The 54,370-nt window shown below is 67.2% G+C and carries 53 protein-coding genes, 1 tRNA gene and 1 other RNA gene (1 of these 55 running past the window's edge); 28 read left to right on the forward strand and 27 right to left on the reverse strand.

The genetic code is table 11. From position 1 onward, the window contains the following. The 4 genes from ACTTAG_RS16005 to ACTTAG_RS16020 form a co-directional block, all read left to right on the forward strand. Positions 1 to 501, forward strand: the final stretch of a protein-coding gene (locus ACTTAG_RS16005) for a cupredoxin domain-containing protein (protein WP_444463201.1). 627 nt of this gene lie to the left of the window's left edge; the window shows 501 of its 1,128 coding nt (coding positions 628–1,128); the start codon falls outside the window, past its left edge; its stop codon occupies positions 499 to 501. Between the two features lies 1 nt (position 502). Continuing rightward, positions 503 to 1,804, forward strand: a complete 1,302-nt coding sequence (gene efeB / locus ACTTAG_RS16010; protein WP_444463202.1) for an iron uptake transporter deferrochelatase/peroxidase subunit — start codon at positions 503 to 505, stop codon at positions 1,802 to 1,804. 15 nt (positions 1,805 to 1,819) lie between these two features. Then, positions 1,820 to 2,623, forward strand: a complete 804-nt coding sequence (gene efeO, locus ACTTAG_RS16015) for an iron uptake system protein EfeO (protein ID WP_444463203.1) — start codon at positions 1,820 to 1,822, stop codon at positions 2,621 to 2,623. Between the two features lie 144 nt (positions 2,624 to 2,767). Next, a complete protein-coding gene (locus ACTTAG_RS16020; RefSeq protein WP_444463204.1) occupies positions 2,768 to 4,867 on the forward strand; it encodes a sensor histidine kinase in 2,100 nt (699 codons plus the stop codon). Positions 4,868 to 4,926: 59 nt separating this feature from the next. On the opposite strand, the gene ACTTAG_RS16025 is transcribed toward ACTTAG_RS16020, so the two are convergent. After that, positions 4,927 to 5,003 (reverse strand) — tRNA-His (locus ACTTAG_RS16025). 120 nt (positions 5,004 to 5,123) lie between these two features. Between ACTTAG_RS16025 and ACTTAG_RS16030 the strand changes: the two genes are divergently transcribed. Next, positions 5,124 to 5,348: a DUF6324 family protein gene (locus tag ACTTAG_RS16030; RefSeq protein WP_444463205.1), complete on the forward strand. Its 225-nt coding sequence runs from the start codon at positions 5,124 to 5,126 to the stop codon at positions 5,346 to 5,348. Here ACTTAG_RS16030 and ACTTAG_RS16035 read toward each other — a convergent pair. After that, positions 5,345 to 5,782, reverse strand: a complete 438-nt coding sequence (locus tag ACTTAG_RS16035) for an MmcB family DNA repair protein (RefSeq protein WP_444463206.1) — start codon at positions 5,780 to 5,782, stop codon at positions 5,345 to 5,347. The genes ACTTAG_RS16030 and ACTTAG_RS16035 overlap by 4 nt on opposite strands. A 97-nt stretch (positions 5,783 to 5,879) precedes the next feature. On the opposite strand from ACTTAG_RS16035, the gene ACTTAG_RS16040 reads away from it, so the two are divergent. Both ACTTAG_RS16040 and ssrS read left to right on the forward strand, forming a co-directional pair. Beyond that, entirely contained in the window at positions 5,880 to 6,227 is a 348-nt protein-coding gene (locus ACTTAG_RS16040) for a DUF6404 family protein (RefSeq protein ID WP_444463207.1), read from the forward strand. Between the two features lie 43 nt (positions 6,228 to 6,270). Beyond that, positions 6,271 to 6,428: non-coding RNA, 6S RNA (gene ssrS, locus ACTTAG_RS16045), on the forward strand. 84 nt (positions 6,429 to 6,512) lie between these two features. On the opposite strand, the gene ACTTAG_RS16050 is transcribed toward ssrS, so the two are convergent. From ACTTAG_RS16050 to ACTTAG_RS16070, 5 genes are all read right to left on the reverse strand, one after another. Further along, positions 6,513 to 6,866, reverse strand: a complete 354-nt coding sequence (locus ACTTAG_RS16050) for a hypothetical protein (RefSeq protein ID WP_444463208.1) — start codon at positions 6,864 to 6,866, stop codon at positions 6,513 to 6,515. A gap of 128 nt (positions 6,867 to 6,994) precedes the next feature. After that, positions 6,995 to 7,492: a transcription antitermination factor NusB gene (gene nusB, locus ACTTAG_RS16055; RefSeq protein WP_444463209.1), complete on the reverse strand. Its 498-nt coding sequence runs from the start codon at positions 7,490 to 7,492 to the stop codon at positions 6,995 to 6,997. Between the two features lie 26 nt (positions 7,493 to 7,518). Beyond that, the gene (locus tag ACTTAG_RS16060) at positions 7,519 to 8,034 is read right to left on the reverse strand and encodes a 6,7-dimethyl-8-ribityllumazine synthase (protein ID WP_444463210.1); all 516 of its coding nucleotides are present in this window, start codon (positions 8,032 to 8,034) and stop codon (positions 7,519 to 7,521) included. Between the two features lies 1 nt (position 8,035). After that, positions 8,036 to 9,169: a 3,4-dihydroxy-2-butanone-4-phosphate synthase gene (gene ribB, locus ACTTAG_RS16065; RefSeq protein ID WP_444463211.1), complete on the reverse strand. Its 1,134-nt coding sequence runs from the start codon at positions 9,167 to 9,169 to the stop codon at positions 8,036 to 8,038. Then, positions 9,166 to 9,756, reverse strand: coding sequence for a riboflavin synthase (locus ACTTAG_RS16070; protein ID WP_444463212.1), 591 nt, complete (start codon positions 9,754 to 9,756; stop codon positions 9,166 to 9,168). Before ACTTAG_RS16070 ends, ribB begins: the two co-directional genes overlap by 4 nt. Before the next feature lie 212 nt (positions 9,757 to 9,968). Here ACTTAG_RS16070 and ACTTAG_RS16075 point away from each other — a divergent pair, with 212 nt between their 5' ends. The 3 genes from ACTTAG_RS16075 to ACTTAG_RS16085 all read left to right on the forward strand — a co-directional run bounded on the left by ACTTAG_RS16075 (position 9,969) and on the right by ACTTAG_RS16085 (position 14,483). Beyond that, complete coding sequence (locus ACTTAG_RS16075) at positions 9,969 to 11,255, forward strand: capsule biosynthesis protein (protein ID WP_444463213.1); 1,287 nt, start codon at positions 9,969 to 9,971, stop codon at positions 11,253 to 11,255. Positions 11,256 to 11,337: 82 nt separating this feature from the next. After that, positions 11,338 to 12,468, forward strand: coding sequence for a polysaccharide biosynthesis/export family protein (locus ACTTAG_RS16080; protein ID WP_444465263.1), 1,131 nt, complete (start codon positions 11,338 to 11,340; stop codon positions 12,466 to 12,468). Beyond that, positions 12,468 to 14,483 (forward strand): capsular polysaccharide biosynthesis protein, encoded by a 2,016-nt coding sequence (locus ACTTAG_RS16085; protein ID WP_444463214.1) that lies wholly within the window; start codon positions 12,468 to 12,470, stop codon positions 14,481 to 14,483. The genes ACTTAG_RS16080 and ACTTAG_RS16085 overlap by 1 nt, the downstream gene beginning before the upstream one ends. Here the strand turns inward: ACTTAG_RS16085 and ribD are convergent. From ribD to ACTTAG_RS16100, 3 genes are all read right to left on the reverse strand, one after another. Beyond that, positions 14,480 to 15,571 (reverse strand): bifunctional diaminohydroxyphosphoribosylaminopyrimidine deaminase/5-amino-6-(5-phosphoribosylamino)uracil reductase RibD, encoded by a 1,092-nt coding sequence (gene ribD / locus ACTTAG_RS16090; protein ID WP_444463215.1) that lies wholly within the window; start codon positions 15,569 to 15,571, stop codon positions 14,480 to 14,482. The two genes, ACTTAG_RS16085 and ribD, sit on opposite strands and share 4 nt — an antisense overlap. Continuing rightward, on the reverse strand, positions 15,568 to 16,035 hold the full coding sequence (gene nrdR / locus ACTTAG_RS16095; RefSeq protein ID WP_444463216.1) for a transcriptional regulator NrdR: 468 nt from the start codon (positions 16,033 to 16,035) through the stop codon (positions 15,568 to 15,570). The genes ribD and nrdR overlap by 4 nt, the downstream gene beginning before the upstream one ends. 172 nt (positions 16,036 to 16,207) lie before the next feature. Next, complete coding sequence (locus ACTTAG_RS16100) at positions 16,208 to 16,576, reverse strand: hypothetical protein (RefSeq protein WP_444463217.1); 369 nt, start codon at positions 16,574 to 16,576, stop codon at positions 16,208 to 16,210. 127 nt (positions 16,577 to 16,703) lie between these two features. Here ACTTAG_RS16100 and ACTTAG_RS16105 point away from each other — a divergent pair, with 127 nt between their 5' ends. Both ACTTAG_RS16105 and ACTTAG_RS16110 read left to right on the forward strand, forming a co-directional pair. Further along, a complete protein-coding gene (locus tag ACTTAG_RS16105) occupies positions 16,704 to 17,966 on the forward strand; it encodes an ATP-binding protein (protein ID WP_444463218.1) in 1,263 nt (420 codons plus the stop codon). Then, positions 17,953 to 18,525 (forward strand): response regulator transcription factor, encoded by a 573-nt coding sequence (locus ACTTAG_RS16110; protein ID WP_444463219.1) that lies wholly within the window; start codon positions 17,953 to 17,955, stop codon positions 18,523 to 18,525. Before ACTTAG_RS16105 ends, ACTTAG_RS16110 begins: the two co-directional genes overlap by 14 nt. Before the next feature lie 150 nt (positions 18,526 to 18,675). Here the strand turns inward: ACTTAG_RS16110 and cydX are convergent, their stop codons facing one another. From cydX to ACTTAG_RS16135, 5 genes are all read right to left on the reverse strand, one after another. After that, positions 18,676 to 18,786 (reverse strand): cytochrome bd-I oxidase subunit CydX, encoded by a 111-nt coding sequence (cydX, locus tag ACTTAG_RS16115; protein ID WP_065118417.1) that lies wholly within the window; start codon positions 18,784 to 18,786, stop codon positions 18,676 to 18,678. 12 nt (positions 18,787 to 18,798) lie between these two features. Continuing rightward, the gene (gene cydB, locus ACTTAG_RS16120) at positions 18,799 to 19,956 is read right to left on the reverse strand and encodes a cytochrome d ubiquinol oxidase subunit II (RefSeq protein ID WP_444463220.1); all 1,158 of its coding nucleotides are present in this window, start codon (positions 19,954 to 19,956) and stop codon (positions 18,799 to 18,801) included. Positions 19,957 to 19,960: 4 nt separating this feature from the next. Further along, a complete protein-coding gene (locus ACTTAG_RS16125) occupies positions 19,961 to 21,541 on the reverse strand; it encodes a cytochrome ubiquinol oxidase subunit I (protein ID WP_444463221.1) in 1,581 nt (526 codons plus the stop codon). A 223-nt stretch (positions 21,542 to 21,764) separates the two neighbouring features. After that, complete coding sequence (locus ACTTAG_RS16130; RefSeq protein WP_444463222.1) at positions 21,765 to 22,523, reverse strand: EcsC family protein; 759 nt, start codon at positions 22,521 to 22,523, stop codon at positions 21,765 to 21,767. Positions 22,524 to 22,575: 52 nt separating this feature from the next. After that, on the reverse strand, positions 22,576 to 23,061 hold the full coding sequence (locus tag ACTTAG_RS16135) for a GNAT family N-acetyltransferase (RefSeq protein WP_444463223.1): 486 nt from the start codon (positions 23,059 to 23,061) through the stop codon (positions 22,576 to 22,578). Between the two features lie 77 nt (positions 23,062 to 23,138). Here ACTTAG_RS16135 and ACTTAG_RS16140 point away from each other — a divergent pair, with 77 nt between their 5' ends. Beyond that, positions 23,139 to 23,729: a flavin reductase family protein gene (locus ACTTAG_RS16140; protein ID WP_444463224.1), complete on the forward strand. Its 591-nt coding sequence runs from the start codon at positions 23,139 to 23,141 to the stop codon at positions 23,727 to 23,729. 237 nt (positions 23,730 to 23,966) lie between these two features. Here ACTTAG_RS16140 and ACTTAG_RS16145 read toward each other — a convergent pair whose 3' ends face one another. Next, positions 23,967 to 25,208, reverse strand: coding sequence for a glycosyltransferase (locus ACTTAG_RS16145; RefSeq protein ID WP_444463225.1), 1,242 nt, complete (start codon positions 25,206 to 25,208; stop codon positions 23,967 to 23,969). 82 nt (positions 25,209 to 25,290) lie between these two features. Beyond that, on the reverse strand, positions 25,291 to 26,178 hold the full coding sequence (locus ACTTAG_RS16150; RefSeq protein ID WP_444463226.1) for a DMT family transporter: 888 nt from the start codon (positions 26,176 to 26,178) through the stop codon (positions 25,291 to 25,293). A 122-nt stretch (positions 26,179 to 26,300) separates the two neighbouring features. On the opposite strand from ACTTAG_RS16150, the gene ACTTAG_RS16155 reads away from it, so the two are divergent. Both ACTTAG_RS16155 and ACTTAG_RS16160 read left to right on the forward strand, forming a co-directional pair. Next, positions 26,301 to 27,179 (forward strand): S-methyl-5'-thioadenosine phosphorylase, encoded by an 879-nt coding sequence (locus ACTTAG_RS16155; protein ID WP_444463227.1) that lies wholly within the window; start codon positions 26,301 to 26,303, stop codon positions 27,177 to 27,179. A 3-nt stretch (positions 27,180 to 27,182) separates the two neighbouring features. Further along, entirely contained in the window at positions 27,183 to 27,713 is a 531-nt protein-coding gene (locus ACTTAG_RS16160) for an adenine phosphoribosyltransferase (RefSeq protein WP_013068789.1), read from the forward strand. A gap of 217 nt (positions 27,714 to 27,930) precedes the next feature. On the opposite strand, the gene ACTTAG_RS16165 is transcribed toward ACTTAG_RS16160, so the two are convergent. The 4 genes from ACTTAG_RS16165 to thrC form a co-directional block, all read right to left on the reverse strand. Further along, the gene (locus tag ACTTAG_RS16165; protein WP_444463228.1) at positions 27,931 to 29,355 is read right to left on the reverse strand and encodes an FAD-binding oxidoreductase; all 1,425 of its coding nucleotides are present in this window, start codon (positions 29,353 to 29,355) and stop codon (positions 27,931 to 27,933) included. A gap of 73 nt (positions 29,356 to 29,428) precedes the next feature. Next, on the reverse strand, positions 29,429 to 30,013 hold the full coding sequence (locus ACTTAG_RS16170; RefSeq protein WP_444463229.1) for a GNAT family N-acetyltransferase: 585 nt from the start codon (positions 30,011 to 30,013) through the stop codon (positions 29,429 to 29,431). Continuing rightward, the gene (locus tag ACTTAG_RS16175) at positions 30,013 to 31,272 is read right to left on the reverse strand and encodes a M16 family metallopeptidase (protein ID WP_444463230.1); all 1,260 of its coding nucleotides are present in this window, start codon (positions 31,270 to 31,272) and stop codon (positions 30,013 to 30,015) included. The genes ACTTAG_RS16170 and ACTTAG_RS16175 overlap by 1 nt, the downstream gene beginning before the upstream one ends. Then, a complete protein-coding gene (gene thrC, locus ACTTAG_RS16180; protein WP_444463231.1) occupies positions 31,269 to 32,675 on the reverse strand; it encodes a threonine synthase in 1,407 nt (468 codons plus the stop codon). The genes ACTTAG_RS16175 and thrC overlap by 4 nt, the downstream gene beginning before the upstream one ends. A gap of 160 nt (positions 32,676 to 32,835) precedes the next feature. On the opposite strand from thrC, the gene tldD reads away from it, so the two are divergent. Both tldD and dprA read left to right on the forward strand, forming a co-directional pair. Beyond that, positions 32,836 to 34,257, forward strand: a complete 1,422-nt coding sequence (tldD, locus tag ACTTAG_RS16185) for a metalloprotease TldD (RefSeq protein WP_444463232.1) — start codon at positions 32,836 to 32,838, stop codon at positions 34,255 to 34,257. A 183-nt stretch (positions 34,258 to 34,440) separates the two neighbouring features. Beyond that, the gene (gene dprA, locus ACTTAG_RS16190) at positions 34,441 to 35,562 is read left to right on the forward strand and encodes a DNA-processing protein DprA (RefSeq protein WP_444463233.1); all 1,122 of its coding nucleotides are present in this window, start codon (positions 34,441 to 34,443) and stop codon (positions 35,560 to 35,562) included. A gap of 2 nt (positions 35,563 to 35,564) precedes the next feature. On the opposite strand, the gene ACTTAG_RS16195 is transcribed toward dprA, so the two are convergent. Beyond that, positions 35,565 to 36,020 (reverse strand): hypothetical protein, encoded by a 456-nt coding sequence (locus ACTTAG_RS16195; RefSeq protein ID WP_444463234.1) that lies wholly within the window; start codon positions 36,018 to 36,020, stop codon positions 35,565 to 35,567. A gap of 112 nt (positions 36,021 to 36,132) precedes the next feature. Between ACTTAG_RS16195 and topA the strand changes: the two genes are divergently transcribed. The 6 genes from topA (at position 36,133) to ACTTAG_RS16225 (ending at position 43,413) form a co-directional block, all read left to right on the forward strand. Next, entirely contained in the window at positions 36,133 to 38,760 is a 2,628-nt protein-coding gene (gene topA, locus ACTTAG_RS16200) for a type I DNA topoisomerase (RefSeq protein ID WP_444463235.1), read from the forward strand. A 75-nt stretch (positions 38,761 to 38,835) separates the two neighbouring features. Beyond that, positions 38,836 to 39,537: a CoA transferase subunit A gene (locus ACTTAG_RS16205; RefSeq protein ID WP_444463236.1), complete on the forward strand. Its 702-nt coding sequence runs from the start codon at positions 38,836 to 38,838 to the stop codon at positions 39,535 to 39,537. Then, the gene (locus ACTTAG_RS16210; protein WP_444465264.1) at positions 39,537 to 40,166 is read left to right on the forward strand and encodes a 3-oxoacid CoA-transferase subunit B; all 630 of its coding nucleotides are present in this window, start codon (positions 39,537 to 39,539) and stop codon (positions 40,164 to 40,166) included. Before ACTTAG_RS16205 ends, ACTTAG_RS16210 begins: the two co-directional genes overlap by 1 nt. Positions 40,167 to 40,448: 282 nt before the next feature. Further along, positions 40,449 to 41,375 (forward strand): lysylphosphatidylglycerol synthase transmembrane domain-containing protein, encoded by a 927-nt coding sequence (locus ACTTAG_RS16215; protein WP_444463237.1) that lies wholly within the window; start codon positions 40,449 to 40,451, stop codon positions 41,373 to 41,375. Positions 41,376 to 41,384: 9 nt separating this feature from the next. Beyond that, positions 41,385 to 42,680 (forward strand): FAD-binding protein, encoded by a 1,296-nt coding sequence (locus tag ACTTAG_RS16220; RefSeq protein WP_444463238.1) that lies wholly within the window; start codon positions 41,385 to 41,387, stop codon positions 42,678 to 42,680. A 1-nt stretch (position 42,681) separates the two neighbouring features. Continuing rightward, the gene (locus ACTTAG_RS16225) at positions 42,682 to 43,413 is read left to right on the forward strand and encodes an SDR family oxidoreductase (RefSeq protein WP_444463239.1); all 732 of its coding nucleotides are present in this window, start codon (positions 42,682 to 42,684) and stop codon (positions 43,411 to 43,413) included. Here ACTTAG_RS16225 and ACTTAG_RS16230 read toward each other — a convergent pair whose 3' ends face one another. After that, complete coding sequence (locus ACTTAG_RS16230; protein WP_444463240.1) at positions 43,414 to 44,199, reverse strand: crotonase/enoyl-CoA hydratase family protein; 786 nt, start codon at positions 44,197 to 44,199, stop codon at positions 43,414 to 43,416. It lies immediately after the preceding gene. A 106-nt stretch (positions 44,200 to 44,305) separates the two neighbouring features. Here ACTTAG_RS16230 and ACTTAG_RS16235 point away from each other — a divergent pair, with 106 nt between their 5' ends. Next, positions 44,306 to 45,415, forward strand: coding sequence for a pyridoxal phosphate-dependent aminotransferase (locus ACTTAG_RS16235; protein ID WP_444463241.1), 1,110 nt, complete (start codon positions 44,306 to 44,308; stop codon positions 45,413 to 45,415). 105 nt (positions 45,416 to 45,520) lie between these two features. Continuing rightward, complete coding sequence (gene copM, locus ACTTAG_RS16240; protein ID WP_444463242.1) at positions 45,521 to 45,913, forward strand: CopM family metallochaperone; 393 nt, start codon at positions 45,521 to 45,523, stop codon at positions 45,911 to 45,913. Between the two features lie 3 nt (positions 45,914 to 45,916). Here copM and ACTTAG_RS16245 read toward each other — a convergent pair whose 3' ends face one another. Beyond that, complete coding sequence (locus ACTTAG_RS16245; RefSeq protein WP_444463243.1) at positions 45,917 to 47,116, reverse strand: pyridoxal-phosphate-dependent aminotransferase family protein; 1,200 nt, start codon at positions 47,114 to 47,116, stop codon at positions 45,917 to 45,919. A 217-nt stretch (positions 47,117 to 47,333) separates the two neighbouring features. Between ACTTAG_RS16245 and ACTTAG_RS16250 the strand changes: the two genes are divergently transcribed. From ACTTAG_RS16250 to ACTTAG_RS16260, 3 genes are all read left to right on the forward strand, one after another. Continuing rightward, a complete protein-coding gene (locus ACTTAG_RS16250; RefSeq protein ID WP_444465265.1) occupies positions 47,334 to 49,034 on the forward strand; it encodes an ABC transporter ATP-binding protein in 1,701 nt (566 codons plus the stop codon). 35 nt (positions 49,035 to 49,069) lie between these two features. Beyond that, a complete protein-coding gene (ygfZ, locus tag ACTTAG_RS16255) occupies positions 49,070 to 49,813 on the forward strand; it encodes a CAF17-like 4Fe-4S cluster assembly/insertion protein YgfZ (RefSeq protein WP_444463244.1) in 744 nt (247 codons plus the stop codon). A 289-nt stretch (positions 49,814 to 50,102) separates the two neighbouring features. Beyond that, entirely contained in the window at positions 50,103 to 50,423 is a 321-nt protein-coding gene (locus ACTTAG_RS16260; protein WP_013068809.1) for a DUF6280 family protein, read from the forward strand. A 99-nt stretch (positions 50,424 to 50,522) separates the two neighbouring features. Here the strand turns inward: ACTTAG_RS16260 and ACTTAG_RS16265 are convergent, their stop codons facing one another. From ACTTAG_RS16265 to ACTTAG_RS16275, 3 genes are all read right to left on the reverse strand, one after another. After that, positions 50,523 to 52,013 carry a hypothetical protein gene (locus ACTTAG_RS16265; RefSeq protein ID WP_444463245.1) on the reverse strand — a complete coding sequence of 497 codons (1,491 nt, stop codon included), beginning with the start codon at positions 52,011 to 52,013 and terminating at the stop codon, positions 50,523 to 50,525. Between the two features lie 128 nt (positions 52,014 to 52,141). Further along, a complete protein-coding gene (locus tag ACTTAG_RS16270; RefSeq protein WP_444463246.1) occupies positions 52,142 to 53,542 on the reverse strand; it encodes a TolC family outer membrane protein in 1,401 nt (466 codons plus the stop codon). Positions 53,543 to 53,645: 103 nt separating this feature from the next. Beyond that, entirely contained in the window at positions 53,646 to 54,296 is a 651-nt protein-coding gene (locus ACTTAG_RS16275; RefSeq protein WP_444463247.1) for a protein-L-isoaspartate O-methyltransferase family protein, read from the reverse strand. Positions 54,297 to 54,370: the final 74 nt, after the last annotated feature.

Here is a 54,370-nt window from a genome sequence, read left to right on the forward strand (position 1 = left end):
AATCGCATCGCCCCGCAGGCAGCCTGGCTGGCCGGGCGCGAGGCCGACCCGGCCTTCAGCGGCCTTTCCCGGATCGAATACGGGCTCTTCGCGCAGGCCTCTCTGGACGGTCTGGCCCCGGTGGCGGCGGCGCTGGCCACGGATGCGACGGAGTTCCAGAGCCGGGTCAAGGCCCTTGACGGCACGCCCGAGGCCCTTGCCGCCGATGCTGCCCGCTATGCCCGCAGCCTGTCAGAGACCGGATCTCTTGCGGTTTATGCGGGCGAAGACCGGGGGCAACTGAGTGCGGCGCTGGACAGCCTTGACCGCGCCCGGGCGGTTCTGGACCCGCTTCTGAGCGCGGCCGACCCGGCCCAGGCCCAGACGGTGGGCGCCGCGCTGACCACTGCCCGGGAAGCCATTGCCTCCACGCCCGCCGACCCAAAGGCCGCAACCGAGGCCTTTGCCGCCCTTGCCACCGCCTTCGACGGCATCAATGCCAAGCTTGGACTGGAGCCCTGAGATGACCTCTTCCCCCTCGCGCCGCAGTGTTCTGGCCGGGCTTGGCCTCGGCCTTGCCGCCTGTCCCTTCAGCCTGGGTCCGGCCCGGGCCGAGACCGCGCCGCAGGCCTCGGCCCTGACCGCCGCCCCGCAGGCGGGCGCGACCTCGGCCGCGGACCGCATCGCCCCCCATGGCCGGTTTCAGGCCGGCATCGTCACGCCCCGCCCGGCCTGGGGACTTGTGGCCGCCTTCGACGTCATCGTGGACACCCCCGCCGATCTGGAGCGGCTCTTTCGCCGCCTGACCGCGCGGATCGCCTTTTTGACCAGCGGCGGCAAGGTGCCCGAACTCGATCCCGCCCTGCCGCCCGCCGACAGCGGCATTCTTGGGCCGGAACTGCGCCCCGATGCGCTGACGGTGACCCTGGCGCTGGGTGCCTCGCTTTTTGACGCGCATCCCTGGCTTGGCCCGCAGCGCCCGGCGCAGCTGACCCGGATGACCGGCTTTCCGAATGACGCGCTGAACCCCGATCTGTGCCATGGCGACATCGCGATCCAGATCTGCGCCAACACGCAGGAAACGATCATCCATGCGCTGCGCGATCTGATCAAGACCCTGCCCGACCAGCTGGTGCTGCGCTGGAAGCAGGAGGGCAACGTGCCCGTGATTCCGCCGCAACCTGCGGGCGTGGTGGAAAGTGCGCGCAATTTCCTCGGCTTCCGCGACGGCTCGGCCAATCCCGACAGCGCCGATGCGGCGCTGATGGAGCGCGTGCTTTGGGTGCATGACGCCGCCGAGCCAACCTGGGCGAAAGACGGCAGCTACATGGCGGTGCGGCTCATCCGCAATTTCGTCGAACGCTGGGACCGCACCCCGCTGATCGAACAGGAGCGCATCTTCGGCCGCACCCGGATCACTGGCGCGCCGCTCGACAAGCGCGACGGCACCGAGGCTGACGTGCCCGATTTCACCGCCGATCCCGAGGGCGAAGCCACGCCGCTGGACAGCCATATCCGCCTTGCCAACCCGCGCGATGCGGGCGGCGAGCGGCATCTGATGCTGCGCCGTCCCTTCAACTATTCGAACGGGGTGACGAAATCGGGCCAGCTCGATCAGGGGCTTCTGTTCATCGCCTGGCAGGCCAGCCTGAATGACGGTTTCATCGCCGCACAGACCCGGCTGAATGGCGAACCCCTTGAAGAATATATCAAACCCGTGGGCGGAGGCTATTTCTTCGCCCTGCCGGGCTTTGGCCCCTCCCCCGATGATTACCTCGGCCGTCAGCTGATCGACGCCATCGGCCCCGCCCCGCAGAAGACGTAAGAAAGGACGAAACCGATGAAACTTCTGTCTCTGGCCGCCACGCTGGCGGTGCTTGCCACGCCGCTGGCCGCGCAGGAAGCGACGCTGGATCTTGTGGCGCCGATTGCGGACTACAAGCTCTATGTGTCTGAAAACACTGAACAGCTGGTGGCCGACACCACCGCCTTTGTCGCCGCGGTGAAAGCGGGCGAGATCGACAAGGCCAAGGCGATGTTCGCGCCGACGCGGCTGTCTTACGAAAAGATCGAACCGGTGGCCGAGCTCTTCGCCGATCTGGATGCGCCGATCGACGCCCGCGCCGATGATTACGAAAAAGCCGAGGCCGATCCGGCCTTTACCGGCTTTCACCGGCTGGAATATGCGCTTTGGGTCGAGGGCAAGACCGATCACGTCACCGCCATTGCCGACAAGCTCGAGGCCGATGTGATCGAACTGGCCAAGCGCATCGACGGGCTGACCTTCCCGCCCGCGGTGGTGGTCGGCGGCGCCTCGGTGCTGATGGACGAGGTCGCGGCCACCAAGATCTCGGGCGAGGAAGACCGCTATTCCCGCACCGATTTGTGGGATTTCCAGGGCAATTTCGACGGCGCGAAGAAGATCGTCGATCTCTTCGGCCCGATGGTCGAGGATCGCGACTTCATCGCCTCGGTCGAGGGGAATTTCGCCAAGGTCTATGAAACGCTTGGCAAATACCGCGAGGGCGAGGGCTTCGTGAGCTACGAGAAGCTGACCGACGAGGACCGCAAGCGGCTTTCCGCGCTGGTCAACACGCTGGCCGAAGATCTCTCCACCCTGCGCGCCCGGCTTGGCCTGAGCTGACCCCCGCTTTCGAACGCCCTCCGGCCGGTTCGGGGGGCGTTTGCCTTTCGGGCAGCTTCATTGCGCCGCAGCGGGCGGCTGTTCAGGGAATCGGAAACAGATCGGACTATAACGGGGCGAATCGATTGCACCGGGACGCCCGTGATGGCCAGGACGACAGCGGAACAGACCGACGGAAAACGCCCCGGCTTCACCCCCGTGCCGCTCAAGGCATGGCTGTGGCGCTCTTATGTCAAGGCGGCGCTGATCCCGCTTCTGCTGATCGAATTCGGCTTCATCGCGATCTACTGGGGCACCAGCCAGGTGGTCTATGACCGCTCCGCCGCCGCGATCACCCGGATTTCCACCGACACCGTCCGCGACGCCGCCACGCGCGAGGCCAATATCATCGCGCATCGGCTGGCCACCATCGCCGCCGTGACCCGCATCTATGCCGAGGAAACCGGCCGCGCGTTGCAGACCCCGGCCAGCGTCTCGCAGGCGGAAAAGGACAATCACGCCCTTGGCCCCGACGGCGCCTTCCACACCTTGCGCGATACCGGCGGCTCGGCCGTGTTCTATTCCGGCATCGTCCCGGTGGGCGCGGCGGAAAAGGACAAGGTCTGGCGCACGGTGCGGCTTGATCCGCTGATGCGCGCGATGAAGGACAGCGATCCGTTGATCGCACAGCTTTATCTGAACACCTGGGACAGCCTAAACCGCATCTATCCCTGGTTCGACGTGCTGAAGATCTATCCGCCGAAGATGGATATCCCGAGCTACAATTTCTACTACGAGGCCGATGCCGCCCATAATCCCGAACGCAAGCCGGTCTGGACCGATGCCTATGTCGATCCGGCGGGCAGCGGCTGGATGGTGTCCTCGATCGCGCCCGTCTACGGCCCCGAACGGCTGGAAGGCGTGGTCGGCATCGACGTCACCATCGGCACCATCGTGCAACGCGTCCTCGACATCCGGATTCCCGGCGACGGCTATGCCGTGCTCGTGGGCCGCGACGGCACGATCCTGGCCCTGCCCCCCAAGGGCGAGGGCGATCTGGGGCTGAGCGAACTGGTCGGCCACAGCTACGAGGAGGCGATCCTCAAGGACACGTTCAAGCCCGCGGAATTCAACATCTTTCAAAAGCCGATGCTGACCGAACTGGCCGGGGCGATGCGCACCGCGCCCGAGGGGGTGCGGCGCATCGACCTTGGACGGCCGATGATCGCCTCCTGGGCGAAGGTGGCGGGGCCGAACTGGTCGCTGCTGGTTCTGGCCAGCGAAGACAGCGTGCTGGCCGCCTCCAGCGATCTGCGCAGTCAGCTGGCCTTCGTCTCGAAGGTGATGGTGGGCATCCTGCTGGTCTTCTACGCCGGGTTCTTCGCCTTCCTGTGGCGGCGCTCGGCGACGATGAGCGACCGGGTGGCGCGGCCGCTTGGCGATCTCGAACGGCGGATGGCGGTGATTTCGGACGGTGGCACCCTGCCCCCGGCGCCGCCCTATGCCATCGAGGAATTGCAGAAGGTGGGCGAGCATCTGGTGACGATGGGCGACAAGCTGGAAGCCGCGAACCGGACCAAGGCGAATTTCCTCTCGGCGATGAGCCATGAACTGCGCACGCCGCTCAATGCGATCATCGGTTACGCCGATCTGCTGGAAGGTTCGGAGGGAGAGCGGCTTGATGGCGCGCGGCTGGCGCAGGTGCGGGCGATCGCGGCGGCCGGATGGGATTTGGTGCGGCTCGTCGATGTGGTGCTGGATCTGAGCCGGATCGAGCGGCAGGATCTGCGCCAGACGGCCGAGCCGCTGGCCCTTGTGCCACTGCTGGAGGCCGCGCTGGAGAGCCAGCGGGCCGAGGCGGCGAAACGCGCGATCAGCCTTGATCTGGCCTTGCCGCAGGGGCGGCTGCCGCAGGGGCTGGGCGATGCCAAGACCCTGCGCCGGATCCTTGATGAACTGCTGTCGAATGCGGTGAAATACAATGTCGCCGGGGGAAGCGTGACGGTGCGGATCGACCCGGAAGAGGCGGGTTTCCTGCCGGTGCGGATCATCGACACCGGCGTCGGCATCGGCGCCGAGCATCGCGACGGCGTGTTCAAGGCCTTTCACCGTCTGGGGCACGAGAACAGCACGATCAGCGGCGCGGGAATCGGCCTTGCCATCGCCAAGCGCTTCGCCGAGGCCTCGGGCTGCGGGCTTGATTTCGACAGCGCCGAGGGCCTGGGCAGCACCTTCACCCTGCGCATCCCCTGCCGCCCGCAGTGACGGCGGCAAACGCCAGACTACGGCTCTGCCAGACGGTTCATTTTCGAATGTGGGAGGAGTGGTACCGCCTCCCCGGCTCGAACGGGGGACCTCTGGATCCACAATCCAGCGCTCTAACCAACTGAGCTAAGGCGGCACTGAGGGGGCATTTAACGGGCGATGCGGGGGATTGCAAGGGGGGAAAACGCCCTCTGGCCGTGCCAGCGCTTGCCCCCTTGCCGCAGTTTGGCTAGGCACGGGCAAAATGGAGGCTGCGATGGGCATCAACGACGAAAACGACATGGCCGGCGACCTGCAGATCGGCCCGACCGATCAGGGCATGGTGCGAATCTTCGTCAGTGGCGAAGGCTTCGAGCTGCCCTTCGACTTCGACCCCGAAGAGGCCGAGGAAATCGCCCGCGAATTGATGGATGCGGCCGAAATCGCCCGCGGCATCCTCGAGGGCGGCCAAAAGGGCGGCAAGCCCAAGGGCAAGCGCTAGAACGTCCCCCCGGGGTCGGACCGGCCCGCCAGCCGCAGGGCCGCGGTGCGGGCAAAGCCCTGCGTCACCGCCTTGCGCCGGGGCGCGGCCAGCCTTGCCTCGGGGGCCATGCGCAGGATCTCGGCGCCGAACCGGTCGGCCAGAATCAGCCCGGTGTCCTCGGGCAGGATCTCGGTCGGAAAATCCGGGGCCACCGCCCAGAAGAAGCGGTCGGCATAGTCCAGATAACCCTGCCATTTCCGGTCCGCGGTGAAATCCGCGCGCGAGGACTTGCACTCGACCACCCAGATTTCCCCCTTGCGGCCCAGCGCCATCACGTCTACCCGCAAGCCGGGACGGGGCACGACCTCTGCCAGACAGGCAAAGCCGTGATCCATCAGACAGCGGCTGACGCCACGCGCAAGAAGATGTCCCAAAGAAAGATCGTTCGCCATCCGGAAAGCATGAACGAATAGAGAACGACTGTCGAGGGGGTTGACGCATATTGCCGCAGTTGCAAACATGCGGGCCAGAGCCATCAAAGGGAAGACCATGGACGACTACCAACGCCGATTGGCGGCCGCGCGGGCCGAGCTGGAGGCCGCTGGCCTGCGTGGTCTGCCGCATCCGCTGCAGAATCGGTTGATGCGGCTGCTGGGCGGCGAGGCGCGGCCCTGGCCCTATCTGCCGCTCGGTGTGCGGATGATGGCCTATGCGATTCCCTATGCGCTGATCTGGACCACGGCGAATTTCTTCCTGCGCTGGAAGGATCATCCGATCGAACCCGGCGAGGCGGTGGTTTCCACCGTGATGACGGTGGCGCTGTTTTCGATGCTGATGCTGGGCTACGAATTGCGGCGCTGGCAATCGGTGAAGCTGAGCCGCTGGGAAGACCTGTAACGCCCTTGCCGCGGCGGGTCGCTGCCCCTATCTTGCGGCTTGGCGGTTACTGCTCTTCGCGTGAACGGGGCCTTTTTCCAGTGGCCGATAACCATTCCTGAGGGAGCTGGCTCTGCCTTGGCCCTGGCCTTGGTATCTGGCACCCACCTGACTTGTCAGGCTCTCGGGAAATTTCGCCCCCACGGTCGCTGCGGTTTCCGCCACCCTCCTCCGAGCACCCACAAATCAAAAACCCCCCGCCTTGCGGCGAGGGGGCTTTCGTCTTCCGGAGGCCTTCGAGAAATCTTACCGCGGGCGGCGCGGATACCTGCCCCGCGCGCGCGGATCATCCCGCACCGGGACGGGAATCGCGATCAGCTCTGCCGCCGCATCGAAACGGGGGATCGCGTCACGCTTGCCGCCCCCGGGGGGCGTTTCGGATTCGGCCATGTTCATCACCGCAATGCCGAACTGCACCGCCGAGAACACCACCGTGTTGAAGGTGAACAACAGCGCCACCGCGATATAACCGATATCGGAGCCAAAGATCAGATGGCGCAGATGCGCGACGTCAAAGCCCAGAAGCAGGGCAACGAACAGGGCCGAGAGCCCCGCCCCGAAGATCACGTTGCGAATGTAAAGACGCACGAGTTCCGGCATGACGATTCCTCCGTCGTTGGAATCATTCTAGCGCAGTCTGGCGGAATTCAAACCGCAAATTTGCCGTTTTGCCGCAGATCCGTCACAAAATATTGGTGAAGACGCCCCTTGTCGTCACGACGAATCGCTCAGAACGCCTCGGGGCGGATCTCGCGGGCCATGTGATCGAGCACGGCATTGACGAATTTCGTCTCTTTGCCCTCGGGGAAGAAGGCGCGGGCGACCTCGACGAATTCGTTGATGACGACCTTGATCGGCGTCGCCGGATTGACCATTTCCGCCCCGGCGGCGCGGAAAAGCGCGCGCAAGACCGGGTCGATACGCTCGATCGGCCAGGCGGCGACCAGCGCGCGGTCCGTGGTCTGGTCGATCTTCGCCTGCCACATCACCGCATCATCCAGCAGGCGGCGGAACAGATCGTAATCGCCCTCGGCCAGTTCCTCGCCCTCGTCGGTGGTCATGCCGAAGCGGAAGCTTTCGAATTCGCGGGCGACGCGATCCACCCCCTGCCCCGCCGCTTCCATCTGGAAAAGCGCCTGCACGGCATAAAGCCGGGCGGCCGAGCGCATCCGGCGTTTTTCTTCCGGGCTCGGCTTGCGGGGCTTTTCGGAGGTGGTCTCGGTCATGATATGCGATCCTTGGGGCTGCCCGGTCAGTTGCTGTCGCCCTTGGGGCGGAAGCCGATTCCCTGCGTGCGGGTGGCCCATTTGCGCGAGAGCGCGATCAGATGCAAGGCCGCAGCCGCAGCCCCGCCGCCCTTGTCCTGATCGTCAGGCTTCGCCCGGGCCTCGGCCTGCGCCCGGTTTTCCACCGTCAGAATGCCGTTGCCGATGCACAGCCCCTGCAGGCCCAGCATCATCAACCCGCGCGAGCTGTCATTGCAGACCGTGTCGTAATGCGTGGTTTCGCCGCGGATCACGCAGCCCAGCGCGACATAGCCGTCGTAGTCGCCCAACCGCTCGGCCATGCCGATGGCGGTGGGCACTTCAAGCGCGCCGGGCACTTCGGCGATCTCGACCTCGGCGCCCGCCTTGGCCGCCACAGCCTTCGCCCCCGCGATCATCCAATCGGCGATGTCGCGATAATAGGGCGCGACGACGATCAGAAGCTTCACCGGCTTGTCGAAGACGGGCAGCGGCAGGGTATAATGGTTTTCGTTCGCCGCCATCTCAATACCCCCGGGTTTCGTCGATCGAAAGCCCGTAGCCCTCGATGCCGATCACCTTGGGCTTCGGCGAATTCGTCAGCAGTTTCAGATGGCTGATGCCCAGCGCCAGCAAGATCTGCGCGCCCAGACCATATTGACGCAAAGTCTGCGGCGAGGCCTCGCCCGGCATCGGCATCTTGGCCGAAGTTTCGCGCAACAGCACGACAACGCCGCGGCCCTCGGCGGCAATCGCCTGCATCGCGCGGCCCAGATCGTTCATCTTGCCCGGACGCAGCCCCAGCACATCGGCCAGCGGGTCCAGCGCATGCATCCGCACCAGCACCGGCTCGGGGCCGGAAATATCGCCCTTGGTCAGCACGATATGCTCGGCGCCCTCGGTCTGGTCGGCAAAGATCCGCATCGACCAGTCGCCGCCGAATTCCGACTGCACGGCGCGTTGCGCGGTTTCCCGCACCAGATGGTCATAGCGGCGGCGATAGGCGATCAGGTCGGAAATCGTGCCGATCTTCAGCCCGTGTTTCTGCGCAAAGGCGATGAGGTCAGGCAGACGCGCCATCGTGCCGTCTTCGTTCATAACCTCGCAGATCACGCCCGAAGGGTTCAGCCCCGCCAGACGCGAAATATCGACCGCGGCTTCGGTATGCCCGGCGCGGACCAGCACGCCGCCATCGCGGGCGCGCAGCGGGAACAGGTGGCCCGGGGTCGCGATGTCGGCGCGGCCCTTGGTCGGGTCGATCGCCACGGCGACGGTGCGGGCACGATCATGCGCCGAAATCCCGGTCGAAATCCCCTCGCGCGCTTCAATGGACACGGTGAAGGCGGTCTCATGACGGCTCGAGTTCGAGGACGCCATCAGCGGCAGCCCCAGCGCCTCGATCCGGTCGGCGGTCAGCGCCAGACAGACCAAGCCCCGGCCATGCATCGCCATGAAGTTGATCGCATTCGGCGTCGCCATCTGCGCCGGAATGATCAGATCGCCCTCATTCTCGCGGTCCTCGTGATCGACCAGAATGAACATCTTGCCATTGCGGGCATCTTCGATGATCTCCTCGATCGAGGACATCGCATCGCGGTAGCTTTGCTCCACCGGGCCCGGGGTTTCGTGATTGCCAGCTTTGTCCACCGGGTTCGTCATGCCTTCCACTCCGTCAGCCGCGCCACATACCGGGCCAGCGTGTCTATTTCCAGATTGACCTTGTCGCCCACCTTGGCCGCGCCAAAGGTGGTCACCGCCTTGGTGTGCGGGATGATGTTGATGCCGAAGCTGCAGCCATCGACCTCGTTCACCGTCAGCGAGGCCCCATCGAGCGCGACCGAGCCCTTCGGCGCGATGTATTTCGCCAGCGCCCCGGGGGCGCGGAAGCTGAAGCGGGTGCTCTCGCCCTCGTCGCGCAGCGCGGTGATTTCCGCCACGCCATCGACATGGCCCGAAACGATATGGCCGCCCAGCTCGTCGCCCACCTTCAGCGCGCGTTCCAGGTTGATCCGCTTGCCGACCGTCCAGCTGCCAAGGTTGGTTTTCGAAACCGTCTCGGCCGAGATCTGCACCTCATACCAGTCGGCCCCGGTCGCGATGACGGTCAGGCAGACCCCCGCATGGGCGATCGAGGCGCCGATCTCGACCGTGCCCATGTCATAGCCGCAACGGATCCGCGCGCGCAGATCGCCGGTGTTTTCAAGGGCGACGATCTCGCCCAGATCGGTGACGATTCCGGTGAACATGGCTTTCCCTACCGTGATTTCTTCCTGCCTAGCTTGCACGGGCCCGGCACGCAAGGCTTGCTCCCGACGCTTGGGTGCACAGCCGCGGCGCGAAAATGCGGCCCGCCGTCGCGGTGCCGCGGTTTTGCCGCCAAAACGCCGGGGCGGCACGTAATTTGTCGTGACACCCCGCAAGCGAAGGGCCAAAAGGAAGCGTTTTCACCGAGAGTCCCATGCCCAAAGCCTGCCCACGCACCTTTCTGCTGCTGCAAGGTCCGCATGGGCCGTTCTTTCGCCAGCTCGGCGCGATGCTGCGCGCCGCCGGGGCCTCGGTCTGGCGGGTGGGCTTCAACCGCGGCGACGAGGTGTTCTGGGCCGATCCGGCCAGCTACATCCGCTTTGGCGGCCGCCCCGAGGAGTGGCCCGCCCGGGTCGAACGGCTGATCGGGGAAAAATCCGTCACCGATCTGGTGCTTTACGGCGACACGCGACCGGTGCATGCCCAGGCGATCGCCGCCGCCCGGGCCGCGGGCGTCACCGTCCATGTCTTCGAGGAAGGCTACCTGCGCCCCTATTGGGTCACCTATGAACGCGGCGGCGCCAATGGCCATTCGCGGCTGATGGGGCTCTCGGTCGCGCAGATGCGCGCCGCGCTTGCGCAAAGCGAGATCGACTTCCCCGAGGCCCCGCCCCGCTGGGGCGACATGCGCCAGCATGTGTTCTATGGCGCGCTCTATCATTTCCTCGTCATGGTGCAGAACGGGCGGTATCGCAATTTCACCCCGCATCGGGGCCTGCCGGTCTTTGACGAATTCCGCCTTTACCTGCGCCGGTTGCTGCTGATGCCCTGGCAGGCGCTGGAACGGATGCTGGCCACGCGGCGGGTGCGCCTTTCTGGCCATCCGGTGCATCTGGTGCTGTTGCAGCTGGAACATGATGCCTCGTTCCGGATGCACTCGCCCTTCGCCAGCCAGACCGAGTTCATCGACCTTGTGATGGCCGGTTTCGCCACCGGCGCCCCCCGCCATCATCACCTTGTCTTCAAGGCGCATCCGCTGGAAGACGGCCGCGCCCCGATCCCGCAGACGATCACCGCCGCCACGGCCCGGCACGGGCTGGCGGGCCGGGTGCATTTCATCCGCGGCGGCAAGCTGGCCGAGCTGCTGGCCCAGGCGCGCTCGGCCGTGACGGTGAATTCGACCGCGGCGCAGCAGGTGCTCTGGCGCGGGCTGCCGCTCAAGGTCTTTGGCCGCGCCGTCTTCGACAAGCCGGAATTCGTCTCGACCCAGCCGCTGGCCGAGTTCTTCGCCAGCCCGCAGCGCCCCGACACCCGCGCCTATCGCGACTATCGCCATTATCTTTTGGAGACGTCGCAGATTCCGGGCGGCTTCTATTCGGCGCGCGGGCGGCGCATCCTGCTTCGGCAGGTGGTCGACATGATGCTCTCGCCCGAGGACCCCTATGACACGCTCAGCGCGGGCAAAGCGGCGCCGCGGCAACAGTTGCGCGTGGTGACGTGATCGCGCTGGAAATTTTGTCGCCGCGCCGCTAGGATAGCCGGAAAAGAAAAGGCAATCCCCAAGAGGAGCCCGAGCAGTGAGCGTGACTTCCAACCGCAGGACCCTGTTGCTGGGTCTTTCGGCAGTGCTTCTTGGCACTGCCTCCTGTGGCCTGCCCCGGCCCGGCCCGAACAAGCGCGAGATCTTCGCCGGATCGGTGATGCGCAGGGGCGATGCCTTCATCGTCTCGGTCGATGACCATGTGGCGCGGGCGACCGCGGTGCAACCGGCGCTTGGCTTTTCATCGAGCTTCCAGAACGCGGGCGTCGTCGGCTCGGACACGATCAACCCCGGGGACACGCTGCAGCTGACGATCTGGGAAAACGTCGACGACGGGCTTTTGGCGCAGCAGGGCACGACCGCGACGCAGCTGACCGAAGTGCAGGTCGATGGCGCGGGCTATATTTTCGTGCCCTATGCGGGCAAGATCAAGGCGGCGGGCAATTCCCCCGATGCTTTGCGCAAGATCATCACCGAGAAACTGGACGCCCAGACCCCGGACCCGCAGGTGCTGATTGCCCGCGCCGCGGGCGATGGCGCCACCGTTTCCGTGATGGGGTCTGTCGGCGGTCAGGGCGTCTATGCGATCGAACGGCCGACCCGCACGCTGTCCTCGATGATCGCCCGCGCGGGCGGCGTGACGATCAAGCCCGAAATCACCAAGATCACCGTCAAACGCGGCGGCAAGCAGGGCACGGCCTGGCTGACCGATCTTTACAAGAACCCGAAGATGGATATCGCGCTGCGTCCGGGCGATGTGATCCTGGTCGAGGAAGACACCCGCGCCTTCACCTCGCTCGGTGCCACCGGGGCGCAGGCCCGGGTGCCGTTTGAAACCCAGACCCTTTCGGCGCTGGAGGCGATCGCCACCGTGGGCGGCCTGTCCTCGAACCTTGCCGATCCGAAGGGCGTCTTCGTTTTCCGGAATGAGCCGGCGGAAATCGCCCGGGTGGTGCTGGGCCGCACCGATCTCGTCGGCGATCAGCGCATGGTCTATGTGCTGAACCTGACCGAGCCGAACGGCATGTTCCTGGCCCGCGATTTCGTCATCCGCGACGGCGACACCGTCTATGTGACCGAAGCGCCCTATGTGCAGTGGCAAAAATCGCTTTCGGCGCTCACCGGGTCGGTTTCGACGGCGAATTCGCTCGACAGCCTCGCCTCCGGCAGCTGATGCCCGAGGAGGCCCCCTCCCGGCGGCTTTTTCCTTATACGGCCGGGTTTCTGGGCCAGCCGCGGCTGCGGGCGATCCTGCGGGCGGCGGGCTACAGCCTGCATCTTGGCCTGCCCGGGCCGGAAGATCGCGTCGTGGTCTGGGGCCGGTCGCCCTATTCCACCCGCGGCGAGGCGGTGGCGGCGCGGCGGAACGTCGGGCTGGTGCGGCTTGAAGATGCCTTCCTGCGCTCGGTCCATCCGGGGCGGGCGCTGGGCGCGGGCGGGCCGCTTGGCCTTTTCATCGACCCGTTCGGCGTGCATTTCGACGCCGCAACCCCCTCGTTGCTGGAGCGGATGCTGGCAAAGGAACCGCTTGACGACACCGCGCTTCTGGATCGCGCCCGCGATGGCATCGCCCGGCTGAAGGCGCTGAACCTGTCGAAATACAATGACTTCGACGAAACCCTGCCGCCGCCCACCCCGGGCTATGTGCTGGTGATCGACCAGACCCGGGGGGATGCTTCGATCTCGCATGGGGGCGCAACCGCGGCGACCTTCCGCGAGATGCTCGCCGTGGCGCAGATCGAAAACCCCGGCGCGCGGATCGTGATCAAGACCCACCCCGAGACCCGCGCGGGCCTGCGCCCGGGCCATTACGGGGCGGCGAATGAGGACGCCCGGACCGTGCTTTTGACCGATCCGGTCTCGCCTTGGGCGCTGCTTGAAGGCGCCATCGCCGTTTATACGGTGTCGTCGCTTCTGGGCTACGAGGCGATCCTGGCCGGTCACAAGCCGCGCGTGTTCGGCCAGCCCTTCTATGCGGGCTGGGGGCTGAGCGTCGATGAAAATCCGGTCGCGCGGCGGCAAAGGCGGCTCACCCGCGCGCAGATCTTTGCCGTCAGCCATATTCTGGCGCCGACCTGGGTCGACCCCTGCCGCGACCGGATCTGCCGCTTCGAGGAGGCGGTCGATCAGCTGGAAGCCGAGGTCCGCGCCTTTCGCGCCGACCGGGCGGGCCATGTCGCCACCGGCATGCGGCTGTGGAAACGCCGCCCGCTGCAACAATTCTTCGGCCGCGAAAGACCCCTGCGCTTCGTCGATCCGCCCGCGCGCGCCGCGGCGCTGGCACAGGAAACCGGCCGCAGCCTGCTGATCTGGGCGGGCAAGGAACCCCCGGGCTTCACCGCCCCCGCGCTGCGGGTCGAGGATGGGTTTTTGCGCTCCAAGGGCCTTGGCGCCGATCTGGTGCCACCCTTGTCGCTGGTCACCGATGCGCAGGGGATCTATTTCGATCCGAACCGGCCCTCGGATCTGGAAGATCTGATTTCCCGCCCCCGGCCCCCCGGCGGCCTCGCCCGGGCCGAGCGGCTGATGGCAGCCCTGCGCAAGGGCAAACTGTCAAAATACAACCTTGACGGGCATTTTCCCGATTTGCCCGCAGGCTATCGCATCCTCGTTCCCGGACAGGTCGAGGATGACGCCTCGATCCGCCTTGGCGCAGGCAAGACTTGCACAAATCTGGCCTTGCTGGCCCTTGCACGCACCCACAACCCAGGCGCGATTGTCCTTTTCAAACCTCACCCGGATGTCGAGGCCGGGCTGCGGCCGGGCGCCCTGCCCGAGGCCGAGGCCCTGCGCTTTGCCGACAAGGTCTTGCACAAATCGAACCCCATGGCGCTGATCGAAGCGGTGGACGAGGTCTGGACGATGACCTCGCTTCTGGGGTTCGAGGCGCTTTTGCGCGGCAAGAGGGTCACCGTGACCGGGGCGCCCTTTTATGCGGGCTGGGGGCTGACCCGCGACCTTGGCCCGGTGCCCGACCGCCGCAAAGCCCGGCCAAGCCTTGCGCAGCTGGTGCACGCCGCACTGATCGCCTATCCGCGCTATCTTGACCCCGTGACCCGCCGCCCCTGCCCGCCCGAGGTGGTGCTGGAGCGTCTCGCCCATGGGCCCATGCCCCGCCCCGGCCCGCTGAACCGGAGCCTTGCAAAACTGCAGGGGCTGTTCGCGGGCGTTGCTTTCCTGTGGCGTTAGGCGCGCAGCCAGCGCGCCAGAACATCGCCGCCGATCGGCTGCAGGCTGTCCAGCCGATAGCGCGGCGCCTCCGCCAGCCGCGTCAGGCCCAGATCCCCGATCCCGGGCCGCGCATCGCCGCCCAGCACCACGCCCGCGGTGAAACCGATCAGCTCATCGACCAGACCCGCCGCCATCAGACTGGCCGCAAACTGCCCGCCACCCTCGCAAAAGACCCGGGTCAGACCGCGCGCGCCAAGCGCCGCCATCAGCGCCACCGGGTCAAGGCCCGCCGTGCCCAAGGGCAGTTCGATCAGCTCCGCGCCGGTCCCGGCCCAGAAGGCCCGGGCTTCCTCGGGCGCCTCGGCCCCGTGCAAAAGCCACAAGGGCGCCTGCCCGAGCGATCCCGCAAGACGCCCCCGCGGCAGATCCAGCCGCCGCGACGCCACCACCCGCACCGGCGCCCGCAAGGGCTTGAAATGGCGCACCGTCAGCAGCGGATCATCCGCCCGCGCCGTGCCGCCGCCGACCAGAACCGCATCGAATCGCGCCCGCAGCGCCTGCACCTGCGCCCGCGCCTGCGGCCCGGTGATCCACTGGCTTTCGCCATTCGAAAGCGCGATCCTTCCGTCGAAACTCGCGCCCAGTTTCAGCGCCAGCAACGGACGACCCCTTTCGATCCGGCTCAGAAATCCCGCCTGAACCGCCCGCGCCTCGGCCGCCAGCACCCCGGTTTCCACCGCAATCCCCGCCGCGCGCAGCATCGCATGCCCCCGCCCCGAAACCCGCGGATCGGGGTCCTCCAACGCCGAGACCACCCGCGCCACCCCGGCCGCGATCAACGCCTCGGCACAGGGCGGGGTCTTGCCATGATGGGCGCAGGGCTCCAGCGTCACATAGGCCGTCGCCCCCCGCGCCGCCGCCCCGGCCTGATCCAGCGCCCGGCGCTCGGCATGCGGCCGCCCGCCCGGCTGGGTCCAGCCCCGCCCGACGATGCGCCCGCCCTGAACGATCACGCAGCCCACCGCGGGATTGGGCCAGACATTGCCCAAGCCCCGCCCGGCCAGCCCCAGCGCCAGCCGCATGAAGCGGCTGTCGGCCTCGCTCACTCGGCATCTCCGGCATGCGGGCGCAGCTCCGACACGAATTTGTCGAAATCGTCCGCCGCCTGGAAGTTCTTGTAAACGCTGGCAAAACGCACATAGGCCACGGTGTCGATCCGCGCCAGCGTCTCCATCACGATCTCGCCGATCGCGCGCGAGGGAATGTCGGTCTCGCCCAGACTTTCCAGCCGCCGCACGATCCCCGAGATCATCTGATCAATCCGCTCCGGCTCGATCGGGCGTTTCTGCATCGCGATCCGGATCGAGCGTTCCAGCTTGTCACGGTCGAAATCCTCGCGCCGCCCAGAGGTCTTGATCACCACCAGATCGCGCAGCTGCACGCGCTCATAGGTGGTGAAGCGACCGCCACAGGCCGGGCAAAACCGCCGCCGCCGGATCGCCACATGATCCTCGGCCGGACGGCTGTCCTTCACTTGCGTATCGACATTGCCGCAAAACGGGCAGCGCATGGCGTCCCCCCTCTATGTGTTCCTGCCTCATTTGGGGTCTGTCGCCCCGGTTATCCACAGGACTATAGGGGCGCTGCGAGGGATCGGGTAGCGCAAATGTGACGCCACCAGATACGGGGGCCCGAAACTGTTGCGGCGCGGACTCAGGGCCGCGCGCCGCGCCGGTCGCGTCTCAGGCCTTGGGCGCAGCCGGGGCCGGGGCCGTCGTCAGCGCCGCCGGTTGCGCCGCGGCGCGATCGCGGGCGTAAACGGCAAGGCATTCGGGCATGATGGCCATCACCTTGAGCTCCTTGGCAAAAGCGGTATCGACAGCCGCGGCCGACATCGGCTTCGACTTCTGCCCCGCCGGCGCCAGCGTGCCATCGCCCTTGCCGGTCACCAGCGCGAAAAGCCCCCCGGGCTCGGCGGTGACATAGGCAAAACAGGTGCCCTTTTGCGACATCCGCGGCGCCTTCGGATCGGCGGGCAGGCCTTCGACACAGGCACTCAGAACAAAGGGCAGCAACAGCAGACAGGCAGGGCGGCGGGAAGCAAAGGGCATGGCGACCTCGTGAAAATCCTTACGCACGGTAGCAGCCTGCACGACGGGGGCAAGGGGCAATGCGCTGCGGTTGCCCCGGCCCGCGCGATGCGGCATCCTGCGCCGAAGTCCTTGTTGCGCAGGCCCCATGTTCCGCCCCGCCCCCCTTGACAGCGAAACCCGCGCCCTGCGCGAGACCGGTCGGCTGCTGGTTCAGATCCGCTGGCTGGCGATTGCCGGACAGATCGCCGCCACGGTCTTTGCGGCGCGGGTGCTGGGCCTTGATCTGCCGCTGGACCGGATGGCGCTGGTGATCGCGGGGCTGGTCGGCTTCAACCTGATCGTCGCGCTGGCGCTGCGCCGCGACGCCCGGCTGCCCGATGCGGTGCTGGCGCTGCAGCTGGGCATCGACACGCTGACGCTGGCGGCGCTGATCGCGCTGGCGGGGGCGGCGGCCAGCCCCTTCGCGATGCTGCTGCTGGTGCCGCTCTTGCTGGCGCTGTCGCTGTGCTCGGCCCGTGCGGCGCTGCCGATCCATCTGCTGGCCAATCTCTGCGTGGCGGCTCTGGTGGGCTTCGGTCCGGTTCCGGGCACCGCGCTGGTGCCGGCCTTCGGGCTCAGCTCGACGCTGATGGCCTGGTTCGTGCTGCGGCTGCGGCTGACCGTGGCCGCGCGCGACCGCGCCATCGAAGACCTTCGCCGCGCCAAGGCCGAGGCCGATCAGCTGGCGGGGCTTGGCCTGCTGGCGTCCGGAATGGCGCACGAACTCGGCACGCCGCTGACCACCCTTGCGGTGACGCTGGACGACTGGGCCGAGGTCGGCCTGCCCGAAGGCGCGGCGCGGCAGAAGGATCTGGAAACCATGGTGGCGCAGACGCGCCGCTGCCGCGCCATCGTCACCCGCACCCTGCAGGCGGCCGGGCGCGAGCGGCTGGAAACCGCCGCCGCCGTCCCCGCCGAAGCCGAGATCCGCCGCATCCTGGCACTCTGGTCCGGCGCGCGCGGCCGCGCCCGGGTGCCGGTGCGGGCCGATCCGGGGCTGCGCGGGGCGCAGATGCTCTCGGCCTCGATCCTTGAAGCGGCGCTGATCAACCTGCTCGACAATGCCGAAAGCGCCGCCCCCGGCACCGTCACCGCCACGCTCTCCCGCCAGGGCAACCGGCTGATCCTGCGCCTTTCCGACCGCGGCCCGGGCTTTCCGGACCGCGTTCTGGCGCAGCCCGGCACGCCTTTCGCCTCGGGCACGGGGGCGCCGGGCCGCGGCCTAGGCCTGTTTCTCGCCCGCAATGCCATCGACCGTCTGGGCGGCCGGATGGCGCTGCGCAACACCGCCACCGGCGCCGAGGTGGAGATCGCCTTTCCCCTGCTCGACCGCCCCCAGACCGAGGAACCCGCCGATGCCCGCCCCTGACCGCTGCCTGCTGATCGTCGAGGACGACCCGCATCTGGCCGAAACCCTGGCTGGCGCCTTCACCCGGCGCGGCTACACCGTCCACACCGCCTTGCGCGAAGACAGCGCCATCGCGCTGGCGGCGCGGCTCAAGCCGACCCATGCGCTGGTCGATCTGAAACTGGCCGAGGGCTCGGGGCTGGGGGTGGTGAAGGCGCTGGCGGTCCTAGATCCGCCGCCCGCCATCGTCGTGCTGACCGGCTTTGCCGCGGTGGCGACGGCAGTCGAGGCGATCAAGCTTGGGGCCACGCAATATCTGGCGAAACCCGCCACCGCCCGCGAGATCGAGGCCGCCTTCGCGCACAAGGCCGGTATGGCGATGCCGGAAATCGAAACGCCGCAGGTCGGCGTGAAGGCGCAGGAATGGGAGCTGATCCAGCGCACCCTGGCCGAGACCGGCTTCAACGTCTCGGAAACTGCGCGACGGCTTGGCATGCACCGCCGCACCCTGGCCCGCAAGCTTGCCGCCCGCAAGGCCGCGGGCGAAGACCTTGGCGACATGGTCGATTTCGAGGACTGATCCCCCGGCCCCTGCTTTTGCTTGGTTCAAATACGCTGGGGGTCCGGGGGCGAAGCCCCCGGCGGGTCGCCGCGCGGCAGCGCGGCGAAATCTCTGCCCGTCAAGCGAAAGGGGCGGCGGTTTCCCCCGCCGCCCCTTCGGATCAAGGCCTCACAGCTCGCCGTCGCGGCGGCGGTCCTCCTGCATCTCAAACCACATCGCGTTCAGCACGCCGAACATCACCGCCACCGGCAGACCCAGAAGCCAGGCAAAATACCACATGTTGCGTCTCCCTCAGTAGGCGTTCGGATTGCGGGCGATGTCGTCGGGCCGCACCTTGCCCCAGAGCACCTTGTAGACCCAGGACGTGTAAGCCAGGATGATCGGCAGAAAGATCACCGTGCAGACCAGCATGATGAACAGCGTCATCTGCGACGACGAGCTGTCCCAGACCGTCAGCGAGGCCGAGGGGTTCAACGACGAGGGCAGGATGAAGGGGAACATCGTCAGCCCCACCGTCGAGACCACGCCGAAGATGCCGACCATCGAGGCCGTCACCGCCCAGCCGCTCCAGAGCCGCATCAGCACGACCGCACTGCCCAAACCCAGCACCGCCAAAGCCGGGGCAATCGCGATCCAGGGCCGGGTCTGATAGGCATCCAGCCACGAGCCGCCGCGCACCACCTCGGACAGCAGCGGGTTCGACGGGCCGAAGTGATCGGGCTCGGTCACGAAGTAATAGGCCGGGATGCCGAAAGCAAGCCACAGCCCCGCCAGCCCGAAGGTGACGATGGTCAAGACCCCCGCCCAGCTGCCGATCCGCCGCGCCCGCGCCTGCACCGCGCCCTCGGTCTTCAGAACCAGCCAGGTCGCGCCATGGGCGATGTGCATCGACAGCGACACGACCCCCACGAACAGCGCGAACGGGTTCAGCAAGCCCAGAAGCTTCGTCAGCGGATTGCCCGGATAGATCGGCAAGAGCGTGTCATCCAGCGTGAAGGGCACGCCCTGCAGCACGTTTCCGACCGCCACGCCAAAGATCAGCGCGGGCACCGCACCGCCCACCACCAGCGCCCAATCCCAGCGCGTGCGCCAGACATGGCTTTCGCGCTTGTTGCGATACTTGAACCCCACCGGCCGCAGGATCAGCGCCGCCAGCACCAGGAACATCGCCAGATAGAAGCCCGAGAAGCTGACCGCATAAAGCGGCGGCCAGGCGGCAAAGATCGCCCCGCCGCCCAGGATCAGCCAGACCTGGTTGCCCTCCCAGACCGGGCCGATGGTGTTGATGACGACGCGCCGCTCGGCGTCGGATTTCGCGACAAAGGGGTTCAGCGCCGCCACCCCCATGTCGAACCCGTCCGTCGCCGCAAGCCCGATCAAAAGGACGCCCAGCAGCACCCACCAGATCACGCGCAGGATTTCATAGCTCAGAAGTTCATGCAGGATCATGGTCTTACTCCGCAGGATGGGCAACGGGACGATGCTTGGCAGCCCAGGCATCGACGACTTCGATGTCATGCGTCGGCCCCTTGCGGATCGCCGCCAGCATCAGCCGGATCTCGATGACCAGAAGCACGGTGTAAAGCGTCACGAAGCCCGCAAGCGTCAGCACCACATCCCAGATCGACAGGTTCGAGACCGAGAGCGCGGTGGGCAAAAGCCCGTCCACCGTCCAGGGCTGACGGCCGAATTCGGCGACGAACCAACCGGTTTCGGCGGCAATCCACGGCACCGGGATCGCAAAGACCGCGACCCGCAGGGCCCAGGTCGGGAACCGCCCGCCGCGGAAGTTCGAGGTGAAGAACATGTAGCCGATCAAGGCCAGCATGAAGAACCCGGCGCCCACCATGATGCGGAAGCTCCAGAACAGCGGCGCCACCTGCGGCACCGTCTTCCAGGCCGCTTCGGTGATCTGCGCGTCGGTCGCCAGTTTCGGATCTTCAACCACCGTCGTGAGCAGCATCGCATAGCCCAGATCGGCCGAATGCGCCTCGAAGCTTTGCTTCACCTCGGGGGCGACATCGCCTTTCGCAGCGCGGATCTGCATCAGCGCGTCATAGGCGATCACGCCCGAGCGGATCCGCCCCTCGGCCTGGGCCACCAGATCCTTGATCCCGGGCATTTCGGTGGTCAGCGACCGCGTGCCGATCAGCCCCATCACATAGGGGATCTTGATGGCATATTTCGTCTCGCGTGCCTCCTGATCGGGGATGCCGAACAGGTTGAACGAGGCGGGCGCCTCTTCCGTCTCCCACATCCCCTCGATCGCGGCCAGCTTCATGCGCTGGTTATGCGTGGCCTCATAGCCCGACTCGTCGCCCAGCACGATCACCGACAGGCTCGCCGCCAGACCGAAGGCCGAGGCGACCGCGATCGAGCGCCGGGCGAGGTCAATGTGACGGCCGCGCAGCAGATACCAGGACGAGACGCCGATCACGAAGATCGAAGCGGTCACATAGCCCGCCGAAACGGTATGGACGAATTTCGCCTGCGCCACCGGGTTGAACAGAACGGCGAAGAAATCGACCAGCTCCATCCGCATCGTCATCGGGTTGAAAACTGCCCCCACCGGGTTCTGCATCCAGCCGTTGGCAATCAGGATCCACAGCGCCGAGAAGTTCGAGCCGATGGCAACGCCCCAGGCCACCAGCATATGCGCCCGCGCCGTCAGCTTTTCCCAGCCGAAGAACCAGATCCCGACCAGTGTCGCCTCAAGGAAGAAGGCCATCAGCCCCTCGATCGCAAGGGGGGCGCCAAAGATGTCACCGACATAATGGCTGTAATAGGCCCAGTTCATGCCGAACTGGAATTCCATGGTGATCCCGGTCGAGACGCCCAGAACGAAGTTGATCCCGAAGAGCGTGCCCCAGAATTTCGTCATCTGCCGCCAGATCGGGCGGCCGGTCATCACATAGACCGTTTCCATCGTGGCGACGAGGATCGACAGACCCAATGTCAGCGGCACGAACAGGAAGTGATACATCGCTGTCGAGGCAAATTGCAGCCGTGACAGCTCGACTAATCCGAACTCCATCTTATTCTCCAAGGTGGTTCGCCCGCAGCGTCCCTTGCGGGTATGTGGCTCAGCTATGGCCAAACCCGGTGCGGACCACCCCTGCGCGGCCTGTCGCAGAGGGACAAATTGTCACAGCGGCATTCCGGCAAGACGGCTGACCGGGATATCGGTCGGCGCCACCTTGGCACCTCCACACTTTCAATTCAATGAATATGTTTACCGAAAATGCAGGAATTGCGCCTCAGCGGCGGGTGATCCGCATCACCAGTTCCTCGCGCAAAAGGCCCTCGTCCTCGCCGCTGTCGCGGGCGAGACGCTTGAGGCCGAAATGCACCCGGGCAATGTCCTGATAATAGCTGGTGAAGGCGTAATTCACCGCCGCCCCCGCCACCGCGCCCAAGATCGGCACCGCCTGGGTGGCGAGCTTCTGGCCCAGCACAGCGGCCAGCCGCGGCGCCACCTTGGCGATCAGGCTGTTCAGCCCCGGCCCGGTGATCGTCAGCCGCGCCGCCAGAAAGCCCATGTCGGCGCCGTCATCGCGCGCCAAGGGCCCCGCGGCGGCGAAGACGCGCAGACATTCCAGCCGCACCTCCTCGCTGTCGGGGTCAAAACCATGTTCGGCGGCGATGCCCTGAATCGCGCGCAACAGCATCGTCACGGTGAACGGCAGTTCCGCCAGCGCCCCGGGCAGACCGCCAACGCCGCCCGCCGCCCCCATCGCGGTGGCCAGCGCGGTGTTGATCCAGTCCGGCCGGTCCGCCACCACCTCGCGCGAGCGGGTGGCGACGGTGAAGGCGGTTTCCAGCGCCCGTTCGGTGGCGCCCTCCAGCCGGTCGCGGACCGGGCTGGCAAGCTTGCCCAGAACCGTCTCGGCGCCGGTGCCGACCAGCGTGATCACCTGCATCATCGGCCCCGAGGCGGCACGGTGCCGACGCGCCAGCAGGTCCAGTTCCGCCGTCAGGCGCTTGTCGGTGACCGGATACAGGATTTCAGGTTGCATGGCTCCCCCTTGGCTTTCCCGGATATGGGATGGCCGGGCGGGGGGCGAAAGATCAGGGCAGGAACTTTTCCACCGGGCCGCGCACGCCTTCCCAGGCGCCGGGGATCAGCTCCAGCGCCAGAACCCGGTCGGGGTTGGTGGGGGGCGGCATCTCCACCCCCTCGATCTTCTCGAAGCCGAAACGGTTGTAATAGGGCGCGTCGCCCACAAGCAGCACCCGTTCCCAGCCCAGACGCCGCGCCTCGGCCAGGCTTTCGTGCATCAAAAGACCGCCCAGCCCCTCGCCCTGCCGGGTCGGGTGCACGGCGACCGGACCCAGCAACAGCACGCGCTGCCCGCCCACCTTGACCGGCCAATAGCGGATCACCGCCGCCAGAACGCCATCTTCGCGCAGCACAAGACACAGAGGGGCGACCTTTTCGACACCGTCGCGCAGCCGGTAGGACGAGAGCGCCGTGCGGCCCGGGGCAAAACACAGGTCATACAGCGCCTCGACCTCCCACCAGTCGGCTTCGGTCTCTTCTTCGAGCTGATACATGCCCCGACCCTTTGCGATTCGCCCTCGAAACGCGCCTAACACGCGGTTATGTCAGGTTCAAATCAAAGGAGCCGCGCATGTTCTACCGCCCCGACAAGGGTCACGACCTGCCCCATGATCCGTTCCACGCCATCGTCGCGCCGCGCCCCATCGGCTGGATCTCGACGCGCGGGCAGATGGGCGACAATCTGGCGCCCTATTCGTTTTTCACCGCCGTTTCGGCGAGCCCGGCGCAGGTGGTCTTTGCCTCGACGGCGACGAAGCCCGACCGCGGCGACACCAAGGATACGGTGACGCAGATCCGCGAAAGCGGGGTGTTTTGCGTCAATCTGGTCAGCTCGGATCTGGGGGCGCAGATGAACGCGACCTCGGCAATGCTGCCCGCGGGCGCGGACGAGTTTCTGGCGGCCGGGCTGGAAAAGGCCGGATGCGAGGTGATTGATTGCGCGCGCGTGGCGGCGGCGCCTGCGGCGCTGGAATGCCGTCTGGTGCAGATCGTGCCGCTTCTGGGGCAGAGCAACTTTCTGGTGCATGGCGCGGTGGTCGGCGTGCATATCCGCCCCGATTGTCTGCAAGACGGCCGTTACCTGCCGCCCGACCGGCTGAGCCGTCTGGGCTATCTGGATTACGCGACGGTGACCGAGACCTTCGAGATGGCGCGACCGTAAGGCGGTCTGGCCGAGGCCATTGCCGAGGCCACGCGAAACAGCGGTCCCGTGACCGCCGGGGGCCCAAAGGCCCTCGGCCAGCGCCCGCCCCGCGCCACTGGCGGGCGCTTCTCGCCCGCCGGGGCTTGGCGCTGACCTCTGTTCCGCTGGGGGCAGACGGTCTTGGGGCGACCCGGGCGCAGCGGGCGGGGAAAGGCGGTGCCTTTCCTGATCCGCCCGAACCGGCCGTCGGCCGGATCAGCCCCCGGTCCTCCGCCGCCTGCCCGTCTCGATCACCTGTTCGAACAGCGCCATGTAGCGCGGAGCGACCTGATCCAGATGATAGGCCCGGCCGCGTTCCGCCGCCGCCGCGCCCAGCCGTGCGCGGAGCGCCGGGTCGGTCGCCAGCCGCTCGATCGCGGCGATCCACTGATCATCCTCGCCGTTTTCGCCCACCGGCAACAGCACGCCGTTCACCCCGTCTTCGATCATCTCCGGGGCAAAGGTCGCGTTCGAGGCAATGACCGGCTTGCCACGGGCCAGGATCTCCATCAGCCCCCAGTTCCCCACCCCGAAGCGCAGCGGATACAGGAAGAGATCGACCTGCGCCAAAGCCTCGACGAAAGTGTCATAGGGCAGCTTGCCCGGAAACAGGATGCGCTCGCCGCCCGCCGGATAGGTCCGCACCAGATATTCGGCGAAACTCGCCCCCTTGCGGAAGTTGCGCTCGACCCATTGCTGTTCATAGCCATAGGTCGTGGCCTTCGGATCGCCGATCGCGGCAAAGCGCAGGCCCAGCCGATCCGCCGTGCCCTCGCGCACCAGCCGGTCGACCAGCCGCACGAAGATGTCGAAGCCCTTGCAATTCGACAGATCGCGGGCGGAAAACCCGATGGTGAAGGGGCCGGGCGGGGCGGGCGGCAGCGGCTTGATCTCGAAGCCCTCGAACTGCACCGCCACCCGCGGCTGCAATTCCGCGGGCAGCAGACTGCGCGCATAGGCCGAGGGCACGATGGTCAGATCCGATTTCAGGATCTGGTGAAAGCTCAGCATCTCCATGTTGCGGTCGGCCAGCCGCTGGCTTTGATCGGGCGGATAGCGCCTGTCCCAGCCATGCGCGGCATAGCTGGGAAACTCGATATAGGAGGCGATGGCGGCGTCGATCTCGTCATACAGAAACATCGGCGCCCCCCAAAGACCATGGGCGAAGACAAGGTCGATCCGGGTCGTCTTGCGCAGCTCGGTCAAAGCGCTCAGCACGCCCCGCGAAATCCGCGCCGAGCGTTCGGTCTTGTCGGAATAGTAATAGCTTTGCGCCCCGGTGATCTGCCCGTCGGGGGTGAAGGGCAGAAGGCGTTTGTATTTGTCGCCATGGGTCTGCACATGGCCTTTGGACGTCAGATACCAGGTTTCGGCCAGCCCGGCGGCATGCAGATATTCGGCCAGACCGTTGAACTGGCCGGGGGTGACGGCGGAAACGAAGACGATCACGGGTTTCATGGGCGCAGGTTAGGCGCGGGCAAATGGCCGTGCAAGCGGGGCTCTGCCCCGCACCCCGGGATATTTCGGCCAAGGTGAAAGATCAGCGTTTCAGCCGCCTTGCCCCCGCCAGAAGCGTGTAGACGCCCGAGGCGACGACCAGCGCCGCGCCCGCAAGCGTCGCGGCATCCAGGCTTTCGTGGAAGACGAGGATGCCAAGGATCAGCGCGAACAGCAGGCGGGTGTAGCGGAAGGGGGTGACGACGGCGACCTCGCCCAGGCGCATCGCCTTGGTCAGCGCCCAATAGGCGGTGACGCCAAAGAGGATCGCGCCAAGGACCGGCAGCAGGCTGACGGGCGTGGGCATCACCGCCCCGCCGGTGACCGCAAGGATGATGCCGCCCGCCGGGATCAGCGCGGCAAAGCCGTAAAGCCCAAGCTGGAAATTCGTCAGCACCTTGGGCGCGGCGCGGGTGGCCAGATCGCGCCCGGCAAAACCGAGAAGCCCGAGCACCGTCCAGAGCGCCGCGGGCACGAAGCCCTCGAGCCCGGGGCGCAAGATCACCAGCACGCCCAGAAAGCCGATGCCGACCGCCGCCCAGCGCGCCGCCCCCACCCGTTCGCGAAAAAACAGCGCCGCCCCCGCCACGACGACAAGCGGCGTCGCCTGCAGAATCGCCGAGGCGTTCGAAAGCGGTGTCAGCGCGATGCCAAGCGTGTAGCCCAGCCGCCCGGTGATCTCGAACCCGGCCTTGATGCCCATCAACCGGCTGGCCACCGCCGGATGCCAGAGGCCTTGCCCCGAGGCCAGCGCCAGCGCCGCAAAGCAGATCATCCCGCCCGCGCCAAAAAGCATCAGCACCTCGCCCACCGGCAGGCTTTGCGCCGCCTTCTTGACGAACATGTCCTCGAGCGCGAAGAGCGCCATGGCCAGCGTCATCAGCCCCGCGCCGCGGATGTTCTCGGCGCCCAGTTCGCTTCGGTGGTCCATGTCTTCTCCCTGCCCTGAGGTGTAAATATGACGCGGAGCGGCGGAGTTCTATGGTCTTTTCCGTTCCGCCGCGCCCGCCTAAGCTGCGCGCGGCCGCGAAGGGCCAGGGCGAGGACTTTGGAATGACTGCAGACCGGATGATCGGGGTGATGGGGGGCTCGGGTGTTTATGACATCGACGGGCTCGAAGATGCGACATGGCAGCCGGTGGAGACCCCCTTTGGCGCGCCCTCGGACGAGATCCTGACCGGGCGGCTTCATGGCGTGCGGATGGCCTTTCTGCCGCGGCACGGGCGGGGGCACCGCTTCACCCCCTCGACGGTGAATTACCGCGCCAATATCGCGGCGATGAAGATGATGGGCGTGACCGATCTGGTCGCCGTGTCTGCCGTGGGTTCGCTGAAAGAGGAATATGCGCCCGGCGATTTCGTCATCGTCGATCAATATATCGACCGCACCTTTGCCCGGGTGAAGACCTTTTTCGAGACCGGGCTGGTCGGCCATGTCTCGGTCGCGCATCCGGTTTGCGGCCGCCTGTCGGCCCATTGCGCCGAGGCCGCGCGGGCGACGGGCGTGAAGGTGCACGAGGGCGGCACCTATGTCGCGATGGAGGGGCCGCAATTCTCGACGCTGGCCGAGAGCCGCCTTTACCGCAGCTGGGGCGCCGACGTGATCGGCATGACCGGCATGCCCGAGGCGAAATTGGCCCGCGAGGCCGAGCTCTGCTATGCCTGCGTCGCGATGGTGACCGATTACGATTGCTGGCATCCGGACCATGATGCGGTCGATGTGGCGCAGGTGGTGGCCACGGCGATTGCCAATGCCGGAAAGGCCCGCGCGCTTGTGGCCGCGCTGCCGGGGCTCCTCAAGGGCCCGGCCGAGCCCTGCGAAAAGGGCTGCACCCATGTGCTCGATGGCGCGATCATGACCGCCCCCGCCAAGCGCGACCCCGAAGTGATTGCCCGACTGATGCCCGTGATGGGCCGCGTCCTGAAAGGCTGACCCATGAAGACCGTCAAGGATTACATCCGCACCATCGCCGACTTCCCGCACGAGGGGATCATGTTCCGCGATGTCACCACGCTTTTTGCAGATCCGCGCGGCTTCCGCATGGCGATCGACCAGCTTTTGCACCCCTGGGCGGGCGAGCAGATCGACAAGGTCGTGGGGCTGGAAGCGCGCGGCTTCATTCTGGGCGGCGCCATCGCGCACCAGCTCTCCAAGGGCTTCGTGCCGATCCGCAAAAAGGGCAAGCTGCCCGGGCAGACGATTTCGCAATCCTACAAGCTCGAATATGGCGAAGCGATCATGGAGCTGCATGACGACGCGATCCAGCCGGGCGAAAAGGTTCTGGTGGTCGATGACCTGCTGGCGACGGGCGGCACCTGCGAGGCGGCGATCAAGCTGGTCGAGCGTCTGGGCGGCGAGATCGTCGGCTGCTCCTTCATCGTCGATCTGCCGGAACTTGGCGGGCGCAACCTGCTGCGCGATCTGGGCATGCAGGTGCATGTCCTGTGCGAATTCGACGGCGCGTAAGGCGGTCCGACAGGGCCCCGGGGGCGCCCTTCGGGGCGCCTTTTCCTTTTGGGGCCGCGGCCAGAAGAAAACTCCGCGAGGTTAACGCGCTTAACCTTTTGACAACCCGAATCGCGCTACTGAGAGCGGGCCTGATGGTTCGGCTGCTTGCAAACACGTGAACCAAAAGTGCCGCGCCCTGCCGCCCCCGGCAGGGCGCATTCCTTTCCGGCCCATCTCAGCCCGCCGCGGGCAGGATCACCCCGGGGTTGAGGATGCCGCGCGGATCAAGCGCCGTCTTGATCGCCCGCATCATCGCCATCTTCGCCGGGGCCGCCGTGCGCGCCAGCTCGCCGACCTTCAGCCGCCCGATACCATGTTCGGCCGAGATCGAGCCGTCAAACCGCTCCACCACCAGCCGATGCACCGCTTCCATCACCCCGGAGCGGATCGCCTCGTAGTCCTCGCGCCGCCGCCCCGCGGCCGGGAAGACGTTGAAATGCAGATTGCCGTCGCCGACATGGCCGAAACAGTTGAGACGGAAATCGCCCATCTCGCGCAGCATGTCCGTCGCGGCCGCGATGAAGGCGGGAATATCGGCCCCCGGCACGGCGATGTCATGGCTGGAAATCGCGCCGATGCGGCGGTTGGCCAGCGGGATCGATTCGCGCATCTGCCACAAAGCCGCCGCCTGCGCCCCCGATTGCGCCACGACCGCATCGCTCACCAGATCGCCCGCGGCCTCGTAAAGATCGGCAAAGGCCGCCTCGGCCTCCATCCCTGCGGGCAGGCCCAGTTCGATCAGCACCGACCAGTCGGGATCGGCGGCAAAGGGAAGCGCCACCTCGGGGCCGACTTCGCGCAGAAACGCCAGCCCCTGCCCGGAAATCAGTTCAAAGGCCGAGACACAGCCCGCGAACCGCGCCTGCGCCAGCCCCAGAAGCGCCACCGCCGCCGCAGGCGAGGGCACGGCCAGCAGCGCCACCCCCTCGACCGCCGGGGGTTCATGCAGCCGCAGGCTGGCCGCGGTGATGATGCCCAGCGTGCCCTCGGAGCCGATGATCAGATCGCGCAGATCATAGCCGGTGTTGTCCTTGGCGAGCCGCTTCAACCCGTGCCAGATCGTGCCATCGGCCAGAACCACCTCCAGCCCCAGACACAAAGCCCGCGCCGAACCATAGCGCAGCACGTTCACGCCGCCCGCATTCGTGGCCAGACAGCCGCCGATCTGCGCCGAGCCCTGCGAGGCCAGCGTCAGCGGAAACCGCTTGCCCGCCGCCGCCGCCGCGTCATGGACCGCCTGAAGCGTCGCCCCCGCCTCGATCACCAGCGCCTGGCCATCGACCTGCCGTACCGCCCGCATCCGCTCAAGGCTCATGAGCACCGGCACCGGCCCATCCGCCGCAACCTGCCCGCCGACAAGCCCGGTGCCGCCGCCAAAGGGCACGACCCCCACCCGTTCGGCATGACAAAAGGCCAAAAGCGCCGAAACCTGCGCCACCGTCTCGGGCCGCGCCAACACCCCGGCCTGCCCCCGCCAGCGCCCGCGCGGTTCTTCCAGATAGCGGGGCTCGGCCGCCCCCAGCCAGAGCCCCGGCACCGCCACGGCCAGTCGTTTCACAAAAGCAGCATCCGCCGGGTTCAGCACGGCCTTCCCCTTCATCTTGCCTCAAATATCCCGCGGGGGGCCCGTGGGGCGCGAAGCCCCCCGGCTTCCCCGGTCGATCCCGGCTTCCTCAGCCGATATCGGTGCGCCCGCGCCGATCCGGGCGCAGGTTGGCGTAAAGCACATGGTTGCGCCAGCGCCCGTTGATCTGCAGATAGGCCTGCGCGACGCCCTCGTATTTGAAGCCGGATTTCTCCAGCACCCCGCGCGAGGCGGCGTTTTCCGGCAGGCAGGCGGCCTCGATCCGGCTCAGATCCATCGGCCCGAAAGCATGATCGACCACCGCCGCGATCGCCTCGCGCATGAAGCCCTGCCGCGCGTAACGCGCGCCGACCCAATAGCCCAAGGTGCCCGCCTGTGCCGGACCGCGGCGGATGTTGTCGAGCGTGATCGCGCCCAGCACCCGCCCCGTCGCCCGCTCGATCAGGAAGAACGGCAGCGCCGTGCCCGCAGCCTCCGCCCGGGCCGCCCAATAGACGCGGTTGGCAAAGGCCTTGCGGCCCAGATGCTCGGCCGACCAGGCGGGTTCCCAGGGCGTCAGGAACTCGCGGCTTTCGGCGCGCAGGCTGGCCCAGTCGCGAAAGTCGGAATGCAGGGGCAGACGCAGCGTCATCCGCTCGGTCTCGACCTGGGGTTTCCGACGCCGCAGGAACATCAGGCCGCCAGCCTCCGCCGCAGCCCGTCCAGATCCGGCGCCGCTTCGGCCGGCCCGTAAAGCGCCAGCGCCGTGCGATCTTGCGCGATCATCCGGCCTGCATAGGACCGCACCGCCTCGACCGTCACCCCGTCGATCAGCGTCGACACCTCATCCAGCCCCGGCACCCGGCCCCAGATCGCCAGATTGCGCGCCATCCGCTCGGCCCGGCTGGACGGGCTTTCCAGCCCCATCAGCATCCCCGCCTTCATCTGCGCCCGCGCCCGGGCCACTTCGGCCTCGGTCATGTCCTCGGCGGCACGCTTCAGCTCGTCGATGGTCAGACCGCAGAGATCCGCCACTTCCTCGCCCGAGGTGCCCGCATAGATCGTGATCATGCCGGTATCGTCATAGGCCCCGGCCTGCGCGAAGATCGAATAGCACAATCCGCGTTCCTCGCGGATCTTCTGGAACAGCCGCGAAGACATGCCGCCGCCCAGCGCCGTCGCATAGACCTGTGCGGTGTAAAGATCGTCGTCGCGGTAGCCCGGCCCTTCGAAGGCGAGCGCGAAATGCACCTGCTCAAGGTCTTTCAGCTCGCGCCGTTCCTGCCCCGACCAGAGCGCCTTTTGCACCGCGGGCGCCCCCACCGGGCGCAGAGGACCGAAAAGCGTCTCGGCCTGTTTCACGATCGCGGCGTGATCCACGGCACCCGCGGCCGAGAGGATCATCTGATCCGGCCCGTAATGTTCCGCCACGAACCGCTCGAAATCCGCGCGGCCGAAGCGGGCGATGTTTTCCGACGGCCCCAGGATCGTGCGCCCCATCGCCTGATCGGGGTAGGCGGCCTCTTGCAGCCAGTCGAAGATGATGTCGTCGGGCGTATCCAGCGCCTGACCGATCTCCTGCAAGATCACATGGCGTTCGACCTCGATTTCACGCGGGTCGAAAACCGAATTCAGCACGATGTCGGAAATCACATCCAGCGCCAGACCGACATCGGCCTTGAGCACGCGGGCGTAATAGGCCGTCGCCTCGCGCGAGGTATAGGCGTTGATATAGCCGCCCACATCCTCGATCGCCTCGGCGATCTGGAGCGCGGAGCGGGTCTTCGTGCCCTTGAAGGCCATATGTTCCAGAAAATGCGCGATGCCGTTCTGGTCCAGCCGTTCATGGCGGCCGCCCGCCAGAACCCAGACGCCGACCGAGGCCGAGGCAAGGCCCGGCATGCGCTCGGTGACGATGCGCAGGCCGTTCGGCAGCGTGGTCAGCTCGATCATGCGCGGGGCTCCCCAAGGGTTCTGGCCTTGCGGATCAGCGCTTCAAGGGCGGCCAGATCATTGGGCACCCGCGTCACCCGCTCGGGCCGCTCGAAAAGATCGGCCATGCGCGGCGGCAGGCCGGGGCGCCGCCCGGTCGCGGCCTCGACCGCATCGGGGAATTTCGCCGGATGCGCGGTGGCGAGCGTCACCATCGGGACCTCGGGGCGGGCATGTTCATGGCCCACGCGGACGCCCACGGCCGAATGCGGGCACAAAAGCTCGCCCGACCGCGCCAGTTCGTCAGTGATCGTCTGCGCGGTCTCGGCCTCCGACACGCGCCCCGAGGCATAGGTCTCGCGCAAAGCTTCCAACGCGCCTTGGGACACGGTGAAGCCGCCCTGGGTCTTCAGCTCCTCCATCAGCTGCGCCACGGCAGCGCCGTCCTTGCCATAGGCCCAGAACAGCGCGCGCTCGAAGTTCGAGGAAATCTGAATGTCCATCGAGGGGCTGATCGAGGGTTTCACCCCGTCCATCCGGTATGCGCCCGTCGAAAGGCAGCGGTGCAGGATGTCGTTCTGATTCGTCGCGATCACCAGCTGCTCGATCGGCAGGCCCATTTCCCGCGCGATGAAGCCCGCGAAAATGTCGCCAAAGTTCCCGGTCGGCACGGTGAAGCTGATCTTGCGACCGGGCGCCCCAAGGCTGACCGCGGCGGTGAAATAGTAAACGACCTGCGCCAGCACCCGCGCCCAGTTGATCGAGTTCACGCCCGCCAGACCCACCTCGTCGCGGAAGGCGAAGTCGTTGAACATGTCTTTCAGCCGGTTCTGGCAATCGTCAAAGGTGCCCGACAGCGCCAGCGCATGCACGTTGCTCTCGGGCGGTGTCGTCATCTGACGGCGCTGCACCTCCGACACCCGGCCATGCGGGAACAGGATGAAGACATCGACATTGTCCAGCCCCTTGAAGGCCTCGATCGCCGCCGAACCGGTGTCACCCGAAGTCGCGCCGACGATGGTGATGCGCTTGCCCTGTTTGGCCAAAGCGATCTGGAACAGCTGCCCGATGATCTGCATGGCGAAATCCTTGAACGCCAGCGTCGGGCCGTGGAAGAGCTCCAGCAGGAAATGGCCGGGCGCAAGCTGCACCAGCGGCGCGCGGGCGACATGGCCGAAGCCCGCATAGGCCTTGGCGATGGCGCCGCGCAGCTCTTCCTCGGTGAAGGTGTCGCCGACAAAGGGCGCCATGACGCGATAGGCCACCTCCTCGTAGCTTTGCCCCGCCATCGCGGCGATCTCGTCCTTGCTCAGGCTCGGCACCGTTTCGGGGACGTAAAGTCCGCCGTCGCGGGCGAGCCCGGTCAGCATGGCTTCGGCAAAGCTCAGGACCGGGGCCTGCCCCCGGGTGGAGATATAACGCATCTGTCGCCCTTCGATTTCGGTAACGCCTGATACGCGAGAACGGAAACCTTGTCAGCCCCAAGCATGCAAGGCCGGGGCGGTGCCGCCCTCGCTTTTGCGCGATTGCCTTTCCTTTCGCCCGGGGCGGCTATATCTGCAAGGAAGCACAAAGGAGCCGCAGATGAGCCAGGACCGCTTCGCCCCCTTCGAGACGCAGATCGACGAGGCCAGCGCATTGGCGATCCTGCGCGCGGCGACGGCGGGCGCGGATGACGGCGAGCTGTTCCTCGAACGGATGCGCTCGGAGAGCCTCGTCTTCGACGATGGCCGGGTGCGGACGGCCTCTTATGATGCCTCCGAAGGGTTCGGGCTGCGCGCCGTGCGCGGCGAGGTTTCGGGTTACGCCCACGCGACCGAGATTTCGGAAGCGGCGCTGAAGCGGGCGGCGGAAACCGCGCGGCTGGCCGTGGGCGATGGCGGCGGGGTGATGGCGCCGCCCCCCGCGCGCACCAACCGGCATCTTTACGGCGCAACGGACCCGATGGCCGATGCCGCTTTCGGCGCGAAGATCGAGATCCTGCGCGAGATCGACGCCTTTACCCGCGATCTCGATCCGCGCGTGGTGCAGGTGACGGCGACGGTGGCGGCCAGCCTGCAGGAGGTGTTCATCCTGCGCCCCGAAGGCGGGGTTCTGTCCGACATCCGGCCGATGGCGCGGGTGAATGTCTTGGTGATCGTCGAGGAAAACGGGCGGCGCGAAAGCGGCACCAATGGCGGCGGTGGCCGCATCGGTCTGGCGGGGCTGATCGCGCCGGGCCATTGGCAGCCGATCGCGCGCGAGGCCTTGCGGATCGCGCTGGTGAACCTGTCGGCCGAACCCGCGCCCGCGGGGGCGTTCGATGTCGTGCTGGGTCCGGGCTGGCCCGGCGTGATGCTGCACGAAGCCGTGGGCCACGGGCTGGAGGGCGATTTCAACCGCAAGAAATCCTCGGCCTTTTCCGGGCGCATCGGCCAGCAGGTCGCAGCCCGGGGGGTGACGGTGCTGGATGACGGCACGATCCCCGACCGGCGCGGCTCGATCAGCATTGATGACGAGGGCACGCCCTCCAATCGCACCGTGCTGATCGAGGATGGCGTGCTGGTCGGCTACATGCAGGACCGGCAGAACGCCCGGCTGATGGGGGTAACGCCGACCGGCAATGGTCGGCGCGAGGGGCACGCCCATCCGCCGATGCCGCGGATGACGAACACCTACATGCTGGCGGGCACGGCCGATCCCGCCGCCATCGTCGCCGATCTGAAGGACGGCATCTATGCGGTGGGATTCGGCGGCGGGCAGGTCGATATCACCAACGGCAAATTCGTCTTCAACTGCACTGAGGCCTACCGGGTGAGAAATGGTGTCATCGGCGCGGCCTTGCGCGGCGCGACGCTGATTGGCGACGGGCCGGGGGCGATGAAGCAGATCCGCGCCATCGGCAACGACATGGCGCTGGACCCCGGCATCGGCAATTGCGGCAAGGCCGGGCAATGGGTGCCGGTGGGCGTCGGCCAGCCGACGCTCTTGATCGGCGGGCTGACCGTGGGCGGCTCGGCGGCATGATTCGGCCTTTTCCGGGCCCTTCTGCGCAGTGATGCACCGAAAAGACGGGGAAACCCGATCCCTCTGCGCAATTCTGGAATGTTCCTTGAAAAATTTCCTCAACTTTGAGGTGAATCTCAGTCTTGGTAACTGTTTGTTAAGATTAATGGGGCAATTTGATCTTGCGACGAGGCGGAGGGACGGATGAAAACAAGTTTGTTTTCTTACCCCACCCCCTTCACCCCACCCACCACGGAAGAAGACGAGCTCTCGTTTCTCCGTCTCGCTCGCTCCCGTCGTGTCGGGGCCACGACCTTCCACCGATTGCTGAAAGACCATGGCAGCGCCCATGCCGCGCTGGAGGCGCTTCCGGGCATCGCCCGGGCCGCCGGGTCTTCCGATTACAGCCCCTGCCCGCCCGGCGTGGCAGAGGCAGAGCTGACCGCCGGTCGGCGCCTTGGCGCGCGGCTGCTTTTGCCCGGGGCGCCGGGCTATCCCGCCGATCTGCTGGACTTCCCCGATGCGCCGCCACTGCTTTGGGCGCGGGGTCGGGTCGATCTGCTGGCCGCGCCGCGCATTGCGGTCATCGGCGCCCGCAATGCCTCGTCGCTGGGGCAAAGGATGGCGCGCAAACTGGCCGAGGAGATGGGCCGGGCGGGATTCGTAATCGTCTCGGGTCTGGCGCGCGGCATCGACGCCGCCGCGCATGAGGCCGCCCTGCCCAGCGGCACGATCGCGGTGATGGCGGGCGGCATCGACGTGATCTATCCGCCCGAGAATCGCGCTTTGGCCGCCCGCATCGCCGCCGAGGGGCTGCTTCTGTCCGAACTCCCCCCCGGCACCGAGCCGCAGGCGCGGCATTTTCCGCAGCGCAACCGCATCATTGCGGGCCTGGCCCGGGCCACGCTGGTGGTCGAGGCCGCGGCGCGTTCGGGCAGCCTGCTCACCGCGCGGATGGCGCTGGATTACGGGCGCGAGGTGATGGCGGTTCCCGGTCATCCGTTGGATGCCCGCGCCGCGGGCTGCAACATGCTGATCCGCGACGGCGCGACGCTCATCCGCGGCGCCGAGGATGTGATCGAGGCGATGGGCCTTGCGCCCCTGCCCCGCCCGGACCCGAAGCCGGACCCGGCCCCGCCCCCGAAACCCGCCGTGACCGGGCTGCGCGCGAAGCTGCTGGCGCTGCTTGGCCCGGCGCCCACGCCCGAGGATGCGGTGATCCGCGATCTCGGCATCGACGCCGCCACGCTGTCGCGTGAAGTGATCGGCCTTGAGATCGAGGGCGAAGTGACCCGCCACCCCGGCGGGCTGCTCAGCCGCGGCTGATCTTACGGGCCGCCGCAGGCCTCGGGGATGACGTCACGAAAGGTGGCGCAGATCGGCTCCCAAGCATACCAGACATCGGTGGCGCCCACCGCATGATGCACCGCCACCCATTGCCGCCCGGATTTCACCCAAAGCGCCTCGACGTGATCGCCGCCCTCGGCCAGTTCCGGGTCGAGTTCCTCGCGCGCGACCATCGGCGTGCGCGCCATGTCGATCCGCCCGCCGCCCGGCCGCTGCGGCACCAGCATGGCAAAGGCGTGATCGCCCTTCACCCGCATCTCCTGCACCACGAATTCGATGGGCGCGCCGAGTTCCCATTCCACCATCGGGCGCAGCGCATCAAGCAGATCCGCCCGCAGCTGCGAGCCCCGCGGCGGGCTTTCCCAGTCGCCCGCCGCCGCCATGCCAGCAGCCGCGCCCGCTGCCAGAACCATCCCCAGAATGACAATTCCCCGCATCTTTCCCCCTTTCCGCCCGTGCCGGTTGCGACGGAAGCCGGATTGACATTTGCCGCAAACCCCCCACATGTTCCGCCGCCAAGCCGTTTGCACGCGTGTTCGAGAGGAAGTCATGGCCGTTGTCGTTGTCGAATCCCCCGCCAAGGCCAAGACGATCAACAAGTATCTCGGCGCCGACTATACCGTGCTGGCCTCTTTCGGTCACGTCCGCGATCTGCCCGCCAAGGATGGCTCGGTCGATCCCGACGCCGATTTCGAGATGAAATGGGAAGTCGCGGCGGACAGCAAGAAGCATATCAAGGCGATCACCGACGCGCTGGCCAATGACGACGAACTGATCCTCGCCACCGACCCCGACCGCGAGGGAGAGGCGATTTCGTGGCACCTGCAACAGGCTTTGGCCTCGAAGCTGAAGAAGAAAAAGGTCAGCCGCGTCACCTTCAACGCGATCACCAAATCGGCGATCACCGAGGCGATGAAATCCCCGCGCGAGGTCGATCAGGCCCTCGTCGATGCCTATCTGGCGCGTCGCGCACTCGATTATCTGGTGGGCTTCAACCTTTCGCCGGTGCTGTGGCGCAAGCTGCCCGGGGCGCGGTCGGCCGGTCGGGTGCAATCGGTCTGCCTGCGGCTGATCGTCGAGCGCGAAATGGAGATCGAGGCGTTTCGGGCCCGCGAATACTGGACGGTGACGGCAGAGCTGACCACCCCGCGCGGCCAGACCTTCACCGCGCGGCTGACGGTGCTGGGCGGCAAGAAGCTCGACAAGTTCGACCTGACGACCGCGACCGATGCCGAGCTGGCGGTGCAGGCCGTCACCAGCCGCGATCTGGTGGTGAAATCGGTCGAGGCGAAACCGGCCACCCGCAACCCCTATCCGCCCTTCATGACCTCGACCCTGCAGCAGGAAGCCTCGCGCAAGTTCGGCATGGGGGCGAAGGCCTGCATGTCGGCGGCGCAAAGGCTTTATGAGGCCGGGCACATCACCTACATGCGGACCGACGGCATCGACATGGCGCCCGAGGCGGTGATGGCCGCGCGTGACGAGATCAAGCGCCGGTTTGGCGACAACTATGTGCCGTCCAGCCCCCGCATGTATAAAAACAAGGCGAAGAACGCGCAGGAAGCGCATGAATGCATCCGCCCCACCGACATGTCGGCCTCGCCCGAAAAGCTGAAGCTCGCCGATGACCAGTGGAAGCTTTACGACCTGATCTGGAAGCGCACGCTCGCCAGCCAGATGTCGGCCGCGGTGATGGAGCGCACGACGGTCGATGTCGGCTCGCAGGATGGTCAGGTCGAGCTGCGCGCCACCGGCCAGGTGGTGACCTTTGACGGCTTCCTGAAGATCTACGATCAGGGCCGCGACGATGACGAGGGCGAGGATGGCGCCCGGCTGCCGCAGATCATGCAGGGCGAGCCCGCCAAAAAGGGCGCGATCACCCCCGAGCAGCATTTCACCCAGCCGCCGCCGCGCTACACCGAGGCGACGCTGGTGAAGCGGATGGAGGAACTGGGCATCGGGCGGCCGTCCACCTATGCCTCGATCCTGACGACGATCGTCGACCGCGGCTATGTGCGCAAGGACAAGAACCGGCTGATCCCCGAGGATACCGGGCGGCTGGTGACGGCCTTCCTGTCGAACTATTTCCGCCGCTATGTGGAATATGATTTCACCGCCGATCTGGAAACGGAACTGGATGACATTTCCGCGGGCGATCGTCCCTACAAGGACGTGCTGGCCCGGTTCTGGCGCGATTTCTCGGCCGCCTTGGGCGAGACCTCGGATCTGCGCATCGGCGAAGTGCTCTCGAAGATCGACGAGGTTCTGGGCCCGCATCTTTACCCGGCCCGCGCCGATGGTTCCGACCCGCGCTCCTGCCCGGTCTGTCAGGCCGGTCGGCTGCATCTGAAAACCGCGCGCTCGGGCGGGGCCTTCATCGGCTGCGGCAATTACCCGGAATGCCGCTACACGCGGCCGCTTTCGGCCCCGGCGGACGGCGAGGCGGGCGTGCTGGACGGCAAGGTGCTGGGCGAGGATGACGGCGCGCAGATCACGCTGCGGGTCGGCCGCTTCGGCCCCTATGTGCAAAAGGGCGAACCGACGGAGGAAGCGCCGAAACCGCCGCGCGCCAGCCTGCCGAAGGGCTGGTCGCCCGAAAGCATCGACCTTGAGCGCGCCTTGCAGCTTCTGAACCTGCCGCGCCCGATCGGCAATCACCCCGAAGATGGCGCGCTGGTCGAGGCGGGCATCGGTCGCTTCGGCCCCTATGTGAAGCACAACAGCACCTACGCGAACCTGCCCGATGTCGAAGAGGTCTTTACCATCGGCATGAACCGCGCCGTCGAGGTTCTGGCGCAAAAACTGGCCCGCGGCGGCGCGCGCGGCTCGGCCGCGGCGGCGCAACCGCTGAAAGAGCTGGGCGAGCATCCCGATGGCGGCGTCGTGCAGGTGATGCCCGGCCGCTACGGGCCCTATGTGAAATGGGGCAAGGTCAATGCGACGCTGCCCAAAGGCACCGAGCCCGAGGCGATGACGCTGGAGGAAGCCCTGCCGCTGCTGGAGGCCAAGGCCGGCAAGGCGGGCAAGAAGGCCGCGCCGAAAAAGGCCGCCAAACCCGCCGCCGAGAAGAAACCGGCGGCCAAGAAGGCGGCGGCGAAGACCCCCGCCAAGAAGCCCGCCGCCAAGAAAGCCGCCCCGAAAAAGGCCGCCGCCGCGGGCGATGTGGTCGAGGACTGACCCCTCGCCGCAACGCGGCAATTGACACCGTGCCCCGGCCTTGCCAAGCTTTGCGCAAGGTAACGGGAGGGTTTCATGAACAAGATCTACGGCTCGGCGAAGGAGGCCCTGGACGGGCTTCTTTGCGACGGGATGATGCTGGCGGCGGGGGGGTTCGGCCTGTGCGGCATCCCCGAACTGCTGATTGACGCGCTGGTCGAAAGCGGCATCAAGGACATCACCATCGCCTCGAACAACTGCGGCGTGGACGGGTTCGGTCTGGGCAAGCTGCTCGACACCAAGCAGATCAAGAAAATGATCTCGTCCTATGTCGGCGAGAATGCCGAATTCATGCGCCAGTATCTTTCGGGCGAGCTGGAACTGGAATTCAACCCGCAGGGCACCTTGGCGGAACGCATGCGGGCGGGCGGCTGCGGCATTCCGGGCTTTTACACCAAGACCGGTGTCGGCACCGTGGTCGCCGAGGGCAAGGAACAGAAGGAGTTCGACGGCGAGACCTATATCCTGGAACGCGCCATCGTCGCCGATGTCTCGCTGGTGAAGGCCTGGAAGGCCGATCCCTCGGGCAATGCGGTGTTCCGCAAGACCGCGCGCAACTTCAACCCCCCCGCCGCGATGTGCGGCAAGATCTGCGTGATGGAGGTCGAGGAAATCGTGCCCCTGGGCAGCCTTGACCCCGACACGATCCACCTGCCCGGGATCTATGTGCACCGGCTCATTCAGGGCCAACACGAGAAGCGGATCGAACAGCGCACGACGCGCAAGCGGGAGGTGTGATCATGTGGGATCGCAACCAGATGGCGGCGCGGGCCGCCAAGGAACTGAAAGACGGCACTTATGTGAACCTCGGCATCGGGATTCCGACGCTGGTGCCGAACTTCATCCCCGAGGGCGTCTCGGTGACGCTGCAATCGGAAAACGGCATGCTCGGCATGGGGCCCTTTCCTTACGAGGGCGAGGAAGACCCCGATCTGATCAACGCGGGCAAGCAGACGATCACCGAACTGCCGCAGACTGCCTATTTCGATAGTGCGACGAGCTTCGGCATGATCCGCGGCGGCAAGATCGCGATGGCGATCCTTGGTGCGATGGAAGTGTCGGAGACGGGCGATCTGGCGAACTGGATGATCCCCGGCAAGCTCGTCAAGGGGATGGGCGGCGCCATGGACCTTGTGGCCGGGGTGAAGCGCGTCGTCGTGGTGATGGACCACACCAACAAGGCGGGCGAATCAAAGGTGTTGCACGCCTGCACCCTGCCGCTCACCGGCAAGGCGGTGGTGAACCGGATCATTTCGAACCTTGGCGTGCTCGATGTCGTGCCGGGCGGGCTGAAGATCGTCGAACTGGCCGATGGCGTGACCGAGGCGGAGTTGCGCGCGGCGACCGAAGCGACGATCGTCGATTGAGTCTCAAGGCAGGGCCCCGCCTGCGGCGGGGCTTTGCGCCTGCGGCGCGAAGGGCGTATTTGCACCAAGAAAAAGCAACAGGTCTTTTTCTTGGTGCAAATACGCCGGGGTGAGCGGCGAAGCCGCGAGGGGCAGCGCCCCTTTCTTTCCGGCACATAGGGTTTGCGAATGCGTAGCAGCGTCATCTTGCCGCCCAACTTGACCCGTAGAGGACCGGGAATGATGAGCCAGGGTCCCGACATCTCCGCCCCCCGTCCCGCGCGCCCCCGGCGCGAGCGGGTGATGGCATTCGCCCTGATCGCGCTGGTCGCGCTTGGGCTTTTGGGGCTGGGCTCGGCCACCGGCTGGGCCGAGATCGGCGCGCAGCTGGCCCGGTTGCAGCCTTGGCAGGTGGCGGCGCTGCTGGCGCTGTCCGCGGGGAATTACCTGTTGCGCAGCCTGCGCTGGCACGGGCTGGCGCGGCGGCTGGGCCTGCCGACCGGGCTCGCGCAGAACCTGCGCCATTATCTGGGCGGCTTTGCCATGTCGGTGACGCCCGGGCGGCTGGGGGAGCTGGTGCGGATGCGCTGGCTGCGGCGCGAGACCGGCTGGGCGGTGGAACACACGGCGCCGCTTGCCCTGATGGACCGGGCGGGCGATCTGGCGGTGATGGCGCTGCTTCTGGCGCTGGGGCTGGCTTTGGCCGCGGGCAATATCACCGGGGCGGTGCCGGTGGTCGTGCTGGCACTGGCGGCCGCGATCGTCGCCACCCGGCCGCGGCTGCTTTCTGCGCTGCTCACCGCGCTTTACCGCGCCCTTGGCCGGTTCCCGCGCCTGTTTGCCCGCGCCCGCGGCGCCGCGCGGCTGCTTGCGCGCTTCAGCCATGGCCCGACGCTTTTGCTGATCCTGGCGCTTGGCTTCCTTGGCTGGCTGGCCGAGGGCTATGCCTTTCATCTGCTGCTGGGCTTCCTTGGCGCCGAGATCGGTCTGTGGAAAGCCGTCTCGATCTTTGTCTTCGCGACGCTGGCCGGGGGGCTGACCGGCGCCCCCGGGGGCCTTGGCGGCGCCGAGGCGGCGATGGTCGCGCTGCTTTCCGTCGAGGGCGTGCCGCTTGAGGTGTCGGTCCCGGCAACCGCGGTGATCCGGCTCACCACGCTCTGGTTCGCCATCGCCATCGGCCTTGCGGTCTTCCCGATGGCCGAGCGCGCCGCGGGCCGGGCCGGGGCCTAGGGGGCGCAGATGTCCTTCAAACCCAAGGACTATTCGGGCTGGGGGCGGGCGCTGCGGGCCGCAGGCGCAGTGGCCCGGCCCGACCGCGCCGCCGCCCTTGCCGCGCTGGCCCCCGCCCCCGCCTTCGGCATGCGCCGCTCCTATGGCGATGCGGCGCTGAACCATGGCGGGCGCGCCATCGACATGAGCGGGCTTGACCGTTTGCTGGCCTTCGACGCCGAGACCGGCATTCTTGAGCTGGAAGCAGGCGTCCGCATCGGCGAGGTGGCCGCGGCCTTCGCGCCCCGCGGCTTCCTGCCCGCGGTGATGCCGGGCACCGGCTTTGCCACGGTGGGCGGCTGCATCGCGCAGGATGTGCATGGCAAGAACCACCACCATGCGGGCAGCTTCGGCGCCCATGTCGCCGAAATCACGCTCTGGCAGGGGGGCAGCCTTGTCACCGTTCTGCCGGGCACGCCCCTTTTCCGTGCCACCGTCGGCGGGCTGGGCCAGACCGGCGCCATTGTCAGCGCCAAGCTGCGGCTGGCGCCCTGCAAGGGCACGGTGATGCTGGTGACCGAACGGCGCGCGCCGGATTGGGACCATCACCTCGGCCTGCTCGACCAATCGACCGCGACCTATACCGTGGGCTGGATCGACGCCACCGCCACCGGAACAAGCCTTGGGCGCGGCATCGTCGAGGAAGGCGAGATCGCCCGCGGGCTGGTGAAACCCCGCGCCAAATCCGCGAAAGTGCCGCTGGATGCGCCGCAATTCGCGCTGTCGGCGCCCATCGTGCGCGCCTTCAACGCGGCCTACTATGCCCGCGTGCCCGCGGCGGGGCGCACGGTGCTGCGGCCGCTGGCGGATTTCTTCTTTCCGCTCGACAAGATCCTCGATTGGAACCGGCTTTACGGCAAGCGCGGCTTCCATCAGTTCCAATGCGTCGTGCCGCTTCAGGCCGCGGGCGCCCTGCGCCAGATGCTCAACCGGATTGCGACCTCTGGCCTTGCCTCGCCCCTGGCTGTGCTGAAGCGGATGGGGCCGGGGCGGGCCGGGTATCTCTCCTTCCCGATGGAGGGCTATACGCTGGCCGTCGATTTCCCGAACCGGGCCGCGGCGCGCGATCTGATCCGCGCGTTGGAAGAAGACACCGCCGCAGCGGGCGGGCGGCTTTACTTCGCCAAGGATGCCCTGGCCGGGGGGACGCGCATCCCCGCCATGTATCCCGAACTGGACGCCTGGCGGCAGGAGGTGGCGAAAGCCGATCCGGCCCGGGCCTACGAGACCGACCTTGTGCGTCGGCTGAAGCTGAGGAATGCCTGAGATGCAGAACTGGATCATTCTGGGTGCCGGATCCGACATGGCCCGCCCCTTCCTGCGCCGCCTTGCGGGCGCGGGCGCGACGCTGTTCCTTGCCGGTCGCAATGCCGCCGATCTTGAAATACTGGCGCAGGATCTGCGGCTGCGGGGCGCGGCAGCGGCCGAGGTCGTGGCGTTCGACGCCCGCAGCAGCGCCGATTACCCAGCGCTGGTGGCCCGGCTGGCCGGTTGCGAAGGCGTGCTGAACGCGGCCTCTTTCGTGGGCTCGATGCCGGATCAGGCGGCGATCGACGCCGATCCGGGGCTGATCGCCGGGGTGATCGCCGATAATTTCACCGGGCCTGCGACCTTCCTGAGCCTGCTGGCCCCGGTGCTGGAAGCGCGGGGCACGGGCGTCGTGGTCGGTGTCGGCTCGGTCGCGGGGGACCGGGGCCGCGTTGGCAATTATGTTTACGGCGCGGCGAAGGCGGGGTTTGCGACCTATCTGTCGGGCCTGCGCAACCGGCTGGGCCGCCGCGGCGTGCATGTGATGACGGTGAAGCCCGGCCCGGTGGAAACCCGGATGACCGCGGGGATGAAGCTGCCCTTCATGACCACCCCCGAGGCCGTGGCCGAGGACATCCTGCAAGGCCTCGCCAAGCGCCGCAACGTGATCTACACGGCAAAGATCTGGGGGCTGGTGATGCGGATCATCCGCGCCATCCCGGAACCGATCTTCAAGAAACTCTCGATCTGATCAGCCGAAGCTCGGCGCCCGTCCGGCCATGTTCGCCGCGATCACCTCCATCTGGTCGGGCTTGCCGATCAGCTCGATCTGTTCGCGGCTTTCCAGCGCCAGCACCTTGTCCGCGGGCGCGGTATAGGCCGCCGTGACCAGCCGCTTTGCCGCCCGAATGGCACTGGGCGAGCGCCCGGCAATCGCCTGCGCAAGCGCCATCGCCCGGGCCAGCGGGTCCTCGGCCAGTTCGGTCACCAGACCCAGCCGCAGGGCCTCTTCGGCCGGGAGTTCCTCGGCCGTATAGGTCATCCGCCGCAGCACATCGGCGCGCAGAAGCTCGGGCAGGGTCACCATGCCGCCCATGTCGGGGATCAGACCCCATTTCATCTCCATCACCGCAAGCCGCGTGCCCGGCGCGGCAATGCGGATATCGGCCCCGGCGGCCAGTTGCAGCCCGGCGCCAAAGGCGACACCGTGCAAGGCCGCGATCACCGGCACCGGCAGGGCCCGCCAGCACAGCGAAAACTGCTGAAAGCGGTTCGCGTCGCCATGGCTGCGCGGCGCGATCAGCGCCTCAGGGTCGCCAATCGCGAGGGCCGCGAAATTCGCCACATCGAGCCCGGCGCAAAAGGCCCGGCCCGCGCCCGTCAGCACCACGGCGCGCAGGCCCGGATCGGCGGCCAGCTCTTCGGCCAGCGCGATCACCGCGTCGATCATCGCGAAATCGACGGCGTTCATCTTGTCGGGGCGATTGAGCGTCACCACGGCCACGCCCGCCTCCCTTTGCAACGTCACCCGGTCCATCGTTTCCCTCCCGTTTGCGCCATCAAACCACATCCCGCGCCCCCGCGCGCGCGTGACGCTGCGAAACGGGCTTTACGCATGGCGCCAAAGCCCCTAGCCATGGCGCATGACCCAGATCCGCCTCACGCCGCTTGTCGCCAGCCTGCCCGCCACCGTGCCCTTTGTCGGGCCCGAAACGCAGGAACGCGCCCGCAACCGCCCGTTCAAGGCGCGGCTGGGCGCGAATGAAAACGGCTTCGGGCCCTCCCCCCGCGCGATTGCCGCGATGGCGGCGGCGGCGGGCGAGGCCTGGATGTATGGCGACCCCGAAAATCACGATCTGAAGGTGGCGCTGGCCCGCGCGCACGGCTGCGGGGCAGAAAATGTCACCGTGGGCGAGGGGATCGACGGGCTTCTGGGCTATCTTTGCCGGATGGTGCTGGAACCGGGCGATGCGGTCGTGACCTCGGAGGGCGCCTATCCGACCTTCAATTTCCATGTGACGGGCTTTGGCGGCGTCCTGCACAAGGCGCCCTACAAAGACGACGCCGAAGACCCGGAGGCGCTGCTGGCCCTCGCCCATCAGACCCGCCCGAAACTGCTTTACATCGCCAATCCGGACAACCCGATGGCGAGCCACCATCCGGGCGCGGTGATCGCCGCGATGCTGGAGCATCTGCCCGAGGGCACGCTAATGGTGCTCGATGAAGCCTATGTCGAGCTTGCCCCCGAGGGCACGGCGGCGCCGATTGCCGCGGATGACCCGCGGGTGATCCGGATGCGGACGTTTTCGAAGGCGCATGGGCTGGCGGGGGCGCGAGTGGGCTATGCGCTGGGCGCCGCGCCGCTGATCGCCGCTTTCGACAAGATCCGCAATCATTTCGGCATGAGCCGGATCAGCCAGGCCGGTGCCCTTGCGGCGCTGTCGGACACCACCTGGCAGGTCTACATGCGCCGCCTTGTCGCCGCCTCGCGCGATCGGATTGCCGCCATCGCGGCGGAAAACGGGCTGACCGCCCTGCCCTCGGCGACGAATTTCGTGGCCGTCGATTGCGGGGCCGATGGCGCCTTTGCCCGGGCCGTGCTGGAGGAGCTGACCGCCGCCGACATCTTCGTGCGCAAGCCCGCCGTCGCCCCCATGGATCGCTGCATCCGCATCTCCTGCGGGCCCGAACCCGAGATGGCGGCGCTGGCCGAGGCCCTGCCCGGCGCGCTCTCCCGGGCGCGGGCACGCTGAGGCCGGGACCTTCTGTTACCGCTCACGCAAATGCGCGCAGCCTTGATTTGCGCGCGGCGGCCTTTCGGCCCAAGCTGGCGCATATCCCCGAGGAGGACCATGCCCATGACCCCAACCCCCCGTTTTCTGATCGTCACCGCGCTTGGCCTTGCGCTGGCGCTGCCCCTGGCCGTCACCGCCCATGCCGAAGGCGCGATGGAGGGCCATTCCGGCCATGCGATGAGTGCCACGGCCGATGCTGCCCCCTCGACCACCGCGTATATCGCCGCCAATGACCGGATGCATGCGGCGATGGCGATCGAGTTCACCGGCAATGCCGATGTGGATTTCGTGCGCGGCATGATCGGCCACCATCAGGGCGCCATCGACATGGCGAAGATCGTGCTGGAAAACGGCGCCGATCCCGAGGTGCGCAAACTGGCGCAAAACGTGATCGCGGCGCAGACGGCCGAGATCGACTGGATGCAGAAATGGCTGGAGACCCACGCGGCGCAGTAAGGCTCAGGCCCCGGCGATGACGGCGGCGGCGGCCTGAATGCCGCCCCTGCCGTGCGGGATCGCCAAAGCCTGCAGCCCGGCCTCCATCGTGGCCAGAACGCCCAGCACCATATGGGCGTTCACATGGCCCATGTGACCCACGCGCAGGAAATCCCCCGCCTCGGGCGTGCCGGGCGCGGCCATGCCAAGGCCGATGCCCAGTGTCACCCCGGCCTCTGTCTCGCACCAGCCGCGCAGCCGCGCCGCGCCGCCCTGCCCAATCCGCGCCGCCGTCACCGCGCCCGAGCGATGCGCCGCCACCGGCACATTCAGCGCGATATCCCCGCCCAGCCCCCAGGCGTCAAACGCGGCGGCGACGCTGCGCGCCAGGGTGCGATGCCGGGCCCAGACCTGCGACAGGCCTTCCTCGTCGAGGATCATCTTTAGCGATTCCGACAGGCCGAAGATATGATGCGTCGGCGCCGTGCCGCCGAACTGCTGCCAGTATTCCTGCGCGAAGATCCGCGGCCGCCAGTCCCAATAGGGCGTGACCAGATCGGCGCCGCTGCAGGCCGCCACAGCCTTGTCAGAGACCCAGACGAGGCCCAGACCCGGCGGCACCATCAGCCCCTTTTGGCTGGCCGCCACCATCACATCGACGCCCCAATCGTCAAAGCGGAATTCATCGCAGCCCAGCGAGGCGATGCAATCGACGGCCAGCAGCGCCGGATGGCCCGCGGCATCAATCGCCGCGCGCACCGCCGCCACATCGTTCAGCACCGAAGAGGCGGTATCGACATGGGTGAGCAGCACGACCTTGATCTTGCGGGCGGTATCGGCGCGCAGGGCGGCCTCGACCCGGGCCGGATCGACCGGCGCCTTGATGCCGAAATCAAGCGTCTCGACATTCACGCCCAAAGACCGGGCATGATGCGCCCAGCCCACCCCGAACCGCCCGGTGATCAGCGACAGCGCCGTATCCCCGCGCGAAAACAGGTTCGAGATCGCGGCTTCCCAGGCGCCATGGCCATTGGCCAGATAGATCGCCACATGCCCGGAACTGAGCGCGACGCGGCGCAGATCGGTCATCACCTGCGCGGTCATCTCGATCAGCGCGCCTTCGTAGATGTTCGGCGCCGCGCGGTGCATGGCGTTCAGCACCCGGTCGGGCATCACCGAGGGGCCGGGAATGGCAAGATAGGAACGTCCCTGGGCAAGGCTCATGCGGTCTCTCCGATTGATCCAACCGGCGTAGCGAAGCGGGTCGGGCCGGTCAACGGCGGGGCTTGTATCCGTCACAAAGCCGGGCCCGCTTGCCGCTGCGCCCCGATCGCGCTATCCCGAACCCAGGCTTCGAACCCTGGCCAAGACCGGCAATTCCGAGGACAGCGTGACCCAGACCCTTGATCCCGCCTATACGTCATCGGTGCTGTTTCGTCGGATGTGGCGCAGCTATCTGCGCCAGCACTGGGCCAAGATGGCCTTGGCCACGCTGCTGATGGTGATCGAGGGATCGACCCTTGGCGCGCTCAGCTGGATGCTGGAACCGCTCTTCGACAAGGTCTTCGCCCAGGGTCATTCCGGGATGATCTGGCTGGTCGGCAGCGGCATCCTCGGGCTTTTCGTGATGCGGGCGCTGACCTCGATCTCGTCGCGGGCGCTGCTGAATGACGTGGCGCAGCGGTCCTCGACCGCGATGCAGATCGACATCGTCCGCCATGTGCTGCGGCTGGACCAGCGTTTCTTCCATGACAATTCCCCCGGTGCGCTGATCGAGCGGGTGCAGGGCGACACGCTGGCGGTGCAGGGGGTGTGGTCGGTGTTCATCACCGGCGCCGCCCGCGATGCGATTGCGCTGGTGTCGCTGTTCGTCGTGGCGCTGGCGATCGACTGGCGCTGGACGGCGGCGGCGCTGATCGGCGCGCCGCTGCTGATCGCCCCCACCGGCATGGCGCAGCGCTACATCCGCCGCAAGACGAACCAGATGCGCGACGAGGCCGGACAAAGGGCCACCCGGCTTGACGAGGTGTTCCACGGCATCGCGGCGGTGAAGCTTTACCAGATGGAGGACTACCAGCTGGGCCGCTTCGCCGCGCTGGCCCACCGCATCCGCAAGGCGATGGTGAAGATGGCGGTGTCGCAATCGCTGGTGCCGGCGCTGATCGACGTCGTCACCGGGCTGGGCTTCTTTGCCGTTCTGGTGCTGGGCGGCCCCGAAATCGTCGCGGGCGAACGCTCGGTGGGGGAGTTCATGTCCTTCTTCACCGCGATGGCGCTGGCCTTCCAGCCCTTGCGGCGGCTGGGCGGCCTGGCCGGATCGTGGCAGGCGGCGGCGGCCAGTCTGGAACGGCTCTATCGCGTTTTCGACATCGTGCCCGAGGTGCGGGATCCGGCCACCCCGGCGCCGCGCCCCGCCACGACCGAGGTGCGCCTGTCCGACGTGCATCTGAGCTATGGCGCGAAGCCCGTGCTGCGCGGGCTGAGCTTCACCGCCGAGGCGGGCAAGACCACCGCCCTTGTCGGCCCCTCGGGGGCGGGCAAGACCAGCGTGTTCAACCTGCTGACCCGGCTGGTGGAGGCGCAATCGGGTCAGGTGCTGGTCGGCGGCGTGGCGGTCGGGGCGCTGGATCTGGGCACGCTGCGCGGCCTTTATTCGATGGTGTCGCAGGATGCGGCGCTGTTTGACGAAACCATCCGCGAGAACATCCTGCTGGGCCACACCGATATCGGCGCCGCGGCGCTGGCCCGGGCGATCGAGGTGGCGCATGTGCGCGAGTTCACCGAGGCGATGCCGCAGGGCCTTGATACCCCCGCCGGGCCGCGGGGCTCGGCGCTTTCGGGCGGGCAGCGCCAGCGCGTCGCCATCGCCCGCGCCGTGCTGCGCGATGCGCCGATCCTGCTTTTGGACGAGGCGACCTCGGCGCTCGACACCGCCTCGGAAGCCAAGGTGGCCGAGGCGCTGACGCAGCTCTCGCAGGGCCGCACGACGCTGGTGATCGCGCATCGGCTCTCGACCGTGCGCAATGCCGACAAGATCGTGGTGATCGTCGCTGGCCGGGTCGTCGAGGAGGGCAGCCATGACGATCTGCTGGCCCGCGGCGGCGCCTATGCCGATCTGTGCCGGATGCAGCTTGTGGAATGAGCCCGCCGCCCCATAATGGGGGAAAAGGGGGCATCATGCGCAAGATCTTCGACATCACCGGCACCGACCGCGAGCATTTCCTGCAAGGGCTTGTGTCCAATGACCTGCGGCGGCTGGCCGAGGGGCCGCTTTACGCCGCGCTGCTGACGCCGCAGGGCAAGTATCTGGCGGATTTCTTCCTGATCGCGCGGGGGGAGACGATCCTGCTCGACATCGACGCGACCCTGGCCGAGCCGACGCTGCGGCGGCTGGCGATGTATCGGCTGCGCGCCGATGTAAGCATCGCCCCCTCGGCGCTCTCGGTCTTTTGCGGCACCGGTCCCGCGCCCGAGGGGGCCGTGGCCGATCCGCGCCACCCGGCGCTCGGCTGGCGGCTTTACGGCGACCGGGACGGCGACGATGGCAGCGACTGGGATGCGCTCCGCGTGGCGCATCTGATCCCCGCCACCTGCATCGAACTGACGCCCGAGACCTATATCCTGGAAGCCGGGTTCGAGCGGCTCAACGGCGTCGATTTCCGCAAGGGCTGCTATGTCGGGCAGGAGGTGACGGCGCGGATGAAACACAAGACCGAGCTGCGCAAGGGTCTGGTGCGGCTGGCCATCGACGGAGCCGCCCCCATCGGCACGCCGATCGAGGCCGAGGGCAAGATCGTGGGCACGCTTTACACCCAAGCGGGGGGGCATGCGCTGGCCCATCTGCGGCTGGATGCGCTTGCGGGCCCGCTTTGCGCCGGATCAGCCCGTCTGAGCGCGGCAGAGCCGATCACAAACGCGTGATAAGTGGCCGCCTGCCGGAAGGATCGGCGCCGGTGCGGATTTTTTCGGCGACTTTCGTTTCGGCGCCTCTGGCCCTTGTTTTGCACGGCGCAGACTTGAACGCAACGGTTTGGTAACCATATATGCGCCGGTGTTGCCGTTAACGGGACCTAAATACGGGGGTTGATCCACGAAGCCATGCGCCTGACGCATGACGGGCATGCCTTTCAGGACATATCGAATCGGTGGGGGAGCGCCCTAGATGGCCGCCACGCCAGCAAACGCAAGAGCAATAAAAAAGGACGGAATAATGCGCGATTTCGTTGACGGCTCCGCATTCAACTATGAGCAAGGTCAGAGGGCGCGCAAACTGTTTGCCGCGGTCGTTCTGGCAGCTCTCGATGATGCGATTGCCGATGACAAGAAATACGGCAACGGCCCCGAGCAGATCGCCCGCTGGGCGCGGTCGCGCGACGGGCGCGAGGTGCTGTCTTGCGCCGGGATCGACCCGAACGAGCGGGTGGTCAAGGGTCTGATGGAATTCGTTTCCAAGGGCGTGCGGACCTCGGTGGCGCTGTCGCGCGAGGAAAGCGAACGGCGGATCGCGGCCGAGGAGGCGGAGGCGGCCTGACCGCCCCCCCCATCCCGCAGACAGAAAAACGGCGCGCCCCGGGGCGCGCCGTCTGACTTTCGGGCACTGACTTTCGGGGCCGGTCTGCGCCCCGTGGTCTCAGTCGTAATCCTGCCCCATCAGGGCGCGCTGGATCTCGCGGCGCACCAGCTTGCGCACGTTCTGGGTGATCCGCTCGCCCAGGCTGCCGCGCAGTTCCTCGCGCACGAGCTGGGCCACCATGTCACGCAGCACCGCCTCGTCGATCAGGCCGTCCTCGTAGGAGGGCACCAGATCCTCGGCGTAAAGCCCGGCGGGATCGTCCAGATCCTGCGCCAGTTCATCGCGCAATTCGTCGTAGCTCGAACGCATCGTGGCCGCGCTTTGCTCTGCCGCCTCGGCCTCCGAGACCGCCAGCCGCCGCGACGGGGTCCGGCGCGCCAGATTGAGCGTCGCCTCGGCCCAGTCCATGCCGACACCGGGCTCCTCGGCCGCGGTCGGTGCCGAGGCGATCTGTGCCGCCGTTTCCGGATCGGCCGTTTCCGGATCGGCCGTCTCGGCCAGGCTCGCCACCGCATCCTGCTGCGGTGCCGGGGCCTCCGGCGCGGCCGCGACCCCGTCGGAAGCGGCGATCACCTCTGCGCCCTCTTCCGCGGCCGTCTCCTCCCAGGCTTCGGCCATATCTTCCCCGGCCGCGACGGCCGCGGTCATCGGATCTTCGGCCGCCGGTTCCGGCATCACCGGCGCGTCAACCGCGCGTTGCACCTCGGCCTCGAAGGCCTCGGAAACCTCGGGGGCGCCGGCCTCGAAGGGATGGCCGGTCTCCGGCTCGAACTCGAAGCCGCTCTCGGCCACGGCGGCCTCAAGCTCGGCGATCGTGCTTTCCAGACGCGAGAGTTCGGCCCCCAGATCGGCCGCCACGGCGACCGGTTCGGATGGCGTCGCGGCCTCTTCCGGCTCGCCCGCCGCGTCGATCGCACTGGAGGCATCCTCCAGAACCGCCCCGGTTTCCCGCAGCGCCGCCTCGGCCTCGGCCAGAAGCACCTCGGCCTCGGTCATCGGGCGCGGCGGCAGCGTGGCGACAAAAGGCAGGATCTCGCCCCCCGGCACAGCTTCCGAAGGCTGCAAAATCAGCAGGCCCGCAGTCTCCGTCTCCGTCTCCGGTGCGATCTGTGCCGCGGGCGACAGCACAAACGGATCAGCCGCGACGCAGTCTTGCGGCGCAGCCATCGGCGCGGGGGCCGGATCGGGCGTCAGATCGGGGCCCGGTTCCGTCATCGCAGCGGCGGCGTCATCAGTCTCGGCGCCCGGTTCATCGGCGTGCATCGGGGCGTCGGCCAGCACATCCGCCGGGGCATCGGGGCCTGCTCCGGCCAGATCAAGATCCGCCACGGGCGTCGGCGCGGGCTCGGCGGTCTCGCCGATCCGCAAGGCCGGACCAAGCACCAGACACTCGGCCTCGACCGGCGCGGGCGGCGTCATGGCCACCGGCGCGGGCGCACGTGGGGTCACGGCCACCGGACGCGCGGCCCCGGCCTCGCGCGAGACCAGACGGCGGATCGACGACAGAACGTCTTCGATTTCGATTTGAGTTTCGGGTTCGGACATCATGCCACCAATCCTGCTCTCTGGCCGAGACACGCCCGGACGTTTTCAAGGAAGCAGAACACCCCCTCCGATGGACAAGGTCCAAGGGAAGCCGGGTCACACCCAGTTACAGCCATGCGACGCACAAGAACTCAGTTCTTGCCGATGGCGCGCAAGACACGATCAAGGGACTTGCCCTGATCGCTGAGAGGCGCGTTCTGCACCGCATTGTAGTAGGCTGCGGGGTCGTAGGTGGGGATCCCGAGCTTGAGGTTTTCTACCGTCAAGAGTCCCATAGCGGACAAAAGTTGATAATATGCTACCTGCAACGAGGCTTCCGCCGAAATCCGCGACGCTTTTGCATCAAGCAGATCCTGTTCGGCATTGAGCACATCAAGCGTGGTCCGCGCGCCCAGCGTCGCTTCCTCGCGCACGCCCTGATAGGCCATGTCGGCGGCCTGGATCTGTTGATCATAGGCGCCGATCTGCGCCCGATAGACGTCGATCCCGGCAAAGGCATTGGCCACGCCCTGCGCCACCTCCACCCCTGCCTGGCTCAGCTCGGCGCGGGCCTTGTCGCGGTTGGCCACAGCCTTGCGATTTCCCGAGGCGATGGCGCCGCCGGAATAGATCGTCTGGTTGAACTTGAGCGTCATCGTCGCCGAACGCCCCGACCGGAAGTCACCGTCGACCAGTTGCGGATCCGTCAGCAGCGCTTTGCCGGTGATCGTCGGCATGTGCTCGGCCTTGGCCTGTGCCACGCCCAGATCGGCCGCCGTCACCAGATGCTGCGCCTGTTTGATCGCCGGATGCAGCCGCAGCGCGGTCTGCGTGGCATCCTCGGTCGATTTCGGCAGGTTGGGCGCCTTCGGCAAGCGGGCCAGATGTTCCGGATAATGGCCGATCACCGCCTTGTAAGCCTCGCGCGCGGCCTTGTATTCGCCCTGCGCCGCCGCCAGTGCCGCCCGCGCCCCGGCCAGAGACGCCTCGGCCTGCGACACATCGGTCTTCGTCACCTCGCCCACGTCAAAGCGGTCCTGCGCCGCCTTGAGCTGTTCGGAAATCACCCGCACCGAGTTTTCGGTGATCGCCACCTGTTCCGCCGTGGCCTTGGCATCGGCATAGGCCTTGACCGCCGAGAGCAGAACATCCTGTTCGGTCGCCAAAAGCGCGGCCCGGGTCGCCAGAACGACTTCCTTCTGGATATCCACGGCCAAGGTGCTGCGCCCGAAATCATAAAGCGTCCAGCTGATTTCCATCAGCAGCGTCGTCGAAAGCTTGCTCCATTGGGTGCCGCAATAAACATAGTTGCAACGGCTCTTCTCGAACTGGGTCACCCAGGCGACCACCGGGCGCAACTTGGCGACCGCCCCCGCCACATCCTCATCCGCCGCCCGCAGCGTGGCCCGGTTCTGCTCCAGCAGATGCGAGACCTTGTAGGCCGAGACCAGCGCGTCGGACAGGGTTTCGGCCGCGGCCGACACTGTCCCGGCCAGCAGTCCCAATCCGGCAACCGTCGCCAGAAGAAGGGGTTTGAACGTTCTGCGCATCATGCCTCGGATCCTCTTGCTGCACCGCTGCCCGCGGCGGCCCCACCGTTCAACGGCGGTAACATTCATTTCCGCCGATATGAGCGCAATTCGACGGCAAAGGCAATCAGAGGACGAATTCTTTTGCGCCGGTGAAACCCGGAAGCACCGGTGCCGCGGCATTGAACGCATCGCGCCAGGCGACGACGCCGTCGATCTTGCGACCGATCCGCACTGTGCCAAGCGGGCCTTGCAGGAAGATCGCGGCGATCCGGCCGCCGTCCTTCAGCTGCGTCGTGATCGCGGCGGGCACCTGTTCGACGCCGCCTTCGATCACGATCACGTCATAGGGGCCTTCCTCGGCGGCGCCCGCGGCCAGCGGACCGTCGATCACGGTGACGCCCTCGATGTCCTGCACCGACAGATGCGCCTCGGCCGAGGCGGCCAGCGCCCCTTCCTCCAGCGCGACAACGGCTTGCGCCATGCGCGCGATGACGGCGGCCGAATAGCCCATGCCCGCGCCGATATCGAGCACCCGGTCCCCGGGCTGGATATCCAGCGCATCCAGGATCTTGGCGAAATTTCGCGGTTCAAGCAGCCAGCGGCCCTGCCCCAGATCGACATTCTCGCCGACATAGGCGGCCTCGCGGCGGGCGTCGGGCACGAAGGCTTCGCGCGGGATGGTCAGCATCGCTTCGATGATCGGGAATTTCGTCACATCATTGGGGCGAACCTGGGTGTCGACCATGATGGTGCGGCGGGCGGCGAAATCCGGCATGGGGGAACTCTTCCGTCTGGGCGTTGCGTTGCGCGGTTTTGCCACAGAAGTCGCAAGGGGGCAACGGTCGGTGG

Source organism: Rhodobacter capsulatus (genome assembly GCF_052363185.1).
Classification (GTDB): Bacteria; Pseudomonadota; Alphaproteobacteria; order Rhodobacterales; family Rhodobacteraceae; genus Rhodobacter; species Rhodobacter capsulatus_E.

Bases quoted from the DNA above. Each gene is read 5' to 3' on its own strand.
- efeB (WP_444463202.1), top strand. From the start codon at position 503: ATGACCTCTTCCCCCTCGCGCCGCAGTGTTCTGGCCGGGCTTGGCCTC.
- efeO (WP_444463203.1), top strand. From the start codon at position 1,820: ATGAAACTTCTGTCTCTGGCCGCCACGCTGGCGGTGCTTGCCACGCCG.
- ACTTAG_RS16020 (WP_444463204.1), top strand. From the start codon at position 2,768: ATGGCCAGGACGACAGCGGAACAGACCGACGGAAAACGCCCCGGCTTC.
- ACTTAG_RS16030 (WP_444463205.1), top strand. From the start codon at position 5,124: ATGGGCATCAACGACGAAAACGACATGGCCGGCGACCTGCAGATCGGC.
- ACTTAG_RS16035 (WP_444463206.1), bottom strand. From the start codon at position 5,782: ATGGCGAACGATCTTTCTTTGGGACATCTTCTTGCGCGTGGCGTCAGC.
- ACTTAG_RS16040 (WP_444463207.1), top strand. From the start codon at position 5,880: ATGGACGACTACCAACGCCGATTGGCGGCCGCGCGGGCCGAGCTGGAG.
- ACTTAG_RS16050 (WP_444463208.1), bottom strand. From the start codon at position 6,866: ATGCCGGAACTCGTGCGTCTTTACATTCGCAACGTGATCTTCGGGGCG.
- nusB (WP_444463209.1), bottom strand. From the start codon at position 7,492: ATGACCGAGACCACCTCCGAAAAGCCCCGCAAGCCGAGCCCGGAAGAA.
- ACTTAG_RS16060 (WP_444463210.1), bottom strand. From the start codon at position 8,034: ATGGCGGCGAACGAAAACCATTATACCCTGCCGCTGCCCGTCTTCGAC.
- ribB (WP_444463211.1), bottom strand. From the start codon at position 9,169: ATGACGAACCCGGTGGACAAAGCTGGCAATCACGAAACCCCGGGCCCG.
- ACTTAG_RS16070 (WP_444463212.1), bottom strand. From the start codon at position 9,756: ATGTTCACCGGAATCGTCACCGATCTGGGCGAGATCGTCGCCCTTGAA.
- ACTTAG_RS16075 (WP_444463213.1), top strand. From the start codon at position 9,969: ATGCCCAAAGCCTGCCCACGCACCTTTCTGCTGCTGCAAGGTCCGCAT.
- ACTTAG_RS16085 (WP_444463214.1), top strand. From the start codon at position 12,468: ATGCCCGAGGAGGCCCCCTCCCGGCGGCTTTTTCCTTATACGGCCGGG.
- nrdR (WP_444463216.1), bottom strand. From the start codon at position 16,035: ATGCGCTGCCCGTTTTGCGGCAATGTCGATACGCAAGTGAAGGACAGC.
- ACTTAG_RS16100 (WP_444463217.1), bottom strand. From the start codon at position 16,576: ATGCCCTTTGCTTCCCGCCGCCCTGCCTGTCTGCTGTTGCTGCCCTTT.
- ACTTAG_RS16105 (WP_444463218.1), top strand. From the start codon at position 16,704: ATGTTCCGCCCCGCCCCCCTTGACAGCGAAACCCGCGCCCTGCGCGAG.
- ACTTAG_RS16110 (WP_444463219.1), top strand. From the start codon at position 17,953: ATGCCCGCCCCTGACCGCTGCCTGCTGATCGTCGAGGACGACCCGCAT.
- cydX (WP_065118417.1), bottom strand. From the start codon at position 18,786: ATGTGGTATTTTGCCTGGCTTCTGGGTCTGCCGGTGGCGGTGATGTTC.
- cydB (WP_444463220.1), bottom strand. From the start codon at position 19,956: ATGATCCTGCATGAACTTCTGAGCTATGAAATCCTGCGCGTGATCTGG.
- ACTTAG_RS16125 (WP_444463221.1), bottom strand. From the start codon at position 21,541: ATGGAGTTCGGATTAGTCGAGCTGTCACGGCTGCAATTTGCCTCGACA.
- ACTTAG_RS16130 (WP_444463222.1), bottom strand. From the start codon at position 22,523: ATGCAACCTGAAATCCTGTATCCGGTCACCGACAAGCGCCTGACGGCG.
- ACTTAG_RS16135 (WP_444463223.1), bottom strand. From the start codon at position 23,061: ATGTATCAGCTCGAAGAAGAGACCGAAGCCGACTGGTGGGAGGTCGAG.
- ACTTAG_RS16140 (WP_444463224.1), top strand. From the start codon at position 23,139: ATGTTCTACCGCCCCGACAAGGGTCACGACCTGCCCCATGATCCGTTC.
- ACTTAG_RS16145 (WP_444463225.1), bottom strand. From the start codon at position 25,208: ATGAAACCCGTGATCGTCTTCGTTTCCGCCGTCACCCCCGGCCAGTTC.
- ACTTAG_RS16150 (WP_444463226.1), bottom strand. From the start codon at position 26,178: ATGGACCACCGAAGCGAACTGGGCGCCGAGAACATCCGCGGCGCGGGG.
- ACTTAG_RS16155 (WP_444463227.1), top strand. From the start codon at position 26,301: ATGACTGCAGACCGGATGATCGGGGTGATGGGGGGCTCGGGTGTTTAT.
- ACTTAG_RS16160 (WP_013068789.1), top strand. From the start codon at position 27,183: ATGAAGACCGTCAAGGATTACATCCGCACCATCGCCGACTTCCCGCAC.
- ACTTAG_RS16165 (WP_444463228.1), bottom strand. From the start codon at position 29,355: ATGAAGGGGAAGGCCGTGCTGAACCCGGCGGATGCTGCTTTTGTGAAA.
- ACTTAG_RS16170 (WP_444463229.1), bottom strand. From the start codon at position 30,013: ATGTTCCTGCGGCGTCGGAAACCCCAGGTCGAGACCGAGCGGATGACG.
- ACTTAG_RS16175 (WP_444463230.1), bottom strand. From the start codon at position 31,272: ATGATCGAGCTGACCACGCTGCCGAACGGCCTGCGCATCGTCACCGAG.
- thrC (WP_444463231.1), bottom strand. From the start codon at position 32,675: ATGCGTTATATCTCCACCCGGGGGCAGGCCCCGGTCCTGAGCTTTGCC.
- tldD (WP_444463232.1), top strand. From the start codon at position 32,836: ATGAGCCAGGACCGCTTCGCCCCCTTCGAGACGCAGATCGACGAGGCC.
- dprA (WP_444463233.1), top strand. From the start codon at position 34,441: ATGAAAACAAGTTTGTTTTCTTACCCCACCCCCTTCACCCCACCCACC.
- ACTTAG_RS16195 (WP_444463234.1), bottom strand. From the start codon at position 36,020: ATGCGGGGAATTGTCATTCTGGGGATGGTTCTGGCAGCGGGCGCGGCT.
- topA (WP_444463235.1), top strand. From the start codon at position 36,133: ATGGCCGTTGTCGTTGTCGAATCCCCCGCCAAGGCCAAGACGATCAAC.
- ACTTAG_RS16205 (WP_444463236.1), top strand. From the start codon at position 38,836: ATGAACAAGATCTACGGCTCGGCGAAGGAGGCCCTGGACGGGCTTCTT.
- ACTTAG_RS16215 (WP_444463237.1), top strand. From the start codon at position 40,449: ATGGCATTCGCCCTGATCGCGCTGGTCGCGCTTGGGCTTTTGGGGCTG.
- ACTTAG_RS16220 (WP_444463238.1), top strand. From the start codon at position 41,385: ATGTCCTTCAAACCCAAGGACTATTCGGGCTGGGGGCGGGCGCTGCGG.
- ACTTAG_RS16225 (WP_444463239.1), top strand. From the start codon at position 42,682: ATGCAGAACTGGATCATTCTGGGTGCCGGATCCGACATGGCCCGCCCC.
- ACTTAG_RS16230 (WP_444463240.1), bottom strand. From the start codon at position 44,199: ATGGACCGGGTGACGTTGCAAAGGGAGGCGGGCGTGGCCGTGGTGACG.
- ACTTAG_RS16235 (WP_444463241.1), top strand. From the start codon at position 44,306: ATGACCCAGATCCGCCTCACGCCGCTTGTCGCCAGCCTGCCCGCCACC.
- copM (WP_444463242.1), top strand. From the start codon at position 45,521: ATGACCCCAACCCCCCGTTTTCTGATCGTCACCGCGCTTGGCCTTGCG.
- ACTTAG_RS16245 (WP_444463243.1), bottom strand. From the start codon at position 47,116: ATGAGCCTTGCCCAGGGACGTTCCTATCTTGCCATTCCCGGCCCCTCG.
- ACTTAG_RS16250 (WP_444465265.1), top strand. From the start codon at position 47,334: ATGTGGCGCAGCTATCTGCGCCAGCACTGGGCCAAGATGGCCTTGGCC.
- ygfZ (WP_444463244.1), top strand. From the start codon at position 49,070: ATGCGCAAGATCTTCGACATCACCGGCACCGACCGCGAGCATTTCCTG.
- ACTTAG_RS16260 (WP_013068809.1), top strand. From the start codon at position 50,103: ATGCGCGATTTCGTTGACGGCTCCGCATTCAACTATGAGCAAGGTCAG.
- ACTTAG_RS16265 (WP_444463245.1), bottom strand. From the start codon at position 52,013: ATGATGTCCGAACCCGAAACTCAAATCGAAATCGAAGACGTTCTGTCG.
- ACTTAG_RS16270 (WP_444463246.1), bottom strand. From the start codon at position 53,542: ATGATGCGCAGAACGTTCAAACCCCTTCTTCTGGCGACGGTTGCCGGA.
- ACTTAG_RS16275 (WP_444463247.1), bottom strand. From the start codon at position 54,296: ATGCCGGATTTCGCCGCCCGCCGCACCATCATGGTCGACACCCAGGTT.